The sequence below is a fragment of the Nonomuraea sp. NPDC004580 genome (assembly GCF_040609855.1).
Taxonomy (GTDB): Bacteria; Actinomycetota; Actinomycetes; order Streptosporangiales; family Streptosporangiaceae; genus Nonomuraea; species Nonomuraea salmonea.
In genome coordinates this window covers 1-54,718 of record NZ_JBEXLH010000058.1, presented here as the reverse complement: position 1 = coordinate 54,718, position 54,718 = coordinate 1, and the positions used below count along the sequence as shown (strand labels likewise).

At 72.1% G+C, this 54,718-nt stretch carries 59 protein-coding genes (1 of these 59 cut by a window edge); 37 read left to right on the top strand and 22 right to left on the bottom strand.

Annotation, left to right across the window (positions count from 1 at the left end):
• The 6 genes from ABZW11_RS37380 to ABZW11_RS37355 form a co-directional block, all read left to right on the top strand.
• Positions 1–467, top strand: partial view of a hypothetical protein gene (locus ABZW11_RS37380; protein ID WP_355428124.1) — the 3' portion only. The gene continues 58 nt to the left of window position 1, outside the view; only the last 467 of its 525 coding nucleotides appear in the window; its start codon lies off the left edge, out of view; the stop codon is at positions 465–467.
• Positions 460–1,008 (top strand): hypothetical protein, encoded by a 549-nt coding sequence (locus ABZW11_RS37375; protein WP_355428121.1) that lies wholly within the window; start codon positions 460–462, stop codon positions 1,006–1,008. Before ABZW11_RS37380 ends, ABZW11_RS37375 begins: the two co-directional genes overlap by 8 nt.
• A 99-nt stretch (positions 1,009–1,107) precedes the next feature.
• The gene (locus tag ABZW11_RS37370) at positions 1,108–2,172 is read left to right on the top strand and encodes an ABC transporter substrate-binding protein (RefSeq protein ID WP_355428118.1); all 1,065 of its coding nucleotides are present in this window, start codon (positions 1,108–1,110) and stop codon (positions 2,170–2,172) included.
• 105 nt (positions 2,173–2,277) lie between these two features.
• Complete coding sequence (locus ABZW11_RS37365; protein ID WP_355428115.1) at positions 2,278–3,102, top strand: ABC transporter permease; 825 nt, start codon at positions 2,278–2,280, stop codon at positions 3,100–3,102.
• Positions 3,078–3,782, top strand: coding sequence for an ABC transporter ATP-binding protein (locus ABZW11_RS37360; RefSeq protein ID WP_355428112.1), 705 nt, complete (start codon positions 3,078–3,080; stop codon positions 3,780–3,782). The genes ABZW11_RS37365 and ABZW11_RS37360 overlap by 25 nt, the downstream gene beginning before the upstream one ends.
• A 114-nt stretch (positions 3,783–3,896) precedes the next feature.
• Entirely contained in the window at positions 3,897–5,231 is a 1,335-nt protein-coding gene (locus ABZW11_RS37355) for a lanthionine synthetase LanC family protein (protein WP_355428109.1), read from the top strand.
• A gap of 19 nt (positions 5,232–5,250) precedes the next feature.
• Here ABZW11_RS37355 and ABZW11_RS37350 read toward each other — a convergent pair whose 3' ends face one another.
• Entirely contained in the window at positions 5,251–6,201 is a 951-nt protein-coding gene (locus ABZW11_RS37350; protein WP_355428130.1) for an NAD(P)-binding domain-containing protein, read from the bottom strand.
• Here ABZW11_RS37350 and ABZW11_RS37345 point away from each other — a divergent pair.
• A complete protein-coding gene (locus ABZW11_RS37345; protein ID WP_355428106.1) occupies positions 6,181–6,531 on the top strand; it encodes a helix-turn-helix domain-containing protein in 351 nt (116 codons plus the stop codon). The two genes, ABZW11_RS37350 and ABZW11_RS37345, sit on opposite strands and share 21 nt — an antisense overlap.
• Before the next feature lie 281 nt (positions 6,532–6,812).
• Here ABZW11_RS37345 and ABZW11_RS37340 read toward each other — a convergent pair whose 3' ends face one another.
• On the bottom strand, positions 6,813–7,682 hold the full coding sequence (locus ABZW11_RS37340) for a PaaX family transcriptional regulator C-terminal domain-containing protein (RefSeq protein ID WP_355428103.1): 870 nt from the start codon (positions 7,680–7,682) through the stop codon (positions 6,813–6,815).
• A gap of 108 nt (positions 7,683–7,790) precedes the next feature.
• Between ABZW11_RS37340 and ABZW11_RS37335 the strand changes: the two genes are divergently transcribed.
• The 7 genes from ABZW11_RS37335 to ABZW11_RS37305 all read left to right on the top strand — a co-directional run bounded on the left by ABZW11_RS37335 (position 7,791) and on the right by ABZW11_RS37305 (position 13,255).
• The gene (locus ABZW11_RS37335) at positions 7,791–8,147 is read left to right on the top strand and encodes a hypothetical protein (RefSeq protein WP_355428100.1); all 357 of its coding nucleotides are present in this window, start codon (positions 7,791–7,793) and stop codon (positions 8,145–8,147) included.
• On the top strand, positions 8,050–8,664 hold the full coding sequence (locus ABZW11_RS37330; RefSeq protein ID WP_355428097.1) for an amidohydrolase family protein: 615 nt from the start codon (positions 8,050–8,052) through the stop codon (positions 8,662–8,664). Before ABZW11_RS37335 ends, ABZW11_RS37330 begins: the two co-directional genes overlap by 98 nt.
• A 367-nt stretch (positions 8,665–9,031) precedes the next feature.
• Positions 9,032–9,538: a flavin reductase family protein gene (locus tag ABZW11_RS37325; RefSeq protein ID WP_355428094.1), complete on the top strand. Its 507-nt coding sequence runs from the start codon at positions 9,032–9,034 to the stop codon at positions 9,536–9,538.
• A gap of 153 nt (positions 9,539–9,691) precedes the next feature.
• Complete coding sequence (locus tag ABZW11_RS37320) at positions 9,692–9,961, top strand: HEAT repeat domain-containing protein (RefSeq protein ID WP_355428091.1); 270 nt, start codon at positions 9,692–9,694, stop codon at positions 9,959–9,961.
• Positions 9,962–10,204: 243 nt separating this feature from the next.
• A complete protein-coding gene (locus tag ABZW11_RS37315; protein ID WP_355428088.1) occupies positions 10,205–10,849 on the top strand; it encodes a ThuA domain-containing protein in 645 nt (214 codons plus the stop codon).
• Positions 10,834–11,922: a Gfo/Idh/MocA family oxidoreductase gene (locus ABZW11_RS37310; RefSeq protein WP_355428085.1), complete on the top strand. Its 1,089-nt coding sequence runs from the start codon at positions 10,834–10,836 to the stop codon at positions 11,920–11,922. The genes ABZW11_RS37315 and ABZW11_RS37310 overlap by 16 nt, the downstream gene beginning before the upstream one ends.
• Positions 11,923–12,055: 133 nt before the next feature.
• Positions 12,056–13,255, top strand: a complete 1,200-nt coding sequence (locus tag ABZW11_RS37305) for a cytochrome P450 (RefSeq protein WP_355428082.1) — start codon at positions 12,056–12,058, stop codon at positions 13,253–13,255.
• Between the two features lie 3 nt (positions 13,256–13,258).
• Here ABZW11_RS37305 and ABZW11_RS37300 read toward each other — a convergent pair whose 3' ends face one another.
• Genes ABZW11_RS37300 through ABZW11_RS37290 form a run of 3 tightly spaced genes read right to left on the bottom strand, consistent with a single transcriptional unit; the run spans position 13,259 to position 16,316 of the window.
• The gene (locus ABZW11_RS37300) at positions 13,259–14,077 is read right to left on the bottom strand and encodes a carbohydrate ABC transporter permease (RefSeq protein ID WP_355428079.1); all 819 of its coding nucleotides are present in this window, start codon (positions 14,075–14,077) and stop codon (positions 13,259–13,261) included.
• Positions 14,077–15,015 carry a sugar ABC transporter permease gene (locus ABZW11_RS37295; RefSeq protein ID WP_355428076.1) on the bottom strand — a complete coding sequence of 313 codons (939 nt, stop codon included), beginning with the start codon at positions 15,013–15,015 and terminating at the stop codon, positions 14,077–14,079. The genes ABZW11_RS37300 and ABZW11_RS37295 overlap by 1 nt, the downstream gene beginning before the upstream one ends.
• A 2-nt stretch (positions 15,016–15,017) precedes the next feature.
• Positions 15,018–16,316, bottom strand: a complete 1,299-nt coding sequence (locus ABZW11_RS37290; protein ID WP_355428073.1) for an ABC transporter substrate-binding protein — start codon at positions 16,314–16,316, stop codon at positions 15,018–15,020.
• Positions 16,317–16,434: 118 nt separating this feature from the next.
• On the opposite strand from ABZW11_RS37290, the gene ABZW11_RS37285 reads away from it, so the two are divergent.
• Positions 16,435–17,415, top strand: coding sequence for a carbohydrate kinase family protein (locus ABZW11_RS37285; protein WP_355428070.1), 981 nt, complete (start codon positions 16,435–16,437; stop codon positions 17,413–17,415).
• On the top strand, positions 17,412–18,680 hold the full coding sequence (locus tag ABZW11_RS37280) for an alpha-glucosidase/alpha-galactosidase (protein ID WP_355428067.1): 1,269 nt from the start codon (positions 17,412–17,414) through the stop codon (positions 18,678–18,680). The genes ABZW11_RS37285 and ABZW11_RS37280 overlap by 4 nt, the downstream gene beginning before the upstream one ends.
• A gap of 93 nt (positions 18,681–18,773) precedes the next feature.
• Here the strand turns inward: ABZW11_RS37280 and ABZW11_RS37275 are convergent, their stop codons facing one another.
• Entirely contained in the window at positions 18,774–19,553 is a 780-nt protein-coding gene (locus tag ABZW11_RS37275; RefSeq protein WP_355428064.1) for a DeoR/GlpR family DNA-binding transcription regulator, read from the bottom strand.
• A gap of 8 nt (positions 19,554–19,561) precedes the next feature.
• Positions 19,562–20,860 carry an alpha-glucosidase/alpha-galactosidase gene (locus tag ABZW11_RS37270; RefSeq protein WP_355428061.1) on the bottom strand — a complete coding sequence of 433 codons (1,299 nt, stop codon included), beginning with the start codon at positions 20,858–20,860 and terminating at the stop codon, positions 19,562–19,564.
• 205 nt (positions 20,861–21,065) lie between these two features.
• On the opposite strand from ABZW11_RS37270, the gene ABZW11_RS37265 reads away from it, so the two are divergent.
• Entirely contained in the window at positions 21,066–22,265 is a 1,200-nt protein-coding gene (locus ABZW11_RS37265; RefSeq protein ID WP_355428058.1) for a BadF/BadG/BcrA/BcrD ATPase family protein, read from the top strand.
• 233 nt (positions 22,266–22,498) lie between these two features.
• On the opposite strand, the gene ABZW11_RS37260 is transcribed toward ABZW11_RS37265, so the two are convergent.
• A complete protein-coding gene (locus ABZW11_RS37260; RefSeq protein ID WP_355428055.1) occupies positions 22,499–23,719 on the bottom strand; it encodes an MFS transporter in 1,221 nt (406 codons plus the stop codon).
• 100 nt (positions 23,720–23,819) lie between these two features.
• Entirely contained in the window at positions 23,820–24,389 is a 570-nt protein-coding gene (locus ABZW11_RS37255) for a TetR/AcrR family transcriptional regulator (RefSeq protein ID WP_355428052.1), read from the bottom strand.
• 83 nt (positions 24,390–24,472) lie between these two features.
• Between ABZW11_RS37255 and ABZW11_RS37250 the strand changes: the two genes are divergently transcribed.
• Genes ABZW11_RS37250 through ABZW11_RS37240 form a run of 3 tightly spaced genes read left to right on the top strand, consistent with a single transcriptional unit; the run spans position 24,473 to position 26,784 of the window.
• A complete protein-coding gene (locus tag ABZW11_RS37250; protein WP_355428049.1) occupies positions 24,473–25,291 on the top strand; it encodes an NAD(P)H-binding protein in 819 nt (272 codons plus the stop codon).
• 34 nt (positions 25,292–25,325) lie between these two features.
• The gene (locus ABZW11_RS37245; protein WP_355428046.1) at positions 25,326–26,192 is read left to right on the top strand and encodes a haloalkane dehalogenase; all 867 of its coding nucleotides are present in this window, start codon (positions 25,326–25,328) and stop codon (positions 26,190–26,192) included.
• A 31-nt stretch (positions 26,193–26,223) separates the two neighbouring features.
• Positions 26,224–26,784: a TetR family transcriptional regulator gene (locus ABZW11_RS37240; protein WP_355428043.1), complete on the top strand. Its 561-nt coding sequence runs from the start codon at positions 26,224–26,226 to the stop codon at positions 26,782–26,784.
• Here the strand turns inward: ABZW11_RS37240 and ABZW11_RS37235 are convergent.
• Complete coding sequence (locus ABZW11_RS37235) at positions 26,766–27,524, bottom strand: GNAT family N-acetyltransferase (RefSeq protein WP_355428040.1); 759 nt, start codon at positions 27,522–27,524, stop codon at positions 26,766–26,768. The two genes, ABZW11_RS37240 and ABZW11_RS37235, sit on opposite strands and share 19 nt — an antisense overlap.
• A gap of 226 nt (positions 27,525–27,750) precedes the next feature.
• Here ABZW11_RS37235 and ABZW11_RS37230 point away from each other — a divergent pair, with 226 nt between their 5' ends.
• Positions 27,751–29,016: a hypothetical protein gene (locus ABZW11_RS37230; RefSeq protein ID WP_355428037.1), complete on the top strand. Its 1,266-nt coding sequence runs from the start codon at positions 27,751–27,753 to the stop codon at positions 29,014–29,016.
• 48 nt (positions 29,017–29,064) lie between these two features.
• Here ABZW11_RS37230 and ABZW11_RS37225 read toward each other — a convergent pair whose 3' ends face one another.
• Positions 29,065–30,363, bottom strand: coding sequence for an ankyrin repeat domain-containing protein (locus ABZW11_RS37225; RefSeq protein WP_355428034.1), 1,299 nt, complete (start codon positions 30,361–30,363; stop codon positions 29,065–29,067).
• 143 nt (positions 30,364–30,506) lie between these two features.
• On the bottom strand, positions 30,507–31,529 hold the full coding sequence (locus tag ABZW11_RS37220) for an aminotransferase class V-fold PLP-dependent enzyme (RefSeq protein ID WP_355428031.1): 1,023 nt from the start codon (positions 31,527–31,529) through the stop codon (positions 30,507–30,509).
• Positions 31,530–31,629: 100 nt separating this feature from the next.
• On the opposite strand from ABZW11_RS37220, the gene ABZW11_RS37215 reads away from it, so the two are divergent.
• The 8 genes from ABZW11_RS37215 (at position 31,630) to ABZW11_RS37180 (ending at position 40,207) form a co-directional block, all read left to right on the top strand.
• On the top strand, positions 31,630–32,364 hold the full coding sequence (locus tag ABZW11_RS37215) for a GntR family transcriptional regulator (RefSeq protein ID WP_355428028.1): 735 nt from the start codon (positions 31,630–31,632) through the stop codon (positions 32,362–32,364).
• A gap of 114 nt (positions 32,365–32,478) precedes the next feature.
• Positions 32,479–33,594, top strand: coding sequence for an N-methyl-L-tryptophan oxidase (gene solA / locus ABZW11_RS37210; RefSeq protein WP_355428025.1), 1,116 nt, complete (start codon positions 32,479–32,481; stop codon positions 33,592–33,594).
• The gene (locus tag ABZW11_RS37205) at positions 33,591–34,640 is read left to right on the top strand and encodes an ABC transporter substrate-binding protein (RefSeq protein ID WP_355428022.1); all 1,050 of its coding nucleotides are present in this window, start codon (positions 33,591–33,593) and stop codon (positions 34,638–34,640) included. The genes solA and ABZW11_RS37205 overlap by 4 nt, the downstream gene beginning before the upstream one ends.
• Positions 34,637–35,728 carry an ABC transporter ATP-binding protein gene (locus ABZW11_RS37200; protein WP_355428019.1) on the top strand — a complete coding sequence of 364 codons (1,092 nt, stop codon included), beginning with the start codon at positions 34,637–34,639 and terminating at the stop codon, positions 35,726–35,728. Before ABZW11_RS37205 ends, ABZW11_RS37200 begins: the two co-directional genes overlap by 4 nt.
• Positions 35,692–36,636 carry an ABC transporter permease gene (locus ABZW11_RS37195; protein ID WP_355428016.1) on the top strand — a complete coding sequence of 315 codons (945 nt, stop codon included), beginning with the start codon at positions 35,692–35,694 and terminating at the stop codon, positions 36,634–36,636. Before ABZW11_RS37200 ends, ABZW11_RS37195 begins: the two co-directional genes overlap by 37 nt.
• On the top strand, positions 36,633–37,439 hold the full coding sequence (locus tag ABZW11_RS37190) for an ABC transporter permease (protein ID WP_355428013.1): 807 nt from the start codon (positions 36,633–36,635) through the stop codon (positions 37,437–37,439). The genes ABZW11_RS37195 and ABZW11_RS37190 overlap by 4 nt, the downstream gene beginning before the upstream one ends.
• Before the next feature lie 11 nt (positions 37,440–37,450).
• Entirely contained in the window at positions 37,451–38,593 is a 1,143-nt protein-coding gene (locus ABZW11_RS37185) for an FAD-binding oxidoreductase (protein ID WP_355428010.1), read from the top strand.
• Positions 38,594–38,662: 69 nt separating this feature from the next.
• Positions 38,663–40,207 carry an AMP-binding protein gene (locus ABZW11_RS37180; protein ID WP_355428007.1) on the top strand — a complete coding sequence of 515 codons (1,545 nt, stop codon included), beginning with the start codon at positions 38,663–38,665 and terminating at the stop codon, positions 40,205–40,207.
• Here ABZW11_RS37180 and ABZW11_RS37175 read toward each other — a convergent pair.
• Entirely contained in the window at positions 40,191–41,237 is a 1,047-nt protein-coding gene (locus ABZW11_RS37175) for an aldo/keto reductase (RefSeq protein WP_355428004.1), read from the bottom strand. The genes ABZW11_RS37180 and ABZW11_RS37175 overlap by 17 nt on opposite strands.
• 67 nt (positions 41,238–41,304) lie before the next feature.
• Complete coding sequence (locus ABZW11_RS37170; protein WP_355428001.1) at positions 41,305–42,573, bottom strand: PP2C family protein-serine/threonine phosphatase; 1,269 nt, start codon at positions 42,571–42,573, stop codon at positions 41,305–41,307.
• Between the two features lie 120 nt (positions 42,574–42,693).
• Here ABZW11_RS37170 and ABZW11_RS37165 point away from each other — a divergent pair, with 120 nt between their 5' ends.
• Together ABZW11_RS37165 and ABZW11_RS37160 are read left to right on the top strand one after the other, a co-directional pair.
• On the top strand, positions 42,694–43,578 hold the full coding sequence (locus ABZW11_RS37165) for a S1 family peptidase (RefSeq protein ID WP_355427998.1): 885 nt from the start codon (positions 42,694–42,696) through the stop codon (positions 43,576–43,578).
• Positions 43,579–43,695: 117 nt separating this feature from the next.
• Positions 43,696–43,881 carry a hypothetical protein gene (locus ABZW11_RS37160; RefSeq protein WP_355427995.1) on the top strand — a complete coding sequence of 62 codons (186 nt, stop codon included), beginning with the start codon at positions 43,696–43,698 and terminating at the stop codon, positions 43,879–43,881.
• Positions 43,882–43,891: 10 nt separating this feature from the next.
• Here the strand turns inward: ABZW11_RS37160 and ABZW11_RS37155 are convergent, their stop codons facing one another.
• The 3 genes from ABZW11_RS37155 to ABZW11_RS37145 form a co-directional block, all read right to left on the bottom strand.
• The gene (locus tag ABZW11_RS37155) at positions 43,892–44,110 is read right to left on the bottom strand and encodes a hypothetical protein (RefSeq protein WP_355427992.1); all 219 of its coding nucleotides are present in this window, start codon (positions 44,108–44,110) and stop codon (positions 43,892–43,894) included.
• Positions 44,111–44,573: 463 nt separating this feature from the next.
• Positions 44,574–45,473, bottom strand: a complete 900-nt coding sequence (locus ABZW11_RS37150) for a hypothetical protein (RefSeq protein ID WP_355427989.1) — start codon at positions 45,471–45,473, stop codon at positions 44,574–44,576.
• Positions 45,470–46,015, bottom strand: coding sequence for an RNA polymerase sigma factor (locus tag ABZW11_RS37145; protein WP_355427986.1), 546 nt, complete (start codon positions 46,013–46,015; stop codon positions 45,470–45,472). The genes ABZW11_RS37150 and ABZW11_RS37145 overlap by 4 nt, the downstream gene beginning before the upstream one ends.
• Positions 46,016–46,265: 250 nt before the next feature.
• Here ABZW11_RS37145 and ABZW11_RS37140 point away from each other — a divergent pair, with 250 nt between their 5' ends.
• Together ABZW11_RS37140 and dhaL are read left to right on the top strand one after the other, a co-directional pair.
• Positions 46,266–47,285 carry a dihydroxyacetone kinase subunit DhaK gene (locus tag ABZW11_RS37140; RefSeq protein WP_355427983.1) on the top strand — a complete coding sequence of 340 codons (1,020 nt, stop codon included), beginning with the start codon at positions 46,266–46,268 and terminating at the stop codon, positions 47,283–47,285.
• Complete coding sequence (gene dhaL, locus ABZW11_RS37135; protein WP_355427980.1) at positions 47,282–47,905, top strand: dihydroxyacetone kinase subunit DhaL; 624 nt, start codon at positions 47,282–47,284, stop codon at positions 47,903–47,905. The genes ABZW11_RS37140 and dhaL overlap by 4 nt, the downstream gene beginning before the upstream one ends.
• Before the next feature lie 14 nt (positions 47,906–47,919).
• On the opposite strand, the gene ABZW11_RS37130 is transcribed toward dhaL, so the two are convergent.
• Positions 47,920–48,375, bottom strand: a complete 456-nt coding sequence (locus ABZW11_RS37130) for a VOC family protein (protein WP_355427977.1) — start codon at positions 48,373–48,375, stop codon at positions 47,920–47,922.
• Between the two features lie 210 nt (positions 48,376–48,585).
• Positions 48,586–49,512: an AEC family transporter gene (locus ABZW11_RS37125; RefSeq protein WP_355427974.1), complete on the bottom strand. Its 927-nt coding sequence runs from the start codon at positions 49,510–49,512 to the stop codon at positions 48,586–48,588.
• A 239-nt stretch (positions 49,513–49,751) separates the two neighbouring features.
• Here ABZW11_RS37125 and ctaD point away from each other — a divergent pair, with 239 nt between their 5' ends.
• The 3 genes from ctaD to ABZW11_RS37110 are packed head-to-tail and all read left to right on the top strand — an operon-like array spanning position 49,752 to position 51,961.
• On the top strand, positions 49,752–51,407 hold the full coding sequence (gene ctaD / locus ABZW11_RS37120; protein WP_355427971.1) for a cytochrome c oxidase subunit I: 1,656 nt from the start codon (positions 49,752–49,754) through the stop codon (positions 51,405–51,407).
• Positions 51,408–51,412: 5 nt separating this feature from the next.
• Positions 51,413–51,640: a DUF3040 domain-containing protein gene (locus ABZW11_RS37115; protein ID WP_355427968.1), complete on the top strand. Its 228-nt coding sequence runs from the start codon at positions 51,413–51,415 to the stop codon at positions 51,638–51,640.
• A gap of 18 nt (positions 51,641–51,658) precedes the next feature.
• On the top strand, positions 51,659–51,961 hold the full coding sequence (locus ABZW11_RS37110) for an NUDIX domain-containing protein (protein WP_355427965.1): 303 nt from the start codon (positions 51,659–51,661) through the stop codon (positions 51,959–51,961).
• Positions 51,962–51,963: 2 nt separating this feature from the next.
• Here the strand turns inward: ABZW11_RS37110 and ABZW11_RS37105 are convergent, their stop codons facing one another.
• Positions 51,964–53,184 (bottom strand): epoxide hydrolase, encoded by a 1,221-nt coding sequence (locus ABZW11_RS37105; protein ID WP_355427962.1) that lies wholly within the window; start codon positions 53,182–53,184, stop codon positions 51,964–51,966.
• Positions 53,181–53,633, bottom strand: coding sequence for a MarR family transcriptional regulator (locus ABZW11_RS37100; protein WP_355427959.1), 453 nt, complete (start codon positions 53,631–53,633; stop codon positions 53,181–53,183). Before ABZW11_RS37100 ends, ABZW11_RS37105 begins: the two co-directional genes overlap by 4 nt.
• A gap of 129 nt (positions 53,634–53,762) precedes the next feature.
• Between ABZW11_RS37100 and ABZW11_RS37095 the strand changes: the two genes are divergently transcribed.
• Entirely contained in the window at positions 53,763–54,326 is a 564-nt protein-coding gene (locus ABZW11_RS37095) for a dihydrofolate reductase family protein (RefSeq protein WP_355427956.1), read from the top strand.
• 90 nt (positions 54,327–54,416) lie between these two features.
• Here ABZW11_RS37095 and ABZW11_RS37090 read toward each other — a convergent pair whose 3' ends face one another.
• Entirely contained in the window at positions 54,417–54,584 is a 168-nt protein-coding gene (locus ABZW11_RS37090) for a hypothetical protein (RefSeq protein ID WP_355427953.1), read from the bottom strand.
• Positions 54,585–54,718: the final 134 nt, after the last annotated feature.

The window sequence follows — 54,718 nt, the reverse complement described above, 5'->3', positions numbered from 1 at the left end:
CGTGCGCGTGCGGCTCGGTCGAGACGGCGTGGGACAGCGGCCTGGTCGCCGTTGACGACGGGCTCGCCACGCGCTACTGGGGGGCCTGCGACGACTGCGGCAGGCAGCGCGAATACCTGTTCGGGGTGCCCGAGCGGCCGACGATGCCGGCGGGCTACCCCACGTTCGGGGGCCCGGAGCCGTCGCAGCTGCTGGACGCGGGGGAGTGGCTGTGGGTGGCCGACCTGACGGCGGGTAACGTGCCGGTGGACGACGAGGCGGAGGCCCGCCGCACGCTGTCGATCGCCACGGCGGCCGTCGAGGAGGTCGTCAAGTTCATCCCGCCGGGCGCCGACGAGGTGCCCGACGACGGGTTCTGGTCGCAGCGGGGCAGGGAGATGCGGGCGGCCGAGCCCGGCAGGTTCCAGCTCGACCGGCTGCTGATCGTCCGCGACTCCTTCCGCGACCTGGCGGCCCGGCATGCCTGACGCCGTCACGGCGCGCTCGCTGGTGGAGGCGCACGTCTACCTCGACCTGACGGTCTCGGGCGGGTCGGCGGGCGCTGAGGTCATCGAGGTGCCCGACGGGTGGCTGGTGCGGGCGGGCGGCGTGGAGGTGCCGGTGTCGTACGCCGGCGAGCACGCGGCCAGGCAGGCCCGCACCACGTTCGGCACGGGCAGGTCCGAGCTGCTGGACGCCGGCCAGTGGGTGCTGATCAGCGGCACGTACGCGAGCCGGGCCCTGGAGGGCGGCCTCTTCTACGCCGCCGGCCCGGCCGATCCCCAGCGGGTCCGCGCCGTCGAGACCGACTGGACGTACGCCGCCGACGCGGTGGCCGAGGCGCTGGAGTTCCTGCCCGAGGGGGCCGCCGCGCTGCCGTCCGCGGCGTTCTGGACGGAGATGGGCAGGTCCGCCCGCGAGGCCGAGCCGGGCCGCTTCACCAGGGCCAAGCTGGAGAGCGACCTCGCCTTCTACCGCCAGAGCCTGGCCGACTTCCGCCGTCTCGCCGGCTCCGCCCGGCCCCGCTGACCCCTCCGGTTTCACCCCGAACCGGAGCCCACCGGCAATAACATGCAAATTTGGTAGGAAATGTTGACTTAGGGCCTTGGCGCTCGTACCTTCGAGACCATGAGCCAGGGCCTCCATCACATGTCCTCGTTACGACCCACGCTCGCCACACTCGTCCTGCTGCTCCTGACGGCCTGCGCCCCGAGCGCCGCCCAGGGGTCCGGCGGGCCCGAGCCGGCCGCGCGGGCGCCGCTGCCGACCGTGGTCCCGCAAGGCGCCAGGCTGATCGTCGGAGACCCGGCGACCAAGGTGGCGCTGCAGCTCTCCGGCGAGATCGACGACTTCTCGTTCGCCATCGAGTGGGCCAACATCAGCGGCGGCCCGCAGACGAGCGAGGCGTTCAGGGCCGGGGCGCTCGACGTCGGCGCGGTGGCCGACATCCCGCCCATCCACGCCACCTGGACCGGCCTGCCGGTGAAGATCGTGGCATCGAAGTTCCGCAAGGACCCGCTCGCCCACCCCACCTACGAGCTCGGCATCGCCCCAGGCGTCCACGTCAAGGCCCTCGCCGACCTGCGCGGCAAGAAGATCGCCTACAGCCCGGGGCAGGCGCAGGGCGCGCTCGTGCTGAGGGTGCTGAAGAAGGCCGGGCTGACCAAGGACGACGTCGAGCTGATCGAGCTGCCGAGCACCGGCGACGTCTACCCCAACGCGCTGGCCTCCCGCCAGGTGGACGTCGCGCCCATCGGCGGCGTCAACATCAAGCGCTACACCGCCAAGTTCGCCAAGGACGGCGCGACCACCGTCCAGCACGGCCTGCGCGACGACCCCGCCCACCTCTACGTCCGCACCGAGACGCTCAAGGACCCGGCCAAGGCGGCCGCCCTGCGCGAGTACGTCGCCGCCTGGGCCCGCGCCTCCCGCTGGATCCACGACCATCCCAAGGAGTGGATCGACGGCTACTACGTCAAGGACCAGGGCCTCGACGCCGCCGACGGCCAGTACCTGGTGGACCAGGCGGGCGAGCCCGACATCCCCGCCGACTGGTCGGAGGCCATCACCCGGCACCAGGAGACCATCGACATCCTGGCCGCCGAGACCGGCAACGAGCCGCTCAAGGCCGAGGACCTCTACGACCGCCGCTTCGAGCCCATCGCCGCCGCCGCACTGAAGGAAGGTGCGTGATGACGTCCCGCAGAACGCCGCCGCCGGACACCCGCACGGTGATGACGTTTCCCGGCAGGCCCCTGCCGGTCACCCGCAGGACCCCCGCAAGAAGGAGGGGGTGAGATGACGCTGCTCGCCTCCCGGCCCGCCGCGCCCGCCCGCGTACGCGCCCGCCGCCGTCTCAGACCGGGCCGCCCGATCAGGCTGGGCTTCCTGCTGGGCCCGCTGCTGCTGCTCGCCCTCTGGGCGCTCGCCTCGGCGACGGGCCGGCTCGACCCCCGGTTCCTGTCGGCGCCGTGGACCGTGGTCGCCACGGCCGGCGACCTGATCGCGGGCGGCCGCCTCCAGGACAACCTGCTGTCCTCGGTCGGCCGGGTCGCCTCGGGCCTGGCCATCGGCGTGCCGCTGGGCACGGTGCTGGCGCTGGTGTCCGGGCTCAGCCGCTGGGGCGAGGCGATCATCGACGGCCCGGTGCAGATCAAGCGGGCCGTCCCGTCACTGGCGCTGATGCCGCTGCTCATCCTGTGGCTGGGCATCGGCGAGGGCATGAAGATCACGGTCATCGCGGTCGGCGTGCTCGTGCCCATTTACATCCACACCCACAACGGCCTGCGCGGCATCGACAGCCGCTACGTCGAGCTGGCCGAGACCGTCGATCTGCGGCGCGGCGCGTTCATCAGGAAAGTGGTGCTGCCGGGGGCGCTGCCCGGGTTCCTGCTGGGGCTGCGGTTCGCGGTCACGACGGCCTGGTTGTTCCTGGTGGTGGCCGAGCTGATCAACTCCACCAGCGGCATCGGCTACATGATGGACCTGGCCCGCACGTACGGGCAGACCGACGTCATCCTCGTCGGCATCGTCCTGTACGGCCTGCTCGGCCTGTTCTCCGACGCCGCGGTCCGCCTGGTCGAAAGGAGGGCGCTGTCGTGGCGACGGACGTTGGCGAGCTGATCCGCGTCGAGCGGCTGACCCGCGTCTACGGCGCCCGTAAGGTGCTGGACGGCCTCGACCTGGAGCTGGCGCCCGGCGAGTTCACCGCGCTGCTCGGCCGCAGCGGCTCGGGCAAGAGCACCCTGCTGCGCGCCCTGGCCGGGCTGGACGGCGACGTCGCGGGCGGCGGCGCGGTGCAGGTGCCCGACGAGGTGTCGGTGGTCTTCCAGGACGCCAGGCTGCTGCCGTGGCAGCGGGTGCTGCCCAACGTCGTGCTCGGCCTGACCGGGGCCGAGGAGCGCGGCCGGCAGAGCCTGGCCGAGGTCGGGCTGGCCGGGCGCGAGCGGGCCTGGCCGAACGAGCTGTCGGGCGGCGAGCAGCAGCGCGTCGCGCTGGCCCGGTCCCTCGTACGCGAGCCCCGGCTGCTGCTCGCCGACGAGCCGTTCGGCGCGCTCGACGCGCTGACCAGGCTGAAGATGCACCGGCTGCTGCGCCGCCTGTTCGAGCAGCACCGCCCTGCCGTGCTGCTGGTCACCCACGACGTGGACGAGGCCGTCGCGCTGGCCGACCGGATCCTGGTGCTCGACTCCGGCCGCATCGCCACCGAGCTGCGGCCCGGCTCCGCCGCCGGCCCGGCCGCCGGGCCCGCCGCGACCAGGGCCGTGCTGCTGCGGGCGCTCGGCGTCACCGGGGAGGAGTGATGGTCGCACTCGCGCGGCTACTTGAGCGGCGGCCCGGCCGGGTGGAGCATCGTGTCCACATCTGCTTCACCCGCTTTCCGAGTCTTCCTACTAAATCTATGGGAAAATGAGTTCATGAGCCTGGACGAGATGCGCGCGTCGAGTGCCCGCGCCGACACGCCGCTGACCGCCGCCATCCTGGCCGGCCGGTGGGTACGCTCGGCCGCCGTCGACGACGAGCACGGCCGGTGGTGGCAGGCCAACCCCGACACGCGCGGCGCGTCCGCCGTCACCGCCGAGCCCTGGTCCCTCTACTCGGGGGCCGCCGGGGTCGTGCTGTTCTTCCTGGAGCTGGCCGCCGCCACCGGGCACGAGGCGTACCTGGAGGACGCCAGGGCCGGCGCCCGCAGGCTCGCCGGCACCTGGCGCGAGCAGGACGACCTGACGCTCTACCACGGGCTCACCGGCGTGATGATCGCGCTCATGGAGGCCGGGTGGACGCTCGGCGAGCCCGCCTTCGAGTCCGAGGCCGCGGCCATCGCCGACCACATCGTGCGCAAGGGCACCGAGCGGGGCGACGGCGTCCAGTGGTCGCGCGATCCGGCGCAGCGCGGCGAGGGCGGCATCATCCTCGGGCTGCTGCGGGCCGCCACCCACCTCGGCGTACCCGCGTACGAGGAGGCCGCCGTCGAGGCCGGGCTGCGCGTCGCCCGCCTGCCCGTCCCTGGACACCGGTTCGGTGACTGCGCCGACCTGCCGGTGGACGCCGTCACGCCGGGCTTCCTCGCCGGCACGTCCGGCACCGCGTACCTGCTGGCCCGCCTGTACGGCGTCACCGGCGAGCGGCGCTTCCTCCACGCCGCTCGCAGCGGCGCCGCCTTCGTCCGCGAGGTCAGCGTCGTGAGCGGGCGCTGCGCGGTCGTGCCGCACCACGTGCCGCACGCGCGCGGCCTGCACTACCTCGGCTTCTGCTCCGGCTCCGCCGGGGTGGCGCGGATGTTCTACGAGCTCTACCGGGTGGACGGCGATCCCGCCGACCTGGAGTGGGCCGAGCGGCTGGCCCGCGGCGTCATCAGCAGCGGAGCGCCGCACCGCCGCACCGAGGGTTACTGGAACGTCGCCTGCCAGTGCTGCGGCACGGCCGGCGTGATCGAGCTGTTCGTCGGCCTGTGGGCGGCCACCGGCCACCGGGACCACCTCGACTACGCCCACACGCTCGCCGCCGACCTGATCGGCCGCGCCACCGACCACAACGGCCAGGGCTACCGCTGGTACCAGGCCTACCGCCGGCTCCGCCCCGGCGAGGTCACCGCCGACACCGGCTACATGGTCGGCGCCGCCGGCATCGGCTCGGCCCTCCTCCACCTCGACGCCGCCGGCCTCCCCGACCGCCCCCGCCGCATCGTTCTCCTCCCCGACAACCCCTTCCCGTCGATCCCCCTTCCCACTTCGGCCGTCAACGACGGCTGAGCACCGCATCCCGCGCGGGTCAGCGGGGAGTCAGCAGGTCGGTGATGCGGAGGAAGCCGTCTTCGCCGTGGCCGAGGCCGATCACTCTGCGGGCCAGGCCCTCCGCAGCACGCATCACGCTCGCGTCGATGCCGCGTTCCTCCGAAGCCTGGATGATGTGCTTCATGGAGGAGGCGGCTGAGGTGATCGGGTTGATGTCGCCGGAGAAGGAGCCGGTGTCCGCCTCCTGCGCGCCTGTCTCGATGAGCGGGGGCAGGATGGCGGCGATGCCCTGCGCGAAGGGGGCCAGTTCCCGGGCTGTGACGCCCTCCGCCTTGGCCAGGGCCAGCGCGTGGGCGTAGCCCGCCATGGCGGTCCAGAAGATGTCGAGCAGCGCCAGGTCGTAGGAGGCCGCCCGGCCGATGTCGGCGCCCAGGTGGGTGTGGGCGCCGCCGAGCGCGTCCAGCACCGGCTTGTGCTCGCGGTAGAGCTCTTCGGGTCCGCTGTGCAGGAACACGGCGTCAGCCGTGCCGATGGTGGTGGCCGGCGTCATGATGGCGCCGTCGAGGTAGCCGATGCCGTGCGCGGCCGCCCACGCGCCGGTCTCCCGGGCGCGGGCGGGCGTGTCGGCGGTCAGGTTGACCAGGGTGCGGCCCTTGAGCGCGGAAGCGACCGCTTCCCTGCGTACGATCGCGTCGGCGGCGTCGTAGTCGACCACGCAGAGCACGGTGAGCGGGCTCGCGGCGACCGCGGACTCGGGGGAAGAGGCGCCCGCCGCGCCGCGGGCGACCAGCTCGCGGTCCCTGCCCGGCGTACGGTTCCAGACGGTGACGGCCAGGCCCGCGTCCAGGAGGGCGCCGGCCAGCGCCCGGCCCATCGGGCCCAGACCGAGCACGGTGACGGCAGACTGTGGGATGGATGCGGACATGCGTGAAGACTCCTTGACGACAGTGCTGAAGGTGGGATGGCGATGACGCGCAGCAGGGCACAGGACACGAACGTGTGCGGGGTGACCGCCGCGATCGCCGTGATCGACGGCAAGTGGAAGACGCTCCTGCTCTGGCTGCTGGAGTCAGGCCCGTGGCGGCCGGGCGAGCTGCTGCGGCAGGCGCCGGGACTCAGCGAGAAGGTGCTGACGCAGACGCTGCGCGAGATGGAGGCCGACGGTCTCGTCCGCCGGGAGGTCTACGACGTCCGGCCGCTGAAGACCGAATACTCGCTGACCCCGTTCGGGCAGGACCTGGCGGACGCGCTGGCACCCCTCGCTGACTGGGGCCACCGCCGCCTCGAGAGGCTGGCCGCGACCCGGCAGGTCTCGTGACGCGCACCGCCCCGGCCTCCCCTCGAACGTCCGGCTGATCCCGGCGGCCCTCCGCCGCCATGACTCAGCTTCGTCCTGGGACGGCCGGGGCGGCAAGTACCCACAAAAAAGTGGGTATCAGGCGCACGCCCTGACCTCCGCCACGTCGTGCAGCTTCCAGCTCGCCGCTCACCGTGCAGCCGTTCACATCGACGGCGCGTCGCCGTGGCGGGGAAGGGGTAACGTTCACCGGTAGCAAGAACTGATACATGGCGGTGGTCGGGCGTCGCGCGGGCGTAGTGCTAGGTGCGGGTGGCGGCCTCGTCGTCCATCGACTCCCATGCCGCCTGCGCCCGCCGGTGCCAGCGGTTGCGCAGGTCGTGGAAGACCGCCGCGGCGCGCGGTCCCGGCCAGTCGGGACGCAGCAGCTCGGCCGGCAGGTCGGGGTCGAGGAACGGGAAGCGCCGCCACTCCTGGATGAGCTGCACCTGCGCGGCGAACACCGCCTGCTCGGAGTCGGCCGTCCCGAGGGTGGTGAAGCGGTCGATGAAGGCCAGGTAGCGCTGCTCCACGTCGTCGAGGTCCCAGGCCGCGGCGATCAGCGCCGCGCGGTCGCCGATGCCGGTCGCGGGTCCGGTCCAGGCGAAGGCCCGGTCGCCGAGCCCGAGCTCGGTGATCACCTCGCGCACGGCGGTCTCCTTCGAGGCGTCCGGCACCACCCACAGGCCGGGGGAGGGGGAGCCGAGGCCGAGCCAGGTGAGCCGGGTGCGCAGCCGGTGGCGCAGCCGCCGCTGGGCCTCCGGCACCCCGGCGGTCAGCACCAGCCAGCGGCCGTCCCAGTCGTGCGGCCCGCGCATGAAGCCGTAGATGCGCTCGGCGCCCTCGCGCAGCAGCCGGTCGCCCGCCGGCGTCAGGCTCCAGCGCACCCTGCGCCCGTGGCGGGCGGGGGAGAGCAGCCCCTGCGCGGCGGTCCGCGACAGTGCCTGACGGGCCGACTTCTCCTCCACGCCGAGCGCCCCGAGCGCAGCCACCAGCGTGCCCGTCCACACCTCGCCGCCACGCGGCAGCACGAACTCGCCGAGGATCGTCAGCAGCAACGCGGGCGCCCCCGCCGCCTCGCGCGCCCGGCCCGCCGGCGTCGCGATCTCCAGGGCCTTCGCAAGCTCGACCACGTGTGCTCCTCAGTCGGAACAATCTGCTACAAAAATCTGACGATACCCGCTTCTGGCGTCGAATGTCAGGGCTGATCTTCCGCCGCCGCCGAGCGTAATGTACGGGACATGCTCGACGGCCGCCCGCTCATCGACGCCCACGTGCACGTGCCCGTGCTCGGCACGCTCAAGCCCGCCTGGCTGAGCTGGGCCGGGCGGTTCGGCGCCGACGGCGTGCTGGACGACGTCTGGGACACCGAAGGCCGGCCCCGCCCGGGCAGGCTCGACGCGTTGTTCGCCGCCGAGGGCGTGGACGTGGCGCTGCTGATGTGCGAGTACAGCCCCAAGGCGACCGGCATGCAGGAGTTCGAGGACCTGCTGCCGATCGTTGAGCACAACCCGCGCAGGTTCCGCCCGATCGCCAACGTCAACCCGCACCTGCACCATCCGATCGCCGCCGAGGTGCGCGCCGCCAGCTCGCGCTAGGGGCCGCCGCGCTCAAGCTGCACCCGGTGCACGGCGGGTTCCGCTGCGACGCGCCGCACTCTACCCCGCCTACCACGTGCTGGAGGAGAGCGGTGTGCCGCTGGTCGTGCACTGCGGCACCAGCACGTTCCCCGGCTCGGCCAACGAGAAAGCCGACCCGGCCTTCCTCATCCCGGTCCTGCGCGACTTCTCCGGGCTGCACGTGGTGCTCGCGCACGGCGGGCGCGGCTGGTGGTACGACGCCGCCGCGTTCCTCGCGCTCGCGCACGACACGGTCTGGCTGGAGCTGTCCGGCCTGCCGCCCAAGCGGCTGCCCGAGTACTACGCCCGCTACGACCTGGCCCGCCTGGCCGGCAGGTGGATGTTCGGCACCGACTGGCCCGGCGTCCCCGGCGCCGCCAACGCCAGGAACGTCGCCGCCCTGCTTCCCGCCGAGGCGCCCGATCTCGTCGCCGCGGTGCTCGGGGGGAACGCGCGGCGCGTCTACGCGGGCCTCCCCGACATATTTCCTGTATAACAAGTAGGAAATATTGACTTATCCGGACGTGCGGCTTAGCGTCGAAGTCATGAGCCAGGGCTTCCTCCTGACCGCGCGCCCCCACGTGGACTTTTGCCACGTCGCCAGCGCGCAGTGTCGCTGATCACGGACCACCGCCCGCGGCGTACCGCCGCGTTCTCCCTCGTCTCCCTCGTCCCTGTCGTGCTCCGGCGTGGCCGGCGCCGTCCACGCTCCCGCTGACGAACCCGTACACCGCGCTCCCGCACCACACCGCCAGGGTGCCGCGCGCGCACGTCTTCCCTGTGAGGAACGATCCCGTGATCCCATCCCCGACCGGCCCAGCACCGACCACCACGACCCGCGACCAGGAAGGAAGGGTCCGGGCATGACCGACACGATGCCCGGACGCGTCGTCGGCGCCGAATCGTTCCGCCGGGCGCTCGCCGTGCACGCCAGCGGCGTCGTGGTGATCACCGCCCAGAACGATGGAGTCCCGGTCGGCATGACCGCCACCTCGTTCTCCTCGGTCAGCCTCGAACCGCCGCTCGTCTCCTTCTACGTCGACCAGTCCTCCACCACCTGGCCCTGGCTGCGCACCGCCGACCACTTCGCCGTCAACATCCTGTCCGGCGACCAGGCCGACCTGGCCGCCAGGTTCGCCCGGAAGGGCATCGACAGGTTCGCGCCGCCCACCCGCTGGCGGCCGGGACCGCTCGGCGCGCCGCTCCTCCAGGACGTCTGCGCGCACCTGGTGTGCCTGCCGTACGAGACCGCCGACGTGGGCGACCACGTGCTCGTCGTCGGACTGGTCGCCGACGTGCGCACGCACGGCGACGGCCGGCCGCTCCTCTACCACCAGGGCCGATTCGGCCAGTTCCACCCCGAAGACTGAGCGCGTCTGGAGCTGGATGCGACCGTTCACACCGGGACGAGGACGAGGGCGGGGACGGGGACGGCGACCCCCGCCTGTGCCGGTCCCGTCGACTACACCGCCCACGGCAGAGCAGCCGCGTTGGAGGCGTCCGCCGCCACCGGAGCCCCCTTGGTGCCCGACGCTCTGCCCGCCTTGTCGGACCCGGCCTGGCAGGTACGCGCCGGCGCCGCCCGCTGCCTGGCCGCCGCCGACCCGGCCCTCGCCACCGAACCCCTGATCGCGGCCCTGTCGGACCCGAACCTGGACGTCCGCAAGGCCGCCGTCCTGACCCTCACGACCTGGTCCACCGACGAGGCGGTGGCCACCGCCCTGGAAGGAGCTCTGCAGGACCCGGACGCCGACGTCCGCGCCTACGCCCGCCACGCCCTCACCTCCGGCTAGTCCGCGGCCTGGAACGCTCGTGCTCGCCCCGCCCCCTGGCGGACGGCCTAGGCGCGAGGCTCGCCAAAATGGGGGGTGGGGGTTTTGGGGGAAGTCAGACAGAATTGGCGAAGTGTGCCGCTATTTGAGGATTGGGCGGTGCACGGCCGATTTATGGTTCATCGAGTGATTGGCGATTGCATGGCGGGCGAGCACACGCGCAAGGTTCTCGTGGTACGAGGCGGTTGGGAGGGCCACGCTCCGGTGGCGGCCACCGACCTCTTCGTGCCCTTCCTGGAGAAGAACGGCTTCGAGGTGCAGCTGGCGGACAGCCCTGCACCGTACGCCGACAGCGCACTCATGGCCGAGATCGACCTCGTCGTGCAGTGCTACACGATGGGCACGATCGAGGCGGACCAGCTCAAGGGCCTGCGGGCGGCCATCGAGGCGGGCACGGGGATGGCGGGCTGGCACGGCGGCATCGCCGACTCCTTCCGCAACTCCTCCGACTACCTGCACCTCATCGGCGGCCAGTTCGCCTGCCACCCGGGCAAGCACCCCGACGACCCCGACGCGGGCACCGAGCGGCACAACTTCGTCCCGTACACGGTGAACATGCTGCCCGAGGCGGCCGCGCACCCGATCACGCAGGGCATCGAGGACTTCGACCTGGTCACCGAGCAGTACTGGGTGCTGACCGACGACTACATCGACGTGCTGGCCACCACGACGCAGAAGGTGCGGCCGTGGGATCCGTGGCACCGCGAGGTGACCTCGCCGGCCATCTGGACCCGCCGCTGGGGCAAGGGGAAGATCTTCGTGGCGACTCCCGGGCACAGCCTGGACGTGCTGGAGCAGGACAGCGTGCGGACGATCGTCGAGAGGGGCATGCTGTGGGCCAGCCGCTGACCGTCGGCATCGTGGGCTGCGGCGCCATCTCGGCCCAATACCTGACGACCATCGCCCGCCTGCCCCAGATCCGGCTGGTGGCGGTGGCCGACCTCGACCCCGAGCGGGCGCGGGCGGCGGCGGAGCCGTACGAGGGCGTCGAGGTGCTGGACGTGGCCGAGCTGCTCGCGGACCCGCGCATCCAGGTGGTGATCAACCTCACCGTCCCGGCCGCGCACGCGGAGATCGCGCTGCGGGCCATCGCCGCGGGCAAGGACGTCTACTGCGAGAAGCCGCTGGCCGCGACGGGCGAGGACGCCAAGCGCGTGCTGGAGGCCGCCGGCCAGGCCGGGGTGCGGGTGGGCTGCGCGCCCGACACCGTGCTCGGCACCGGCATCCAGACGGCAAGGGTCGCCATCGACGAGGGGCTCATCGGCCGTCCCATCGCGGCCACGGCGACGATGATGACGCCCGGGCACGAGCGCTGGCACCCCAACCCCGACTTCTACTACGTGCCGGGCGGCGGGCCGCTCCTGGACATGGGCCCGTACTACCTCAGCAGCCTGATCACCATGCTCGGCCCGGTGGCCACGGTCATCGGCGCGGCCAGCAGGACGCGGGCCAAGCGCACGATCGGCTCGGGGCCGCGCCAGGGAGAGGCGATCCCGGTCACCGTGGACACCCACGTCACCGGCGTGCTCGTGCACGAGTCGGGTGTGCTGTCCACGCTGGTGATGAGCTTCGACGCGGTGGCGACCCGCGCGCCCAACATCGAGGTGCACGGGGAGCGGGGCTCGCTCGTCGTCCCCGACCCCAACCGCTTCGACGGCCCGGTGCTGCTGACCAGGCTCGGCGACCAGGCCGCGAGGGAGCTGCCGGTCTCGGCCGGGTACGCCGAGGCGGGACGCGGCGTGGGCCTCATCGACTTCCTGTCCGAGCGGGAGCCCAGGGCGGGCGGCGCGATGGCGTTCCACGTCCTGGACGTCATGGAGTCGCTGCTCGCCTCGGCGCACTCCGGCCGTTCTGTGGACGTCGGGAGCACCTGCGAGCGGCCCGCCGCCGTGGCGTTCGGCGACCCCGCCACGCGCGAGTAGCAAACCTTTGAGCGATCCCGGCCGGGGCTGTCACGGCCGGGATCGCGGGCCGCCGCGGGCGAACCGGCCGGGCCCCGCCGCCGCGCCCGCCGCCTCCCGGACGTTTAATAAGGTCAGGGAGGAGACCTATCTGATGACTGAAACCGCGGCGGAGATGCCCGTCTACATGCGCCGCTCGACCTTCACCCCGGATCCCGACCTCGCGCGGATCCGCGAGGAGGAGGGCGTGCGCAAGGTCAGCACCTCGTTCGGCATCGACGTCTGGATGGTGACCAGGTTCGCCGACGTCAGGGAGGTGCTGGGCGACCCCGCACGGTTCAGCAACGCCCGCCAGCCCGGCCACCGGCCGCCGGGCGCGCCGGAGTTCAGCGACGACGAGGTGCGGCGCATGCGGGCGGGCAACCTGCTGATGTTCGACCCGCCCGAGCACACGCGGCTGCGCCGCATGCTCACCCCCGAGTTCACCATGCGCCGCATGCGCCGCCTGGAGCCGCGCGTCAAGGACATCGTCACCGCCCACCTCGACGCCATGGAGGCGGCGGGGCCGCCGGCCGACCTGGTGTCGGCGTTCGCGCTGCCGATCCCGTCGCTGGTGATCTGCGAGCTGCTCGGCGTCCCGTACGAGGACCGGGGCGACTTCCAGCGCCGCAGCGGCACCACGCTCGACCTGTCGCTGCCGGTGGACCAGCGGGTCGCTGCCCAGCTGGAGTCGCGCGCCTACATGACCGAGCTGGTCGGCCGGGCACTCAAGGACCCGGGCGACGACCTGCTCGGCATGCTCGTCCGCGAGCACGGCGACGACCTGTCCGCCGACGAGCTGATCGGCATCGGCGGCCTGCTCCTGCTGGCCGGCCACGAGACCACGTCCAACATGATCGGCCTCGGCACGCTGGCGCTGCTGCGCCACCCCGACCAGCTCGACCTGCTGCGCAAGGAGCCCGAGCGGTGGGGCGCGGCGGTCGAGGAGCTGCTGCGCTGGCTCAGCATCGTGCACTCGGGCACGTTCAAGGTGACCACCACGGATGTGGAGGTGGCGGGCGTGCGCATCCCGGAGGGCGAGCTGGTGGTCTGCGTGCTGCCGGCCGCCAACCGCGACCCCGCGCTCGTGCCCGGCCCCGACCGGCTCGACATCTCACGCGGCGAGATGGGCCACGTCGCCTTCGGTCACGGTGTGCACCACTGCCTCGGCGCGCCGCTGGCCAGGATGGAGATGGGCATGGCCTTCCCGGCGCTGTTCGAGCGGTTCCCCGGGCTGCGCGAGGAGGGCCCGCCCGCGGAGTTCCGCTCGTTCAACATCGTGTACGGCCTCACCTCGCTGCCCGTCGCCTGGTAGCGCTCAGCCCTTCAGGCCGGTGAACGTCATGGTGGCGACGAACTGCCGCTGCGCCGCGACGAACCCGACGATCAGCGGCAGCGTCGCCACCACGTTCCCGGCCATGAGCAGCGACCACTGGGTGTGCCTGGTGCCCTGGAAGTTGGCCAGGCCGAGCTGGATCGTGTAGTTGCTCTCGTCACTGATGGCGATGAGCGGCCAGATGAGGTCGTTCCACGAGCCGAGCAGGGTGAAGACGGTCAGCGTGGCCAGCGCGGGCTTGGCCAGCGGCAGCACCACCCGCCAGAACACGCCGAACGTCGTGCACCCGTCGATGCGGGCGGCGTCCTCCAGCTCGGCGGGCAGCGACAGGAAGAACTGCCGCATCAGGAAGATCCCGAACGCCGACGCCAGCCACGGCACGAACGCCGCCGCCAGCGTGTCGATCAGGCCGAGCCGGCTGAACATCACGTACGTCGGGATCATCAGCAGCTGCGTCGGGATCATGATGGTCGCCAGGATCATCAGGAACCCCGCCTGCTTGCCGAAGAACTTCAGCCGGGCGAAGCCGTACCCGGCCATCGAGCACAGGATCAGGTGCGACACCACCGCGACGGCGGCCACGATCACCGTGTTGAGCAGCCACAGCAGCGCCGACGACTGGCTGAACAGGCCGGCGAACCCGTCGAGGGTCAGCCGGCTCGGGATGAAGCGGGGCGGGAAGCGGTTGATGTCACTGTCCGGCATGAACGCGGTCAGCACCATCTGCACCAGCGGCAGCGCGAACAGCAGCGCCAGCGGCATCAGCAGCAGGTGCCACGGGCTGAACGGCAGGCGTCGCATCAGAAGGCCTCGATCTTGCTGCGCCGGGAGTAGAGGATCATCCCGACGGTGATGAGCATGGTGGCGGCGAACAGCCCGTACGCCACGGCCGAGCCGTAGCCGAACTTCGTGAGCTTGAACGCCTGGGTGTAGACGTAGTAGACGATCGTCTGGGTGGCGCCGAGCGGGCCGCCCCTGGTGGTGGTGAAGACCAGGTCGAACAACTGCAGCGCGGTGATCGTCTGCCAGATGGAGGTGAAGACGGTCACCGGGCCGAGCTGCGGCATCGTGACGTGCCGGAAGACCTGCCAGCGGTTGGCGCCGTCCATGCGGGCCGCCTCGACCACGTCCTTCGGGATGTCCTGCAGCGCGGCCAGATAGACCACCACGGTGAAGCCGACCTGCCCCCACAGCGCGATCAGGCAGATCACCGCGAGCGCCTGCGACTGGCTCTCCAGGAACTGCTGCTGCGGCAGGCCGAGCGTGCGCAGGACGCTGTTGGCGGCGCCGTACTGCGGGTTGAAGACGAAGTTCGCCAGGATGCCGGTGGCCGCCGCCGACGCCACGAACGGGATGAAGATGCACGTACGGTAGAAGCCGACCAGCTTGATCGGCCGGTTCAGGGCGACGGCGACGAGCATGCCGAGGAAGATCGACGCCGGCACGAACAGCACCGTGAACATCAGCGTGTGCCGCACCGCCGCGAGCAGGTCCGGGTCCTGGGCCATGAGCTGGTAGTTCAGCCAGCCGATCGGCTTGGCGGGGGAGATGCCGTTCCACTTCTGCTGGGAGATGAGGAACGCCCACACCGCCGGGAAGATCGACAGGCCGACCACGAGCACGGTGGCGGGGCCGGCGAAGCCCCATCCGGTCAGGGTGCGGTGCAGCCACCGCGCCCTGCCGGACGGCGGTGCCGAGACGTGGGCGGCCGGCCGGCGCCCGGCGAACAACCCCGACATCGTCAGCCCCCGGCCAGCGCGATGGCCGACTTCTGCGCCGCCTCGTCAAGGGCCTGCCTGGGCGGCGCCGCGCCCTGCATGGCCTTGGCGATGGCCTCGCCGACGTGCCGCGACATCTCCACGTAGCCGCTGACCGTGGGCCTGGCCTGCTTGGCGTTGGCCAGGTTGGCGACCATCTTCTCGGCGCCCGGGTACTCCTTGACGTACTTCTCGTACTCGGGCAGTTTCGTCTCCGAGTTGCGCAGCGGCAGGTTGCCCTGGGTGAGGTTCCACTGGGCGTCGCCCTCGGCCGAGGTGAGCCACTTGATCAGCTCGAACGACCAGTAGGCGCGGTTGGCGTCGCCGTTGTCGAACAGCGTCCACAGGTCGGGGCCCGAGACGGTCTGGTGGTCGCCGTTCGTGCCGGGCAGGAAGGCCACGCCGTAGTCGGTCTTCTTCTGCTTGAGGTCGTACAGCGACCAGGGCCCGTTGATGATCATGCCGATGCGGCCGTCCGCGAACAGCGGCGCGTAGCGCTCGTCGGTCTGGTCGAGGTAGACGCTCTTGTCGTCCACCGCCATCGCCCGCAGGAACTCCAGCGCGTCCACCCCGGCCTGCGAGTTGAACGCGGCCTTCTTCTGGTCCTGCGACAGGATGCTGCCGCCGCGCTGCCACAGCAGCGGCCAGAAGTGCCAGGTCGTGTCCTCGGAGGCGCTCACCGAGTACGCGGTCCCGTAGATCTTCTCCGCCGGGTCGGTGAGCTTCTTGGCCGCCGCGCGGAAGTCGTCCCAGGTCCACTCGTCGGTCGGGTACGCCACGCCCTTGGCGTCGAAGAGTTTCTTGTTGTAGATCAGCGAGAGGTTGTCCACGATCGCGGGGAAGCCGATGACCTGCCCGTTCGGCGTCGCGGTCGAGCGGGCCGCCTCGGGGAACTCCGCCCACTTGACCGCCGGGTCCTTCACCTTCTCGGTCAGGTCGAGCGTCTTGCCCGACTCCTGCAGCTGCGAGGCCCAGCTTCCGAAAGCGTAGGAGATGTCGGGGTAGACGCCGCTGGCGAAGCCGGCGGAGAGCTTCTGCAGCAGGTCGTCGGTGGTCGAGGCGCCGGAGGAGACCTCGATCGTCACGTTGGGGTGCTGCTGGGTGAACTTCGCCGCCAGCCCTTCGAGGATTTTCTCGGCGTCCGCCGTCTGGCCCGTCCACCAGGTGAGCTTCACCTTCGCCTGCGGGTCCACCGTCTTCGCGCCCTCCTGCGCCGACCCCCCGCAGCCCGCGGCCGCCAGGACGATCGCCGCGACCAGGGCCGCCGCGGTTCTTCTTCGCACTGTGGATGCTCCTCCCGGAATGATTGGAGCCAATCATGGTTACTTTCGAAGTCTTGTCAATACCTTCGAAAAATCGCAAGACTTGACAAGCTTTCACAACACCTGCAACGGTGCCGTGGTGTCCAGAACGACCTTCGACCTGCTTGTCGTCGGCGACGCCAACCCGGACGTGATCGTCTCCGGTGCGCCTCGCCATCCCGAGTTCGGCCAGCGGGAACAGCTCGTCCCCGCGGCCGGCCTGGTGCTCGGCGGCTCCGGTGCGATCACCGCGTACGGCGCCGCCCGGCTCGGCCTGCGCACCGCGTTCGTCGGCCGGGTGGGGGACGACCCCGCCGGGGCCTTCGTCCTGGACGCCCTGCGCTCCGGCGGCGTCGACGTCTCCGCCTGCGTCGTCGACCCCGACGTGCCCACCGCCATGACCGTGGTGCTCGTGGACGGCGACGACCGGGCCATCCTCACCGCCTCCGGCTGCCTCGACCGGCTCGGCGCGGACGACGTGCCGCGCGGGCTGCTGGAGCGGACCGCGCACGTCCACGTGTCGTCGTACTTCCTCCAGCCGCGGCTCGCCGCCGGGCTCGCCGGGCTGTTCCGGCTGGCCAGGGCGGCCGGGGCGTCCACCTCGCTCGACACCAACGACGACCCGGCGGGACGGTGGGCGGGCCTCGCCGAGGTCCTGCCCGTCACCGACGTCCTGCTCCCGAACGAAGCCGAAGCCCTCGCCATCGCCACCGCCGTGGCCACCGCCGTCGCCGGCCCGCCACCGGCCGCCGGCCAGCGCGGTGATCGCGGCGAGCCCGATCCGCTGCTCCGGGCCGTACGGGAGCTGGCCGCCCTCGGCACGCTGCCCGTCGTCAAGCGCGGCGCGCTCGGCGCGCTCGCCTTCGCCGACGGAGAGCCCGCCGAGGTGCCCGCCACCCCCGCGACCGTCGTGGACGCCGTCGGCGCGGGAGACAGCTTCAACGCCGGCCTGCTCGCCGCGCTCCTGCGCGGCCTGCCGCTCAAGCAGGCCATGACCGTGGCCGTGACCTGCGGCACCCTCTCCACCCGCGCCGCCGGGGGCACCGCGGCCCAGCCCACCTGGGAGGAAGCAACCTCATGAAGAAGATCGTGTTCGTCGGGGCGGGAAGCGTCGTCTTCACCCAGGGGCTGCTCGCCGACCTGGTCGCCTTCCCCGAACTGCGCGGCATGCGCATCGCGCTGCACGACATCGACCCCGAGCGCCTGGAGGTCGCCGAGGCCGTCGCCCGCCGCATCACCGGCGACGCCGCCGCCGTCACCGCCCACCTCGACCGCCGCGCGGCGCTCGACGGCGCCGACTTCGTCATCAACATGGTGCAGGTCGGCGGCTACGACGCCACGGTGACCGACTTCGAGATCCCCGCCAGGTACGGGCTGCGCCAGACCATCGCCGACACCATCGGCGCCGGCGGCGTCTTCCGCGCCCTGCGCACCTTCCCCCTGCTCGACGCCCTCGCCGCCGACATCCGTGCCGTCTGCCCCGACGCGCTGCTGCTCAACTACACCAACCCGATGGCCATGAACGTCTGGTACCTGTCGGGCAAGGTCAAGAACGTCGTCGGCCTCTGCCACTCCGTCTACTGGACCATGCGGGGGCTGGCCGACCTGGTGTCGGTGCCGTACGAGAAGATCTCGTACGTCGCGGCCGGCGTCAACCACCAGGCGTGGGTGCTGCGCTTCGAGCGCGACGGCGAGAACCTCTACCCCCGGCTCGACGCCGACGACCCCGAGCTGCGGCGGCGGGTCAGGATCGACATGTACCGGCGGCTCGGCTACTACCCGACCGAGACCAGCGAGCACTCCGCCGAGTACGTCCCGTGGCTCATGCACCACGACGGCGAGCTCGACCGGCTGCGCATCCCCGTCGGCGAGTACCTGCGGGTCAGTGAAGAGAACGTGGCCGACTACAAGCGCACCCGCGACCTCGTACGCGGCGGCGGCGAGCTCGACATCGCCGGCACCGACGAGTACGCGCCGCAGATCATCCACAGCATCGTCACCGGCACGCCGCGCGTCGTCTACGGCAACGTCGTCAACGACGGCCTCATCTCGAACCTGCCGCACGGCTGCGTCGTCGAGGTGCCCTGCGCGGTGGACGCCACCGGCGTCCGCCCCACCGCCGTCGGTGCGCTGCCCCCGCAGTGCGCGGCCCTGAACAGGTCTTACGTGAGCGTCAACGAGCTGACGGTACGGGCGGCGCAGGAGGGCGATCCCCGCCTGGTCAGGCACGCCCTGATGGTGGACCCGAACACGGCCGCCTCACTCACCCTCGACGAGATCTGGTCGATGGCCGACGACCTCACCCGCGCCCACGGCGACCTCCTGCCAGAGGCACTCCGCGCCTGACCGCCGTTCCCTCCGCCCCGGGCAGTGATCCGCCCGGGGCGCCTGCCCTGTTCGCCGGCGCGTGGCCCTCGCCGCCGAAACTCAGGATCTGGCTCAGCGGGCGACTTCGACCTCCAGCCCCTTGTCGCGCAGCGCCGCCACGCACTCGGGATCGGCCGATTCCCCGGTGATCAGCAGATCGATCTCCCCGATCGCGCAGATGGGGGCCATCTCCACCACACCCAGCTTCGACGCGTCCGCCACCAGGATCTTCCTGGCCGCCGCCCGCAACATCCGCTGCTTCATCTCGGCGTCGGGCAGGCTCACGTTCGTCACCCCGGCCACCGGATCGACCCCGCCGCAGCCCAGGATCGCCGTGTGCGCCCTGATCCCCTCAAGCAGCTTGCCGCCCAGCGGATCGACCAGCGAATGCTGCTGGCGGCGCAGGCTCCCGCCGGTCACCACGACCGAGATCCGGGGCAACGCGGGCTCCAGCTCCAGCGCCGTACGCAACCCGTTGGTGAACACCGTCACCTCGGTCAGCTCCGAGCGCGCCACCAGCTCGCGGGCCACGTAGGACGTGGTCGTGCCGGCCCCCATCAGCACCGACTCGCCGGACGTCACCAGCCGCGCCGCCACCTTCGCGATCAGCGACTTCTCCACCGCCGCCGTGCCCAGCGACAGCTCGAACGACGGCTCCACATGCGGGGCGGGACCGGCCGCCATCGCCCCGCCGCGCACCCGGCGTACCCTGCCCTGCTCCTCCAGAGCGTCGAGGTCGGCGCGCACGGTCACGCTCGACACCCCGAACGCCTCGGCCAGCTCCGCCACCCGCGCGAACTCCTGCTCGGTGAGCAGCGCCAGCATGCGCTCGCGGCGCACCTCCGTTGGCATCGACTCCATCACGCACGGACCGCCGGCGGCAGCAGGTCGCCGTGCGCCTCGATGAGCTCGTCGCACAGCGCCTTGATCGCGGGCAGCGGCAACGTGGCGGCGGTGTTGGGGTCGAGCATCGCCGCATGATAGACGTGCGAACGATCACCGTCGAGCGCCGCCCGTACGGTCAGCTCCACGACGTTCAGGAACGTCCTGTTGAGCGCCGCGAGCTGCACCGGCAGATCGCCGACGGCCCGTGGCCGTGCCCCCGCCGCACCGACCACCGCCGGCACCTCCACGCAACACCCCTCAGGCAGGTTGCCGATCAGGCCCCGGTTGGCCACGTTGACGTAGATCTCCTTCTCCTCGCCGGTCAGCATCGCCAGGATCATCGCCGCCGCCGGCTCCTGGTGCTGCCACCGGATCAGCAGCGGGTGGCCCGCCGACAGGGCGCGCCGTGTCTCTTCGTACAGGTGCAGGCTCTTGCCGACGCGCCGCAGGTATTCCTCGACCGGCACGCCCAGCCGGGCGGTCTCGTCAGGGTGGCGCATGATCCAGGGGACGTACTCGGCGGCGTGCTCGCTCGACTGCGTCGGGAAGTAGCCGAACGTACGGTAGAGCTCGGCGCGTACGTGCCGCCGCAGCTGCGGGTCGGCCTCCAGCACCGCGTCCAGCTCGGGATAGAGCGACCGCCCGCCCGCCTCGAACCGCAGCACGAACGACTGGTGATTGAGCCCGGCGCTGAGAAAGCTCACCTCATCCTCATCGCGCCCCACAAGATCGGCCAGGTACGCGTGCGTGTCGCACACCGCGTGACACAACCCGGCGAACCGCTCGTACCCGGTGGCCTCGTGCACCGCCCACCCGGTCATCGCCATCGGGTCGCTGCAGCTCAGCAGCCACGCGTCCGGGCACTCGTCGGCCATCTGCCGCGCCAGCTCGACCAGCACGGGGATGGTCCGCAGCCCCCGGAAGATCCCTCCGATGCCGATGGTGTCGCCGATGGTCTGCCGCAGTCCGTACCGGTGCGGGATCTCGAAGTCCCGCAACGTCGCCTCGAACCCGCCGATGTCGAGATGACTCACCACGAAATCGGCGCCCCTGAGCGCCTGCCGCCGATCGAACACACTGCGGATCTTCGCCTCGGACCCCGCCTCCGCGTCGATCGCCCGCACCAGCCGCTCGGTCGTCACCAGCTTTCCGGGATCGTCATCATGGAGCACGATCTCCAGCTCGCCCCGCAGCCCGGCCCCCAGCACCAGCGCGGACACCACGCGGCGCGTCAACTCCACGTCACCGACCCCGATGAACACGACCCGCGCCATTTCCGCAGTATCCCACGCCCCGCCAGGCGAGAAGGCGGGTCGGAGCCAGCGGGGAGAGGGACGGCGGGGACAGGGGCGGCGGGGTGGGGTCGTTCATTGGGTGGGGTTGGCGAGATCGGACGGTCGGCTGGGGCTGGGGTGGTGGGGGCGGGTCGAGTACAGTGCGCGCCAACCCCCCAGCCCTCAGCGCGACAAGAGAGCGACCATGGACCTCTTCCTCGGTATCGACGCCGGCGGCACCTCGACGCGTGCCCTGCTCACCACGTCCACCGGCGAACGAGCCGGCTACGGCCTGGCCGGCGGGGGGAACCCCGTCGCACACGGCGTGGAGGCCGCACTCGCCGAGATCACCACCGCCGTCAAGCAAGCGCTCGGGGCGACCGACCCCGGCCGGGTGGTGAACGGGGTGATCGGCCTCGCCGGCCTCGGCGCATTGGAGGACCCCGCCGTACACGCCGCCTTCACCCGCGCCTGGGCCGACTGCGGCCTGCACTTTCCGGTACGCGGCGTCGAGGACCCCCTGCTCGCTTTCGTAGCCGGCACCCCTGAGCCCTCGGGCCACGTCCTCTTGTCGGGGACAGGAGCCGTAGCCCTGCGCGTAGCGGACAGACGGGTCACGGAGGTCGCCGACGGCCAGGGGTGGCTGCTGGGCGACGAGGGCTCCGGTTTCTGGCTCGGCCGCGCCGCCGCCCGCCACACCATCCACCACCTCACCACCCCACCAACCAGCTCCACACCCGACATGTCGGGCAACCACTCGGCCCGGCCGGGAGCCAACAGGATGGGCGACTCCCCGGCGGGACAACCTGACGCCGTCCCTACACCCGTGGACCAGGCGGCCCAACCTGCGGTGGGAAGCGCGGGCGACTCCGGGGGTCGCTCGGGTTCGGTGGGGAGTGCGGGGGACGACCCGGCCTGCTCCGGCTCAGCGGTGAATGTGGGTGGCCGCGTTCGCGGCTCGGGCGTTGTCGGGGCGGAGGGTGAGTTGGCGCGGTCGGTTGTTGAGGCGGTGGCTGGGCCTGGGGCGGCGTTGAGCTCGCGTACCGCTGATCTCATCATCATTCGGGCGCAGGCTGCGCCCGTGGCGACGCTCGCGCCGCTGGCACCGCTCGTCGGGCAGGCCGCCGAGGCGGGTGACCCGGCGGCTGCTGCGATCATCGAGTCGGCCGCCGATCGGCTGCTGGCCACGCTGGCCAGGGTCCGGGTGCCTGGGGAGACGTCGCCGATCGTGCTGGCCGGTGGCGTCCTGATGGCGCAGGGTCCGTTACGGGAGCGCGTCCGGGGGTTGTGTGCGGAGCGGTGGGCCGCCTCGGTCGTCATCCCCGGTGACACGGCCGCCGCAGCGGCCTGGCTTGCCGCGGGGGCTCACGGCGCTCACGCCAACTGGCTCGCCAGCGGCTCCTGAGCCGCCGCGCACACACCGGCCCCGCCACCTCGGACCCTCGGCATCCGGCCTCCGACGAAGTGGGGCGGTGGTGGGGCTTGTTCAGTTCAGGAGCTCTGACGACAGGACATGAGGGGTTTGCAGCGGGAGGGTGACTGATCAGGTCGGGTTCCGTCGGCGGGACTCGGTCGGACGGTGCTCGGCGAACGCCATGACGTTTCCCGTCACGGTGGGCGCCGAGCCGGCGCTTTCGGTCAGAGCCGGGGCTGCTCCGCGTCCCGTGTGCCGCGTAGGGCACGCCACGTCGGCAGTGGCGACACCAGGATGATCACGGCGGCGGTCCAGAGCGCCGCTCGTACTCCTGCGGCCTCCGCCAGTACGCCGCCCAGCAGGGCGCCCGCGGGGAAGATGCCGGTCACGAAGCAGCGCATGGTGGCGTTCACCCGGCCGAGCAGCCGGTCGGGGCAGAGTCGCTGGCGCAGGGTGACGCTCGTGATGGCGTACACGATCTGTCCCAGTTCGCCGGCGGCGGTGCCGAGCACGAGCAGGGCGACGCCCCAGCCGGGGGTGGCGAGCGGTGTGAGCAGCCCGGCGGGCCCGGTCACCGCCAGGCAGAGCCAGACGATCCGCGCCGAACCGTACCGACGGGCCAGGCGCGGGGTGATGGCGGCGCCCAGCATGACGGTGACCGAGCCGAGCGCGAGCACCGCGCCGATCGCGGCGGGCGGAAGGCCGAGAGTACGGACCATGAAGACGAACCCGGCCGCCGAGGCGACGCCGAAGGAGAGGTTGCCGGCCGCGCTCGTCACGAGCAGCGCGCGCAGCACGCGGGTTCGCGCCACGAACGCCAGCCCCTCCCGGATCTGCCCCGCCATCCCGCTGCCGGCGGCCGCGGGCGGGGCGGCGGGCTCGCGGACGGCGATCGCCAGCAGCGACACCGCCGACACGACGAACGCGGCGGCCTGCACCAGCACCACGTTCGCGGCGCCGACGAGCGTGGTCGCCCAGCCGCCGAGGCCGGGCCCGGCGAGCTGGCCGCCGGCCCGGATGGTCTCCATGGCGGCGTTGCCCTTGAGCAGGTCGGGACCGGCGACGGACGGCAGGTAGCTCTGGTAGCCGACGTCGAAGAACACCCGGGCGACGCCGGTGAGCAGCGACACGAGCACGAGTTGCGCGATGGACAGCGTGCCGAGGAGCGCCGCGACCGGGATCGTGACCAGCAGGGCGGCCCTGACCAGGTCGGCGGCGACGAGGACCGGGCGGCGGCGTACGCGGTCGAGCCAGGCCCCTGCGGGCAGCCCGATCAGGGCGAACGCGACCGTCCCCGACGCCGTGACGAGACCCAGCTGCAGCGGGGAGGCGTGCAGGGTGACGACGGCGAGCAGCGGGATCGCGACGGCGCTGACCTGGGCGCCGAGCTGGCTGGTGGTCTGCCCGAGCAGCAGCAGACGGAAGTCGCGCGAGGCGGTGGACATGCGGGCCTCCGGAGAGCCGATGGATACGGCCCCCACCACCCGCGGGCCCCGGAAAGGCGTCGCTAGGGGAGGGGGACGTTACCGCCCCCCGGCCCGCGGGTCAAACGGCAAGCGAGTCGATCCAGCGCTCCAGGCGGCGTCCCTCCACCGTCATCAGCTCGGGATCGCGGAAGGTGTTGGTGAGCAGGGCGACGCCCTGGTACGAGGCGAACAGCCCGACGGCCAGCTCCCGCGCGTCCGTCCGCCCCATGGCCGCGAACTGCGTCTCGACCCAGTCGAGCAGCCGCCGCATCACCCCGGCGATCGCCTTGTCCAGGCCGTCGTCGCGCTTGTCCAGCTCGGAGGCGAGGGTGCCGGTGGGGCAGCCGTAGCGGGCGGTGACGTCGGGCCGGCTCATCCAGCCGCGCAGCAGCGCCTTGAGGCGTTCCTGCGGGGTGGGGAGTTGTTCGAGGCCGGCGATCAGGGTGTCGAGCTCGCGGCCGTGCTCGTCGATGGCGGCCTGGATGAGCTGGTCCTTCGTCTTGAAGTAGTAGTAGACGTTGCCCACGGGGACGTCGGCGGCCCGCGCGATGTCGGCCAGGGTCGTCTTCTCGACCCCGCGCTCGTGCAGCACCTGTACGGCGGCGCCCGCCAGCCGCTCCCGCTTTCCCGGCCGCTTTGAGTCAGTCACCTGACTAACTATAGACAGCTCAGCTCCTCGCCCGCTATGGTCTCCGTTATAAGTCAGTCAACTAACTAAGAACTGAGGTCGTCATGTACGTCATCACGGGTGCCACCGGGAACGTCGGCGCCGAGGTCGTCCGCCTGCTCGCCGCCGCGGGCGAGCAGGTCACCGCCGTCTCGCGCAACCCCGCGCCGCAACCGGCGGGCGTCCGGCACGTCGCGGCCGACCTCGGCGATCCGGCGAGCCTCGAGGCCGCCTTCGCCGGGGCGAGCACGTTGTTCCTGCTGGTCGCCGGGCAGGAACCGGAGGCCGTCCTGAAGACGGCTCAGAGTGCCGGGATCCGGCGCGTCGTCCTGCTCTCCTCGCAGGGCGCGGCAACCAGGCCCGGCCTGTACGCGCACCCGGCCGCCTTCGAGGCCGCCGTCCGCGCATCCGGCCTGGAGTGGACGCTCCTGCGCCCCGGCGGCTTCTTCACCAACACGCTGGCCTGGGCCGGATCAGTGCGCGCCGGTCGGACGGCCGCCGCCCCGTTCGCCGGCACCGCGCTGCCGTTCATCGACCCGGCCGACATCGCCGAGGTCGCGGCCACGGTGCTGCGGCAGGACGGGCACGCCGGCCGGACGTACGTGCTCACCGGACCCGAGCCGATCACCCCGCGCGAGCGGGCCGCGGCACTCGGACGGGCGCTCGGCACCGAGGTGCGCTTCATCGAGCAGAGCAGGGACGAGGCCCACGCCGAGATGGCGCGGTTCATGCCGCTGGAGGCCGCCGAGGCCACCCTGTCCGTCCTCGGCACGCCGACGGCCGCCGAGCAGCAGGTCAGCCCCGACGTGGCCACCCTCCTGGGCCGCGCACCACGCACGTTCGCCGACTGGGCGGCCCGCCACGCCGCCGCCTTCCGCCCCTGACCACCACCGACGTCGCCACAGAAAGGGCCGCATCATGCCCGTGACCCGCATCCTCGACTCCACCATCCACCACCGGGAGACCGGCGCGGGGCAGCCGATCGTGTTCCTGCACGGCAATCCGACCTCCTCCCACCTCTGGCGCGACGTCATGCCCGCCGTCGCAGAGGGCCGCCGCCTGGCGCCCGACCTCATCGGCATGGGCGAGTCCGGCAAGCCGGACATCGACTACACGTTCGCCGACCACGCCGCCTACCTGGACGCCTGGTTCGACGCGCTGGACCTGGACGACGTGCTGCTCGTCGGCCACGACTGGGGCGGCGCGCTGGCCTTCGACTGGGCCGCCCGCCACCAGGACAGGGTCAGGGGCATCGTCGTCACCGAGGCCGTCATCAAGCCGATGACCTGGGAGGAGTTTCCCGAAGGAGGCCGCGACCTGTTCAGGGCGATCAAGACGCCGGGCACCGGCGAGAAGATGATCCTCGACGACCCCGACCACCTGCGCCGCTCCCTGCCCGCCACCGTCGCCACCCCGCTGGGGGAGGACGACCTGGCGGCCTACCAGGCGCCGTACCCGACGCGGGAGAGCCGCCGCCCGCTGCTGCGCTGGGCGCGGTCGCTGCCGCTCGGCGGCGAGCCCGCCGACGTGGTGGCCAGGATCGAGGCGTTCGGGAGGTGGGCGGCGGCGAGTACGGATGTCCCCAAGCTGGTGCTCGCCTTCCGTCCCGGCCCGGGAGCGATGTGGACGCGGGAGACGCTCGCCTGGTGTGCGGCGAACCTCGCCGCCGTCGAGATCGTCGAACGCCCGGAGACAGCCGGCCACCACACCCCGGAGGACCGGCCGCAGGCCATCGCGGGGGCCGTCGCGGAGGCCGTCACGGCATGGCGGCACGTGCTCGCCTAAGTCGTACAAGTGTTGGCCTACGCTCGTTGTCATGGCGTTCACAGAGAGGTCGGCGGCGACCAGGAACGCGATCCTCGCCGCCGCCAGGAAACTGCTCATCGAACGGGGCTACGAGGCCATGACGATCAGGGCGGTCGCCTCGACGGTCGGCGTCGACCCCTCGATGGTCATGCGCTACTACGGCAGCAAGGCCGGGCTGTTCAGCGCGGCCGTGGACGTCGACCTGCGGCTCGGCGCCGTGGGGGAGCCGCGGGCCGACCGGCTGGGCGAGCTGCTCGTCCGGCACTTCCTGGCCCGCTGGGAGGGCGATCTGTCCGACGACGTGCTGGTCCTGCTGCTGCGCTCGGCCAGCACCAACCCCATGGCGGCCGAGCGCATGCGCGAGGTCTTCCAGCAGCAGATCGCCGGCTTCGTCACCCAGGTGACCAAGGCGCCCGACGCGGCCTACCGGGCCGGGCTGGTCAGCACCCAGCTGCTCGGCCTCGCCCTGACCCGTTACGTCCTGTGCCTGCCGCCGATGGCCGAGGCCGAGGTGGAGGACCTGGTCCGCGACATCGGCCCCGTGGTGCAGGGTTATCTCGCCGGATCTTGAGCGGAGACGTGCAGCATCTCGCCCACCTTGCGGTAGCCGACCCGCAGGTAGACGCTGGCCGCCCGGTCGTCGGCCGGGGTGAGGAACGGCGTCGTGATGCCGGCCTTCGCGCCCGCCCTGGTCAGCAGCGCCGTGACCGCGCCGCCGATGCCGCGCCGCCGGTGTGAGGCGGCCACGGCGATGCCCGCGACCTCCGCCACCCCCAGGTGCGGGCCGCCGAGCTGGCCGGCGCCGACCACCTCGCCGGTGGCGGCGTCGATGGCGGTGGCCATCAGGCCGCCCCCGTCGAGGACCCTGCGCAGCCTGGCGACGTCGTGCTCGGTCGCCTCGGGAGCCTCGAAGGCGGCGTTCATCACCCGGGCGGCGCCCCACAGGCCGGGATCGTCGTCGACCAGCGTCACCTCGACGCCGGGCACGGCCTCGTCCGCGACCGCGTCGGGCGGGCAGATCAGCAGCGGGTAGCGGCCTTCCGCCACGAACCCGGCCGCCTCCAACGCCTGCTCGACGCCGGGAGCGGCCTGCGGCACGTACTCCAGCCGGGGTGTGCGCGCCCGCTCGCGAAAGGCCGCCATCAGCGCCGCGACCTCCTCGGCCGCGGGAGTGACGCCGTCGTCCGGGATCGCGTAGTTGAACGGCAGGGCGTCGTCGTGCTCGTCGAACCGGATCGTGAACGGTCCGGCCCGGTGGGCCTGGTCGCCCGCAGCCGCTCTGAGGTAGGCGTGCACGTGAGTGCTCAGCACGTAGGGTCCTTGTCTTTCGGGGGAGTCGAGCCGGTCTAGCGTAGCCGTGAAAGTTTCAAAGCGAGAAGCCGCAGATGGCCGTGGCCGCGTGCGTACGGCGGTTGACGACGGCGGCGCGCACGTGCCATGAAGGCCCGGACAGGACGTGCGCCCCGGCGGGCCATGTGGGAGCGCGACCTTATTTCAAGGTCCGGAATGTTAGCGCTACCAGAAACGGAGGACCGGCGTGCGAGCACTCCTCAGACGCCTGGCCGTCGTGCCCCTGCTGCTGCTCGTCTGCGGCTGGCTGTCACCCGCCGCGCCCGCCCATGCCGACACCAACGTGGCGAGGAACGCCACCCCGTCCGCTTCCTATACCTCACCCTGGGAGAACGTCGCCGCGCTCAACGACGGCATCGACCCGCCCGGCTCGAACGACACCGTCAACCGCCGCTGGGGCACCTGGCCCAACACCGGCACCCAATGGGCCCAACTCACCTGGAACTCCGCGCAGACCCTCAAATCCGCCGAGGTGTACTTCTTCGACGACAACGGCGGCGTGCGCGTCCCGGCCTCGTGGCGGCTGCAGCGGTGGACAGGCAGCGCGTACGCCGACATCCCCGGCACGTACCCGATCGCCGTCAACGCCTACAACAAGGTCACCTTCGCCTCCGCGGTGAGCACCACGCGGCTGCGCGTCGTCCTGGAGAGCGGCCAGGGCTCGGTCGGGCTGCTGGAGGTCAAGGCGTGGGCCGACGACCCGCCCGCCGGCGGCGGCTGGAACCCGCCGTCGAACCTCGTCACCCCGCTCAACGAGGTGTGGCAGCACGTCGAGAGCACCTACCCCAACCTGTACGGCTTCCGTAACTACGGCTGGGACCAGGTCATGGCCAACGGCGGCTCGATCAACTACTGCGTGCGCTGGGACTCCAGCGCCGGCGTGACCGCCGCCCAGCGCGACCAGATCCACGCCACGCTGGCCCGCCAGTTCAAGAAGTGGATGGACGTCATGGCCGGCCAGGACGGCTGGCTGTACAGCAGCGTGCCGGTGAAGGTGGTCGGCTGGGCCGTACGCGACCGCGCCCAGCTGCAGTGGAACGACAACTCGGTCGACATCTACGTCAACGACATCCGCGAGAACGCCCCGCAGTGCGCCGAGCCCTGCGGCCGCTTCTTCAACCAGAGCGGCAACTACCCCAACTGTCCCGGCGGCGCGTCGCACCACTACGACATGTCGCTCTGGCTGACCTCCGGCTTCGGCGGCGGCGCGGGCGGCGACTGGGGGCAGCGCCTCGGCAGCGAGTACTACATGTCGAACCTCAACGCCGACAACATGCACATCCTGCTGCACGAGATCGGCCACTCGTTCGGCCTGGACGACTTCTACGACTGGACGCCGAGCGGCGTGTGCTGCTTCCTGATGAAGGCCGGCAGCGCGTCGTCGATCACGGAGTTCGACGCGTGGATGTTCCGCGACTGGTGGCGGCACCTGAGGAGCCGCTACGGCCGCTGACCGGGCAGGGCGCGGGGGTGGCCGGCTGGGAGCCGCCGCGCCCTTTCGTCAGCTCTCGCGGGCGGGGAGCAGGGCGTCGATGGCGGCGTCGCCGGTCGGCGGGCGATGCCGGGTGGGGGCGCCGGCTTCGACCAGCGCGCGTACGGTTCCGAGGTAGTCGCCGTCCTCGGCCCGGTTGTTCCGCAGCCCCCACAGCGCGCAGTCGAGCGGCGTCGGCCCCTCCTCGTCGAACGCGCAGTCGGCGAGATCCGCCCCGCGCTCGATCAGCAGCCGTACGGTGGCCGTCCGCCCCTGCATGGCCGCCTGGTCGAGCGGCGTGAAGTTGCTGTAGCCCCGCGTGTCCACCGCCATCCCGGCATCCAGCAGCGCCCGCACCACCTCCGTCCGGCCGAGCAGCGCGAACTGCCCCAGCAGCCAGCCGAAGTCACCGTCGTGCGGCACGCCCAGCACCGGCACCGGCGCCACGGGCAGGCGGGCCGACTCGCCGCGCGCCACCGCCAGCACAGCCGCGTCCACCGGGTCCAGCTCGGCGGTCGCGCCGCGCGAGAGCAGCAGCTCGTACGCCGCCAGGTGCCCGCAGCGGGCGGCCAGCGCCAGCGGGCGGCGGCCGACGTCCCAGCGGTCCCAGGGCAGGTCGATCTGGGCGCCCGCGTCCAGCAGGATCGTCAGGATCGTGGTGCTCCTGCCCCGGACGATCGCGTGGTGCAGCGCGTGGGCGGCGTTCACGTCGGCCCCGTGCGCGAGGAACCAGCGCAGCCCGCCGGCGTCCTCGAAGTCCAGCTTGCGGACGACCAGCCGCTCGAAGCCCGGCCGGTACAGCAGGTCGAGGAAGGCGGTGCCGGACTGCTCGCAGGCGTGGTAAAAGGCGTCCTCGTCCGGCGTGGCCCCGCGGTCGACGAGGAGGCGGGCGAGGCGCAGGTCACGGCGTTCGACCGCGTCGAACAGCGCCGTGCGCCGCCACTCGCCGCCGTTCTCCGGCGTGTGCGCGCCGGGGTCGGCGCCCGCGTCGAGCAGGAGGCGGGCGCACTCGCGTACGCGGGACTCCGGCGCGCTGGCGCGGCGCAGCAGCACCAGCAGCGGGTCGAGCCCGCCGACCGGCTCCCGCGCGGCGTCCCCGGCGGCGAGCAGGCCGGTCAGGGCGGCCGGGTCGGCGAGGACGAGGGCGCGTTCGATGCCGTCGAGCGCCGTCGCGCGGACGTGCTCGACCAGGCGGGGCCAGCTCGGGAAGCCGTAGGCGCGGGCCAGCTCGTGCTGGGCGCGGCCGAGCGGGATGCCGCGGTCGCGTTTGCGGGCCTTGGCCTGCTTGCGCAGGTGCTCGAGAGATGGGCGCGTGGGTAGCTCGGACACGGCGAACCTCCGTCTGCCCGGGTCCGCGTGCACGGGACGAGGTCCGTCGGTCGTGTGAGGTCGTGCCGCCGGTGGGATCGTCCCTGCCCCGCGGACCGGATGCGCCCGGCGAACGCGCTCCCATCCTAACCCGCCCCCGCCTTTCAGGGCGTGGTCAGGGCCGCGACGGCGCGGTCCACGTCCTCCTCCGTCGTGTAGAGGTGGAAGCCGGCGCGGACCTTGCCCTCGCGCACCGCCGCCCGCAACCCCGCCGCCTCCAGCCGCTCGCCGGGCGCCTCCACCGAGACGATCGCCGAGTCCGACGGCTCCAGGCCGAGCCCCGCCCTGAACCGGTTGGCCAGCGCCACGTCATGGTCCCTGATCCGCTCGACGCCGATCTCGTTGATCAGCTCGATCGCGGGCGCCGCGCCGACGTAGCAGAACCAGGCGGGCGACAGGTCGAACGCGCGGGCGTCGGACGCCAGCCGCAGCGGCGGGCCGTAGTAGGAGCCGCCCTCGTCGGCGCCCGCGTACCAGCCGGCGGCCAGCGGGCGCATCCGCTCGCGCACCCGCGGCGACAGGTACGCGAACGCGGCCCCGCGCGGCGACACCAGCCACTTGTACGCCGCGCACGCCAGCACGTCCACATCCGCGACGTCCACCGGCAGCCAGCCGCACGCCTGCGAGCCGTCCGCGATGACCAGCGCGTCATGGGCGCGGGCGGCGGCCACGACGTCGGCGAGCGGCGTCACGTACCCGGTGAGCGACTGCACGAGGCTGAACGCGACCGCCGCCGTGCCCGGCGTGATCGCGTCGGCCAGCCGGTCGGCGGGCACAGCCACCACGTCGGCCGCCACCGCCCACGGGAACAGGTTGCTGGTGAACTCGATCTCCGGCACCACCACCCTGGCACCCGGCGGGAGCGCGGTGGCGACGAGCGACATGAGCTGGGAGACCGTCGAGCCGACGGTCACGTCCGCGGCCTGCGCGCCGACCAGCTCGGCGAACGCCGCCCGCGACCGTCCGACGGAGGCGTCCCACGGTTTCCAGTCGCTGGTGCCGCGCCGCCAGTCGGCCAGCACGGCCTGCAACTCCTCGACGGCGCGGCGGGGCGGCAGGCCGTAGGAGGCGGTGTTGAGCCACCCGGGGGCGGCGTCCCAGAGCTTCGCGGCAGCGGCGATGTCCATGTGATCAGCCTAGGACGAGCCTCGCGCAAAACCGGACAATCCGAAAAGTTATGACTAATGGAGTATTGACATGACTATTCGCTACAAGCAGTATTTTGGCATGTCAGAACGTGACCTCTTGCTCCACGTGCGGATCCGCAGGGTGCTTGAGGCACGCATCAGAAGCGGACAGTGGGGTCCGGGCACCCGGATCCCCACCGAGGTCCAGCTCTGCGAGGAGTTCGGCGTCTCGCGCATCACCGTGCAGCGAGCGCTGCGCGACCTCGCGGACGCCGGGCTGATCGTGCGCTTCCGCCGCCGCGGCAGCTTCGTCGCGCAGGCCATCGGGCAGCACAACCTGCTGCGCTTCACCGGCCTGCTGATCCAGGGGGCGGAGATGCACGGAGACCACCGGGTCGTCGCGGCCCAGGTGCTGCCCGCCCGCGCGGCGCGGCTGCGCCTGCCGGGCGTGCCCGACGACGAGGCGGTCGTCCAGATGGAGCGCCAGAAGCTGAACGCGGCCGGCAAGGTGATCAACACCGAGCTGCACGTGCTGCCGTTCCGGCTCGCCCCCGATCTGCTCGACCAGCCGTTGGAACCGTTGACCACCCACGCCTACCTGCGCGATCGCGGAGTCGAGCTGGTCCGATCCAGGCTCTACGTCGAGCCGTACGCCGTCGGCCAGGACGAGGCGGAGCTGTTCGGGCTCGCCCCTGGCACCCCCGTCTTCCGCTGGACCCGCGAGACCTGGACCCGCCGCGGGGAGATCGCCGAACTTCTCGAAGAGATCGTCACCCCCGGCTCCGAGCGCTTCTACGTCGAGACCGACCTGAGCGGCTCCTCCGACCGCCGCTGATCGACCGCCACTGATCGACCGCCACTGACCGACCGCCTTCCCGTACGAGAACACGCCACCCGTCGCGCCCCCGTGCGCCACGGACCCCAGCCATGCCCTGGAAGGAGCGGACCCTTGACCTCTGTCGCCGTCGTCGGCACCGGCGCCGTCGGTGCGATGGCCCTGTGGCGGCTGGCCGCGCGCGGCATCCCCGCGACCGGCTTCGACGCCTACGCGCCCGGCCACGACAGGGGCGCGTCGGGCGGCGAGACGCGCATCTTCCGCACCGCGTACAAGGAGGGCCCGCAGTACGTGCCGCTGCTGCGCGAGGCCCGCGCGCTCTGGACGGAGCTGGAGCAGGTCGCGGGCGCCCGGCTGCTGACCCCGGTCGGCGGCGTGACCGTGGGCCCGCGCGACCACCCCGTGGTGGACGCCGTGCTGGCGGCCGCCCGCGCCCACGACCTGCCCGTCGAGGTGCTGACCGGCAAGGACGCGGCCGAGCGCGTGCCCGAGCATCCGCTGCGCGACGGCGAGGTGATGGTGGCCGACCGCGACGCCGGCTACCTGCGTCCCGAGCCCGCCGTCGTGGCGGCGGCCGCGGCGGCCGAGCGCGCCGGCGCCACGATCCGCCGCTACACCCCCGTCGAGCAGGTACGCGAGAACGCCACCGGCGTCACCGTCGTCACCGGCGACGGCGAGCGGCGTTTCACCCACGCCGTCATCGCGCCGGGCCCGTGGGCCGCGCGCCTGCTGCCCGATCTCCCCATCACCGTCAAGGCGATCACCTCGACCTGGTTCCCGCGCCGCGACGAGACCCTGTTCGCGCCCGGCCGATGCCCGATCGCCATCCGCGTCGGCGAACCCGCCTACTCCTGCTTCCCCTCCGTGGACGGCGCCGGCGTCAAGGTCAACCTGCACGTGCCGTGGCGGGAGATCGGCTCACCCGCCGACCTGGCCCGCAGCGTCCCCGTCGAGTACGTCAGGCAGGTCGCGGAGGCCGTCACCGCCACCCTGCCGGGGCTGCGTCCCGACCCCGTACGCGTCGCCACCTACGCCGACGCGTTCACCCCCGACGGCCACGGACTGCTCGGCAGGCAGGGCCGCGTCGTGGTCGCCGCCGCCTTCAGCGGGCATGGATTCAAGCTCGCCCCCGTCTTCGGCGACATCGTCGCCGACCTGGTCGAAACCGGCACGACCGGCCGCGCCATCGCCCATCTAGCCCCGAACCGCCCCCTTCGGAGGTCGCCATGAAAGCCTCTCTGACCGCCGCGCTCGCGGCCGCGGCGCTCGCCGTCGCCGCCTGTGGCGCACCGACACCATCCGCCGCCCCCGGAACGCTGGTCGTGGCCGGGTACGGCGGCTCGTACGAGGAAGCCTTCAAGCAGTCCGTCATCCCCGCCTTCGAGAAGTCCTGCTCCTGCCGGGTCTCCTACATCGCCGGCAGTTCCACCGACACCACCGCCAAGCTGAAGGCGCAGAAGGAGTCGCCGCAGATCGACGTGGCGCTGATCGACGACGGCGTGCAGAACCAGGCCGTCGAAGCCGGCCTGCTCGCCCCGCTCGACCCCAAGACGGTCACCAACCTCTCGCAGGTCATCGACCTCGCCCGGCTGCCCGGCGACGTCGGCGTGGGCTTCTCGCTGAACGCCACCGGCATCGCCTACAACAGCGACTACTACGCCCAGAACGGCCTGCCCGCCCCCAAGCGGCTGGCCGACCTCGCCGACCCGCGGCTGCGGGGCAAGCTGGTGATGCCGTCCATCACGCAGACGTACGGGCTGGGCGCGCTGCTCATCGCGGCCAAGGTCGGCGGCGGCTCCGAGCACAAGATCGACCCCGGGTTCGCCGGCGTCAGGAAGATCGCGGCCAACGCCGTCACGTTCGACACCACCGCCGACGTGTCCAACTTCTTCCTCCAGGGCCAGGCGGTCGCCTCGATCTGGGGCAACTCGCGGGTGCAGACGCTGGCCAAGAAGGGGTTCCCGGTCGAGTTCGTCTATCCGGAGGAGGGCGCGCTGCCGCTGATCGCCACCGTGAACGTGGTGAAGGGCGCCCCGCACGCCGACCTGGCACAGAAGTTCGTCAACACGCTGCTGGAGCCGTCGGCGCAGCAGGCGCTGGCCGCCTCCGCCTTCAACGGGCCCGTCGTCAAGGGCGTCGAGCTCGACCCCGAGCTGGCCGCCGCGGTCGTCGGCCAGGACAGGGCCGCCGAGCTGCGCAAGCTCGACTGGGCGGTGATCAACAAGAACCGCCCGGCATGGACGGACCGCTGGAACAAGGAAATCGAGACCTCATGAGCGTGGCGAGTGTGACCGGGGCGGCGACGGACCAGGGCGTGCGGCGCGGGCGGCTGCGGCTCGACGGCGTGCGCAAGGTGCTGGGCGGCAAGGAGGTCGTCTCGGCGGTGGACCTGGAGACCGAGCCGGGCGAGTTCCTCACGCTGCTCGGCCCGTCCGGATGCGGCAAGACGACGACGCTGAACATGATCGCCGGGCACCTGGCGGCCGACGGCGGACTGATCGAGGTGGACGGCCGCGACATCACCGCCGTGCCGCCGCACCGCCGCTCGATGGGCATGGTCTTCCAGTCCTACGCCCTGTTCCCGCACATGACGATCGCCGACAACGTGGCGTTCGGGCTGCGGATGCGCAAGGTGGGCGGGGCCGAGCGGCGCAGGCAGGTCGCCGAGGTGCTGGAGCTGGTCGGCCTGGACGGCATGGCGCAGCGGCACCCCCGCCAGCTGTCCGGCGGCCAGCAGCAGCGGGCCGCGCTGGCCAGGGCGCTGGTCATCAAGCCCGACCTGCTGCTGCTCGACGAGCCGTTCTCCAACCTCGACGCCCAGCTGCGGGTACGCCTGCGCGACGAGGTGTCGGCGCTGCAGCGCCGCATCGGCACCACCACCATCCTCGTCACCCACGACCAGGAGGAGGCGCTGGCCGTCTCCGACCGCATCGCCGTCATGGCCGGCGGCGTCATCCACCAGCTCGACCGGCCCAGGGAGATCTACCTGCGGCCGGCGACCGACTTCGTGGCGCAGTTCATCGGCGAGGTGAACACGCTCGACGGCACCGCCGCGGGCGGTCACGTCTGCGAGGTGGGCGGCGGCACCGTCGGCGGCACGCCGGTGGGCGAGGCGCCCGGCAAGGGCGCGGCGGTCCGTCTGTACGTGCGGCCCGAGGTCGTACGGGTGGCCGCCGGAGCGGGGGAGGGGCTGCGCGGCCGCGTACGCGAGACGCGCTTCCTCGGCTCCCGCATCCGCTGCGTGGTGACCACCGCGGCCGGCGAGGTGACGGCGGCGCTGCCGTTCGACGCGCGGGTGCCCGCTGAGGGGGAGGAGGTGACCTGCTCATGGCGGCCATCGGACGCGTCACTGGCGACCAGGTGACCGGCGCGGACACCCCCACGCCCGATGACCCCGGCGCGCCGGGTCGTGGTGGGCCGGTGCGGGCGGCGGCGGCGAGGCCGCTGTGGCGGACCGGGCTGCTGCTGGCGCTGCCCGCCATCGCGATCTTCACGCTGCTGTTCGTGGCCCCGCTGTTCACGCTGGTGGCCAACAGCTTCAGGACCCAGACCGGCGCGTTCACCCTCGACAACTACGTCCGCTTCCTCGGCGACCCCTTCTACCGCGCCGTGCTCTGGAACACCCTCAAGGTGGCCGCCCTCACCACGGCAGGCTGCCTGCTGATCGGCTACCCGTTCGCCCTCTACATGCGCGGCCGCTCGCCCAGGACCCGCAACTGGCTCGCGCTGCTCCTGCTGTCGCCGCTGCTCATCAGCATGGTCATCAGGGCGTACGGCTGGCTGGTGGTGCTCGGCCCGAACGGCCCCGTCGCGTCCGTGCTCAAGTGGCTCGGCATCACGCCGCCGCAGCTGCTCTACAACGACACCGCCGTGCTCATCGGCATGGTGCACGTGATGCTGGCGTACATGGTCCTGCCGCTGATGGGCAGCCTCGACCGGATCGACCCGACGCTCGTGCCGGCCGCGCGCGGGCTCGGGGCGTCGGGCTGGACCTGCTTCTGGCGGATCACGCTGCCGCTGTCGGCGCCCGGCATGCTGGCAGGGGCGATGATCGTGTTCAGCCTGACCGCCTCCAGCTTCGTCACCCCGGCGATCCTGGGCGGCCCGAAGGTGAAGCTCATGCCGTACTTCGTCTACACCCAGGCGACCGTCAACCTCGACTGGCCGTACGCGGCCGCCATCGGGTTCGTGCTGGTCGTCGTCACGACCGGGCTGCTGCTCGGCTACTCGCGGCTGCTGCGCAGGCGCGGCGGGGAGGTGGTGTTCGGATGACCCGGCTCACGAGGGTGCTCGGCGGCGCGTTCGCCGCGCTGGTCGGCGTGTTCCTCATCGCGCCCGTCGCGGTCACCGTGGCCTCCTCGCTGACCACCACCTCCTACGTCTCGTTCCCGCCGCAGGGCATCACCCTGCGCTGGTACGCCGAGGTGCTGGCCAAGCCCGAGTTCCTGGCGTCGTTCGCGCTCAGCGCCGGCGTGGCGGTCGCGGCGGCGGCCATCTCCGCCGTCGTCGGCCTGGCCGGCGGGCTGGCCATCCACCGCTACCGCTTCCCCGGCCGCGCCCTGCTGGAGGGCGTGCTGTCGAGCGCGTTCGCGGTGCCGACGATCGTGCTCGGCATCGGGCTGCTGCAGTGGTTCGCCCAGATGGGGCTGGCCTCCAGCCCGTTCACGCTGCTGCTGGCCCATCTCGTGCTGACCGTCCCGTACGCGGTGCGGCTGGTGCTGGCCGGGCTGTCCGGCTTGGACCGGTCGGCGGAGAAGGCGGCGGCCGGGCTCGGCGCTCCGCCGTTCCTGGTGTTCTGGCACGTCACGCTGCCCGCTGTGCGCGGCGCGCTGATCGGGGGCGCGTTCTTCGCGTTCATCACCTCGTTCGACGACCTGACGGTGGCGCTGTTCGTGGTCACCACCGACCTGCAGACGCTGCCCGTACGGATCTTCAACTACATGCAGTACGACTACGACCCCACCGTCACCGCCATCGGCACCCTCATGGTGCTGTTCGCCGTGGTCGCGGTCGTCGTCATCGAACGTTTCGTCGGCGTCGCCAAGCTGTTCGGCGCCGACGAGGAGCACAAGTGAGAGGAGCAAGCGTGCGAGTCGTCGTCATCGGCGCGGGGGTGGTCGGTTCCGCGGTCGCGGCCGGCCTGACCCGGCGCGGCGCGCAGGTCACGGTGCTGGAGGCGGGCACGCCGGGAGCCGGTACGACGTCCACCTCGGTCGCCTGGATCAACGCCAACAACAAGACCCCGCAGGAGTACTTCGACCTCAACCACGCCGCCGTCTGGGCGCACCACCAGCTGCCGGGCGACTGGTTCCACCCCACGGGCAACCTCGAGTACGCGGTCACCGGCGACCACAAGGAGCAGCTCGAAGCCCGCGTCGCCCGCCTTCAGGGCATGGGCTACCCGGTCGAGCGGGTCACCGCCCGGCGCGCGCTCGCCCTCGAACCCGACCTGGCGCCCCCGCCGCCGGGCACCGAGTACGTCTTCTTCCCCGTCGAGGCGTACGTCCAGCCGCTGCGGCTGCTCGGCCGGCTGCTCGGCGAGGCCCGCGACCGCGGGGCCAGGCTGGAGTGCGGCGCCGAGGTCTCCGCGATCGAGACAGGGGCGTCCGGGGTGAAGGTGACGGTCGCCGACGGGCGGACGTTCGCCGGCGACGCCGTCGTCACGTGCGCGGGCCGCTGGACCGAGCAGGTGGCCGCGCTGGCCGGCGCCACCGTCCCGATGCTGGACCCGGCCGTGTCGGGCACGGTCACCAACGGCTTCCTCGTCACCACGACCGCGGTGCCCGCCCGGCTGTCGCGCATCCTCACCACCGCCGCGCTCAACCTGCGGCCCGACGGCGGCGGACGCATCCTGCTGCAGTCGCTGCCCCTCGACCACCTCGCCGATCCGGCCGCCCCGGTGCCCGCCGAGGTGCTCGCCAAGATGATGGCCCTGCTGCCCGGCGTGCTGCGCGCCACCGACGGCGCCGCCGTCGAGCGGGCCGTCGTCGGGCAGCGCGCGATGCCCGGCGACGGGCTGACCGTGGCCGGGTTCGCCGACCCCGGCCGGAGGGTCTACACGGTGGCCACGCACAGCGGGGTCACGCTGGCGCCGTTGCTGATGGACGAGGTGGCGGGCGAGCTGTACGGGGAGGAGTCGGCGCTGCTGGCCCCCTTCCGTCCCGGCCGCTTCACCGACGGCACGGCCGGGCCCGCTCCCGCTCCCGCGCGCCGGCCGGGGCAGCAGTAACGTTCCGTCCGGTCGTCAGCGGGTACGCGTACCTCGTCCTGGCTCGTACCGGAAGGTGAGGGGACGGCGGTGCTCGGACGGCTGATCGACCTGGGCGGCTTCGGTGTGGAGGCCGCCGCCACGCTCACCCGCAACGGGCTGCTCGGCCCGGTGCACCCGGCGGCGCTGGCCCGCATGGTGGAGGCGTACCGGCACTTCCACCTCACCCCCGCCACCGGCCTGGCCATCGCGGCGGCCCGCTGGCCCGATCGTGAGGCCGTGATCGACGAGGCGGGCGCCGTCACGTTCGCCGAGCTCGACGACCACGCCGCCGCGCTGGCGGCCGGCCTGCAGCGGCGGCTCGGCGCCGGGCCCGGCACCACGGTGGCCGTCATGTGGCCCAACGACCGTGGCTTCCCCGCCGCCGTCGCGGCCGTGTCCAGGCTCGGGGCCGACCTGCTGCTCCTCAACACCGGCATGGCCGGGCCCCGGTTGCGCGAGGTGCTGCGGCGGGAGGGCGTGCACGTGCTCCTCGCCGCGCCCGGGTCGGCGGAGGCCGAGTTCGACGGCCCCCACATCACCGACCTCGACGACCTCGCTGATGCCGGGGAGCCTGCGGATGAGCCGCCGCCGTACCCGAAGCGGCCGGGGCGGCTGGTGCTGCTCACGTCCGGCACGACCGGCACCCCCAAGGGAGCGCCGCGGCGGCTGTCCATGGGGGCGATGGCCGAGCCGTTCGTGTCGATGCTGGGCACCGTGCCGCTGCGCGGCGGCGAGCCGATGCTGATCGCGCCGCCGCTGTTCCACGGGCTCGGCCTGCTCTGGTACGCCGCCGCGCTCGTCCTCGGCTGCCCCGTCGTGCTGCTGCGCCGCTTCGACGCGGCGGCCGTGCTCGACGCGCTCGACCGCACCGGCGCGGGCGCGCTGATCGCCGTACCGGTGATGCTGCGCCGCCTGCTCGACCTGCCGCCCCGGCCGCTGCCCCGCCTGCGGGTCGTCGTCTCCGGCGGCTCCGCCCTGCCCGCCGACCTCGCCACCCGCTTCATGGACGCCTACGGCGACGTCCTGCACGACCTGTACGGCTCCACCGAGGCCGGCTGGGCCGCCCTGGCCACCCCCGCCGACCTGCGCGCCGCGCCCGGCACCGTCGGCCGCCCGCCACGCGGCACCACCGTCCGCATCGAGGACCCGTCGGGCGGCGAACTGCCGTCCGGGCAGGTGGGACGGGTGGTCGTGGCGGGCGGGCTGACGTTCGGCCCCGGCGGCCCGCTGGCCACCGGCGACCTCGGGCACCGCGACGAGCACGGGCGGCTGTTCATCGACGGCCGCGACGACGACATGATCGTCTCCGGGGGCGAGAACGTGTTCCCGCAGGAGGTGGAGGACTTCCTCGCCGCCCGGCCCGGCGTGGCCGACGTCGCCGTGCTGGGGGTGAGCGACGAGGAGTACGGGCAGCGGCTCGCCGCCTACGTCGTCCCCGAGGACGGGGCCGAGCTGTCGGCCGACGAGCTGCGGCGGGCGGTCAAGGAGGAGCTGGCCGGGTACAAGGCGCCGCGCGACGTGGAGTTCGTCTCCGAGGTGCCGCGCAACCAGACCGGCAAGGTCGACCGGGCGCGGCTCACCCGGCCGCGATGAGCCGCTCGACCGGCGGGTTGACCCGGGCGAACCCCTCCTGGTTCCGGTACGGGAAGTACGGGTACGCCGCGGTGACCTCGCTCGCCGCGTCCAGCCTGCGTACCTGCTCGGGGGTGAGCCGCCAGCCTACGGCGCCGAGGTTCTCGCGCAGCTGCTCCTCGTTGCGGGCGCCCACGATCACCGAGGCCACGCCGGGCCGGGTCAGCAGCCAGTTGAGCGCGATCTGCGGCACGCTCTTCCCGGTCTCCTTCGCGACCTCGTCCAGCGCGTCCACGACCCGGTAGAGGAGCTCGTCGGTCACGGGCGGGCCGTACGCGGCGGTTTTGTGCAGCCGGCTGCCCGCCGGGATCGGGCTGCCCCGCCTGATCCTGCCGGTCAGCCGCCCCCAGCCGAGCGGGCTCCACACCAGCGCGCCGACGCCCTGGTCGAGACCGAGCGGCATGAGCTCCCACTCGTAGTCGCGGCCGACGAGCGAGTAGTAGACCTGGTGGGCGACGTACCGGGGATGGCCGTGCCGGTCCGCGGCGGCCAGCGACTTCATGAGCTGCCAGCCGGAGAAGTTGGACACGCCGACGTACCGCAGCTTGCCGGCCGTGACCAGGTCGCCGAGCGTGCCCAGCACCTCCTCGACCGGGGTGGCGGCGTCGAAGGCGTGCAACTGGAACAGGTCGATGTAGTCGGTGCCGAGGCGGCGCAGCGCGTCGTCCACGGCCGTGATGAGCCGCGAGCGCGAGGTGCCCGCGCCGTTCGGGCCGTCGTGCATGGGCAGGCCCGCCTTGGTGGAGATGAGCACCTTGTCGCGCCGCCCCTTCACGGCCTGGCCGAGCACCTCCTCCGAGGCGCCATCGGAGTAGACGTCCGCCGTGTCGAACATGGTCAGTCCCGCGTCGAGCGCCACGTCCACCAGCCGCCTGGCCCCTGCCACGTCGGTGTCGCCCCAGGCGCCGAACAGCTCGCCCCTGCCGCCGAACGTGCCGGCGCCGAAGCTCAGCGCGGGCACCTCGAGCCCGCCCAGCCGCCGATATTCCACTACATCCTCCTAAATGGAACGGATTTACCGTTAAGGACGGTAGCACGCTAACGGCAAATCTGTTCCATTAAGTGTTCCCGGCGGTCCCCGGCGGCACGCCCGTCAGCGCCTCGGGACGTCCCTTCGGGTACGGCCTGCCCGGCCACTCCACCAGCAGCACCGTCGCGTCATCGCGCAGCCGGCGCTCGTGATAGGCGAGGTGATGAAGGATCAACCGGCGCAACGTCTCCGGCACCGGCAGCTCGTCGGCCTGGTGCCGGGTGAGGAAATCGGCGAACCGCTCCATCCCGAACTCCTCGCCCTGCCGGTTGCGCGCCTCGGTGATGCCGTCGGTGTAGAGGAGCAGCCGGTCGCCCGGCTGGAGCTGCGCCCGGCACTCCGCCACCGTCTCCGCCAGCCCGAGGCCCGCCGGCGGGGACGGCGGGCAGCCCAGCTCGACCGTCGTCCGACTCCTGACGATCACCGGGGGGTAGTGGCCGCAGCTCACCCAGAGCAGCTCGCCGCTGAGGATGTCGAGGGTGGCCAGCAGGCACGTCGCGAACCGTTCCCCGCCGAACTGCGCCGTCAGCTCCCCGTCGATCCTGGCCGCCCACTGCGCGGGCGTCATGCCGGATTGGCGGCTGTTGCGCAGCGTCGTCAGCGCCAGGTTCGCGGTCAGCCCGGCCGCCGTGTCGTGGCCCATCGCGTCGAAGATCGCCAGGTGGGCGACATGGCCCTCGATGGCGTAGTCGTAGACGTCGCCGCTCACCTCGTAGGCCGGCTCCATGACCGCGCTGACCACCAGTTGGTCGGTCGCGAACGTGCGCTGCGGCATCAGCCGCCACTCCATCTCCGCCGACACCGTCATCCGCCGCCTGCGGACCAGACGGCTGTAGGAGTCGCTCAGCGGCCGCTTCGAGACCACCAGCAGCGCCACCAGGCCGGCCAGCAGCTCCATGTCGTGCAGCGTCCCCGCGTCCGCGCCAGGGGCGGTGATCCGCAGCACCCCCAGCCGGTCCGTGCCGTTCACCAGGGGCACCCACCACTGCTCAGGGTCGCGCACGGTCGCCGGCAGGATCTCCCCGTGCTGGAACGACCGGCCCGCCACCGTGCCCTCGACGCCGATCTCCGCCTCCTGCGGCTGTCCGGCCGGCGCCGGCTCCGCGGCCAGCGGGGACAGCACCTCCTGCTGCAGATCCGCGAGGTAGATCACCACGTCGCGCAGCCCCGCCGGGGCGGCGTGCTCCGCCACCAGGCCAGGGATCTGCTCCAGGGTGCAGGTGTGGGTCGTGGCGATGAGCTCCCCGAGCATGGACGCACGCGCCGCCATGGACGCGGAGTCGCGGTGAGCGATCATGCACTCACGGTTATCATCCGCCGATGGGCCGGGCGGGCCATAACACGGTGATAGGGGGAAAATGATAGGGATCCGCAGAGGTCGTACCGGCTTACGGTGAGTGACAGGAGGCCCGCCTGCATGAACGTGTACCGCCTTGCCGTCACCACCCTCGCTCTGCTCGTCGCCCTGATAGGGACATCCGCTCTCCCCGGCGCCCCCGCCTCGGCCGGCGCCCGTCCCCTGGCCGCGCTCGATGCCGACAAGAACCGCCTCGACGCCGCCGGCCGCCTCGCCGGCCCGGACGTGCACGCCTGGTACGTGGACGCGGCCACCGGCGAGATCGTGATCCTGGCCGCCGACCCCGCCAAGGCCACCGCCTTCGCCCGCGCGGCAGGAGCTGACCCGTCCGCCGTCCGCGTCGAGCCGTCCGCCGCCCGCCCCGCCCCGTACGCCGACATCCGCGGCGGCGACGGCTTCATGGTCGAGGGCAAGGGGCGCTGCATCGTCGGCTTCACCGTACGCAGCGGCACCACCGGCGGCTTCCTCACCGCCGGGCACTGCGGCGAGCGCGGCGACGTCGCCACCACCGCCGACGGCACCCCGATCGGCGTCTTCGAAGCCTCCTCCCACCCCGGCGACGACTACGCCTGGGTCTCGCTCCACCCCGGCTGGAACCCGCGCGGCGCCGTCGTCGCCCTCGGCACGGAACGCCCCATCCGCGGCGCCGGCCCCGCCCCGATCGGCGCGTCCGTCTGCCAGGCCACCCCGATCGCCGGCTGGCACTGCGGCGTCATCCAGCAGCGCAACGTCACCGTGAACTTCCCAGAAGGCGTGATCACCGGCCTGGTGCGGACGAGCGTGTGCGCCGAGCCCGGCACGTCGGGCGCCCCCTTCGTCTCCGGCGATCAGGCCCAGGGGCTGACCGTGGGCGGCTCGGGCAACTGCGCGACGGGCGGCACCACGTACTTCCAGCCGGTCGCCGAAGCGCTCTCAGCCCTGGGCCTGACCCTGGTCACGTCCTGATCCTCACGCGGAGGCTTCCGGCTGCGCCTGCGTCGGTCGTGCGCCTGCGGCTGGGCATCGGACGAACCCGCCGTTTTCGAGCCGTACTCGCTGTTCCACATCGGCCTGGCGAAGACGATGAGCACGTTCGGGGACGTCCACGAGGTCGGGCCCGGCCTGGCCACGCTGCTGCACTTCGTCGCGACCGGACGGCTCCGTCATGAGGTGGACGTCCGCGCCCCCTGGGAATGCGTCTCCGACGCCGCCCGAGCCCTCCTGGACCGCCGTGTCGCCGGCAAGGCCGTCCTGGACGTGACCCCATAGGGCTCCGGCGTCAGCTCGGGGGCGTGGCGGTGCCGTGGGGGTTGTCGACGCCGTGCGGGTTGTCGATCACGTACCGCCATCTGCCGTCCGGGCCCCGCCTGAGGACGTCGGTCGCGGTGCCGCTCATGGCGATCTCGGTGCCGTCGCGTGCGGTGCCGCGCATCGACCAGTCGACGATGAGCAGGGCGATGTCGGCCGCGACGTACACCTGCCGCGGGACCGCCTCCATCGGCACTGTTCATGACAAAATGATCATATCACGTTTTCGTGATCACGTTCGAGAACCGAAATTGTCGTGGCCGCTCGATAAGGTCCCGGCCATAGCACCCTCACATCCGTCCTTGGCACTCTCGTCCTGCGATCCCTGGTTCCCGTCCTCACCCAGGACACCCCCGCCCTGCGAGAACGCGCCGCCCGCCTGGCGCTGAGCTTGGCACCCCAGGCGGGACCGAGAGGCCGCACGGCGCTCCGACGGGTGGCCGAGTGGTCCGGCGCATCACGCGAACGGCTCCCCCCTCCGCGCGGCGGCATCACCCCCTTGTGAGAAGGCGGCACCTCGTCCACGAAAGGCGGCGTTCTCCTCGCTGAGAGGGCCGGCCCGGAGACGGCCCGGACAGCTTCTTCTCGCCCCGTCGGCCGCCCGGAAGCACGCCGTGTGACGCACCTCCTTGAGACCGGCGGGGCTCCGGTGCTCAGTCCGCGTACTCGAGGCCCGTCTGGCGCTCGGCGGTGACCTCCAGACCGACCACGCCCTCACGCGCAGGTATGACCTTGAACACGATCCAGTCGCCGCCCACCTGATCCGCCGCCAGTGGTTCGACCGTGTACCCGCCCTCGTGGACCACGACGCGGCGGAACTCCGCGCTCAGGCCGCGCTTGCCGACCTCGGTCAGCACCTCGTCGACGGTCCGGCCGCTCACCTTGACGCCGGCCAGCGGCTCTCCTGGACGAGTGGCCGACTGCCGGCTGTTCTCGTAGGGCTCCCCCGGCTTGGCCGGCCTGCCCAGCTCGAAGTGCACCACGTTGGGCGTACCCTTGATCGCCGCCGGGACGGTCACCACCATGAAGCAGCCGCTCTCGGCCAGATCGCAGTCCGCCGGCTCCTTGCGGGCTCCGATGGGCACGTTCACCGTGGCGTAGCCACCGCCCAGGCTCACGATCTCGCCGACCGCGCTGGGCGAGACCGGGATCACCCTGAGCTCGACGTTGAGGCCGAGGGAACGGAACGCTTCGGAGAACTTCCGCTGGTCCGCGTACGGGTCCTTGATCCGGGCGACGTAGGTGTCGGCCTCCTCGTGGATCTCCACCGCGGAGTTGGCGTAGGAGGTCGAGACACCGCTGAGCAGGCTCGGTCCAAGGACGACGCCGAGGGCGAGGACGGCGGAGGCGGCGAGTCCGAGCATCGTACGACGCCCGAGGCGATGCCGGCGCGGGCGTCGGAGGGGCGCCGCCGTCGTCGTGTCCCGCTCCTGGGCGATGATGTGGGCGAACAGCGCCTGCGCGCGGGCGCCGCCGGCACGCCCGCCTGGTTCGTCGGGACTGATCCTGGCCAGCGGCCTCAGCAGCTCATTGATCTCGTCGATGTTCCTCATAGTGATCTCCCCATGGGAGCGACCGCGTCGGTCGGCGGGAATCGGACGTCGGCTTCTTCGAGTGCCCGGGACAGGCGTCTGCGCGCGCGGTGGAGCCGGATACGGACGGCGTTGCGGGACAGCCCCAGCATTGTGGCGATCTCCCTGCGGTCCAGGCCCTCCCACGCGACCAGCGCGAGCAGCTCGCGATCGTCCTCAGGAAGCGTCGCGAACGCCTGGGCGATCGCGTTCCTCTCGACGCTGCGGTCGGCGAGATCACCGTAGAGGTCGGCCATCTCCGTATCGAGGTACCGATGCCGCGCCTGGTGGCGCAGCGCGCTGCGGCGGTGGTCGGCCAGCACGTTGCGGGCCACTCCGTAGACCCAGAGCCTCGCCTGCGCGCCCGGAGGCAGTTCCTCGATCTTGCGCCAGACGATGACGAAGGTCTCGGCGACCACGTCGGCCGCGTCCTGCGGCGAGTCGCAGCGGCGTCCGGCGTAGGCGGTGATCTGGTCGTAGGTCGCCCGGTAGACCGCTTCGAACCTGTGGGTGTCATCTGACACAGGCGGTTCCCATCGTGACGTCCTCCACTTCCGGTACGGGTACGAATGTCACCGAAGGCACGGACGCCATCGTCATCCTGGCCACGGAACCCCCGGAGTCCGGCACCGGCCGCTTCGTCAGCCGCACCGGCGAAATCCCCTGGTCCTGACCGCGTGCCGCTGCTTCGCGGGGAAGGGCCGTGGGCGGGCCTCGTGGTCGGGGCATCCACCGGTCACGCTACAAGCAGCCTGGGCGGGGGAGGGGAGGGGTATGAGTGCGCCGTTCTTGCCCGCCGGTGATCCCGTCGCGCCTGCCTTGCGTGGGTTCGCCCGTGCGCACGCGCATCTCGTCGAGCTGCGTGAGGACCCCGTGCATCTGCGGGCTCGTGAACGGGATCCGCGCCGCGTCGTCGGGCTGGTCGCCGGTGGCGGGTCGGGGCACGAACCGATGCATGCCGGGTTCCTCGGCAGGGGCATGCTGGACGCCGTCGCGCCGGGACAGGTGTTCGCGTCCCCGCACAACCGGCAGGTCCTGCATGCCAGTCTGGCCGCCGCCGGGCCGGAGGGGGTCGTGCACGTCGTCAAGAACTACACCGGCGACCGCATCAACTTCGGCATCGCCGCTGAACGGCTGCGTCACGAAGGGGTGCGGGTCGGGCGGGTCCTCGTGGACGATGACCTGGCCACCGATGACACGGACAGTGCGACGGGGCGGCGCGGCACCGGGGCGACGGTCGTCGTGGAGAAGTTGCTCGGGGCCGCCGCCGACGAAGGCCGGGGCCTGGACGAGCTGACCGCGCTCGGCAACGCGGTCGCCGCCGCGTCCCGCAGCCTGGCCGTCGCCTCCCGGGCTCAGACCTCCTTCCACACCGGCGAGCCCGCCTTCGACCTGGCGGCAGGTGAGCTGGAGTACGGCGTCGGCATTCACGGCGAACGGGCCGCCACCACCATCGACCGGCCGCCGCTGCCCGACCTGGTCGTCCGCATGATCGACGAGCTGCTGACCGGACTGCCACCAGGCCCCGGCGAGCTGCTGGTGCTGGTCAACGGGATGGGCGCGACCACGCAGCTGGAGCTGTACGGCATCTTCGACCAGGCCGCCGCCGTGCTGGAGGAGCGCGGGCTGAGGGTGGCGGAGTCGCTGGTGGGGACGTACGTGCCGGCGCTCGACATGGCCGGGTTCTCGCTGACCCTGACCCGATTGCGGGACGGATGGCGTACGTGGTGGCGCGCCCCGGCCCGCACCCCGGCGTTCCCCGTCCTGGACGATGTCAACGAGGAGGGACGATGACCGCGACCGCAGCGCCCGTACTGCGCCGCTACGCCGAGTCCGTCGCCGCCGCCCATGACGAGCTGACCCGGCTCGACCAGGCCAGTGGCGACGGCGACTTCGGCGACAACCTCCGCTCAGGCCTGACCCGCGTGCTCGCCGAGCTGGACCGGCCAGGCGCCGAGCTGGACCGGCCAGGCGCCGCGCACGGGTTCGACGTGGCGGGGCGGGTGTTCCTGGACGAGGTCGGCGGGACGAGCGGGCCGCTGTTCGGGCTGCTGTTCACCGAGCTCGCCCGTGCGCTCGACGAGAACCCCGACGGCGGGTGGGCGCGCGGCACCGCCGCCGGGCTCGCCGCCATCCAGCGGGTCGGCGAGGCCGAGGTGGGCGACCGCACGCTCGTGGACGCGCTGGCTCCGGCGGCGGCGGAGCTGGAGCGCGGGACAGGCTTCGCCGCCGCGGCCCGCGCCGCCGCCGAAGGCGCCCGCGCCACCGCCGACCTGCGCGCCCGTCGTGGCCGCGCCAGCTACGTCGGTGAACGCGCCCGCGGCCTGCCCGACCCGGGCGCGATGGGCGTGGCGCTGCTGTTCGAGGCCCTCGCGGCGACGAAGGACCCCGGCTTCTCAGCAGGCCTGTGCTGAACAACGGTCGCCCGTCACGCCTCGCCGGCGGCCTCCTGCAGAGCGCGGAGGTCGAGTTTCTGCATGCCGAGCATCGCCTTCGTGACCCGCTCAGCGGCGGCAGGGTCGGGGTGGCCGAGGAGCTCGGGCAGCCGTCGGGGGACGATCTGCCAGGACAGGCCCCACCGGTCCTTCAGCCAGCCGCACCTCGACTCCTCGCCGCCCTCCAGCAACGCGGCCCACAGCTCGTCGATCTCCTCCTGCGTCTCGCAGTCGACGTACACGGAGACGGCCTCGTTCAGGGTGTACCGGGGGCCGCCGTTGAGCGCCATGAACCGCTGCCCGGCCAGCTCGAACGTCACCACCATGACACCACCGCCCGGCCCGCGCCGCACCTCGACGATGCGGGAGCCGGCGAACAGCGAGGTGTAGAAGGTGGCGGCCTGCTCGGCCTGGTCGTTGAACCACAGGAACGTGGTGATCTTCTGCATGGGGAAGCTCCTCCCGAGTTTGTCGTCGTCCGTCACCAACGCGTCGAACGCGCCACCCCCGGATCGACACGCTCCCCAGAACTTTTTCTGCGTCAGACGGATCTCCACGTCGTGCACCGGTTGTTCGTGCCGGACGGGATAGCTGCCGGAGACCCGGGGCGGTCAGCTCCGTGTGATGGGCGTTGACCGCCGCGAAGCCCCTGGCCGAGGTCAGGGGCCCAGGACGGCGCCGATGGCGGTCATGATGGGGATGGACAAACCGGTCGTCACCAGGATCGTGCCTCTAGCGAGGCGGCGGGCGGTGTCGTAGGTGACGGCGTACACGTAGATGTTCTGGGCCGTGGGCAGGGCGGCGAAGAGGGTGGCGGCCAGGAGGTGGGTGCCGTCCAGGTGCAGGGCGAAGCGGGCGGTCAGGTACGCCACCGCCGGCTGGGCGACCGCCTTGAGCGCCACGGCCAGGGCAATGTCCTTGCCCACGCCGTCCTCGCCGGGCGCCGGGGCCTGGCGGCGGGAGCCGTACAGGCTGAGACCGTAGGCCAGCAGCGCGACGGGCACGGCCGCGCCGCCGAGCAGGTCGATCGGGCGCATGACCGCGACAGGCAGCGAGACGCCGCTCACCGCGAGCGCCAGCCCGAGCAGCGAGGCGACCGTGAGCGGGTTGCGGAACGGCAGCAGCAGGGCCGCGCGCGGGGATCGGGCGCCCTTGTCCAGGATCAGGAACGAGACGGGGGTCAGCACCAGGAGCTGGAAGAGCAGGATGGGGGCGATCAGGGCGGCGTCGCCCAGGACGTAGAGGGAGATCGGCACGCCGAGGTTGCCGGCGTTGACGTACGAGGAGGCCAGGGCGCCGATCGTGACCTGCCGGGTGCTCCGCCGGAACACCAGCTTGGCCACCAGCACGAACACCAGCTGCGTGAACGCCACCGCGATGATCTCGGTGAGCAGCACGGGCGACAGCAGCGCTCCGAGGTCGGCCTTGGAGACGGTGGCGAACATCAGCGCCGGGGTCGCCACGAAGAACGCCAGCCGGGACAGCGTCAGCTCGTCGCTCGCCCGCAGCAGGCCGGTGACGCCGATGACGTAGCCGAGCACGGCGACCGACACCAGTGCGGCGAACGCCGCGACAACCCCCGACACCCTAATACCTCCCAAAGCGGACAGGCTATCCAAGCCCGCACGTCGGGGCGGAGGCGGCCTCACACGTGGTCACGGAGCGGGGTCGAGCGGGTGGTGCGGGTGAGCGGCCGAGCATAGGTCGCATGGAAGGGGGTAAGCCCGTCGTACGGCGCTGACCTGCGAAAACAGGGCGCCACAGGCATGTCGCGGCAAAGTGGGGGGCTTCGGTGACTCTTGAGGAACCGCGTACTGACGAACCGTTGACGTCCGCCCTGGCGCCGGTCGAGGCCAAGGGCAAGGGACGGCTGGTCGTGGCCTGGCTGACCAGCACCGACCACAAGACCATCGGCTACATGTACCTGATCGCCTCGTTCCTGTTCTTCGCGCTGGCCGGGCTCATGGCCATGATCATCCGCGCCGAGCTGGTGCAGCCCGGCCTGCAACTGGTCAGCAACGAGGCGTACAACCAGCTGTTCACCATGCACGGCACGATCATGATGCTGTTGTTCGCGACGCCGCTGTTCGCCGGGTTCGCGAACGTCATCATGCCGCTCCAGATCGGCGCCCCCGACGTCGCCTTCCCCCGGCTCAACGCGGTCAGCTTCTGGCTGTTCCTGTTCGGCGGCCTCATCGTCGTCAGCGGCTTCTTCAGCGCCGGTGGGGCCGCCGACTTCGGCTGGTTCGCCTACACCCCGCTGTCGCACTCCACGTTCAGCCCCACCATCGGCGGCGATCTGTGGATCATGGGGTTGGCCCTGTCGGGGCTCGGCACCATCCTCGGCTCGGTCAACTTCTTCACCACCATCATCGCCATGCGGGCCCCTGGCATGACCATGTTCCGCATGCCGATCTTCACCTGGAACACCCTGCTGACCAGCATGCTCGTGCTGATGGCGTTCCCCGTGCTGGCCGCCGCGCTGCTCGCGCTGGAGGCCGACCGCAAGCTCGGCACCCACATCTACGATCCCGCCAACGCCGGGGCGATGCTCTGGCAGCACCTGTTCTGGTTCTTCGGCCACCCCGAGGTCTACATCATCGCGCTGCCGTTCTTCGGCATCATCACCGAGGTCATCCCGGTCTTCAGCCGCAAACCCGTCTTCGGCTACATCGGCCTGGTCGGGGCGACGATCGCCATCTCGGGTCTGTCGATGACGGTGTGGGCGCACCACATGTTCGGCACCGGGCAGGTATTGCTGCCGTTCTTCGCGTTCACCACGTTCCTCATCGCCATCCCCACCGGCGTGAAGTTCTTCAACTGGACCGGCACCATGTGGCGCGGCCATCTCAGCTTCGAGACGCCCATGATGTTCGCGGTCGGCTTCCTCATCACCTTCCTGCTCGGCGGGCTGACCGGGATGATCCTGGCCTCGCCGCCGCTCGACTTCCACATCACCGACACCTACTTCGTCGTCGCGCACTTCCACTACGTGGTGTTCGGGACGGTGGTGTTCGCGATGTTCTCCGGGTTCTACTTCTGGTGGCCGAAGATGACCGGCCGGATGCTGAACGAGCGGCTCGGCAAGTGGCACTTCTGGATGTTGTTCATCGGGTTCCACACCACGTTCCTGGTGCAGCACTGGCTCGGCGTGGCCGGCATGCCGCGACGGTACGCCGACTACAGCGCCGTCGACCGCTTCACCGACCTGCACCTCATCTCGTCCATCGGCGCGCTGCTGCTCGGCCTGTCCACGCTGCCGTTCCTCTACAACGTCTGGTGGACGGCCCGGCACGCGCCCCGCGTCACCGTGGACGACCCCTGGGGCTTCGGCAACTCCCTGGAATGGGCGACGAGCTGCCCGCCGCCCCGCCACAACTTCACCAGCCTGCCCCGCATCCGCTCGGAACGTCCCGCCTTCGACCTGCACTATCCGCACACCGCCCATCCGGCCCTCGAAGCCGCCGCGGAGAAGGAGTGAACCCCGTGGACGGCCTGTCGCCCCACGAGCGGCTCATCCTGGCGGAGATCGAGCTGGAACTGCGCCACACCGAGGCGCGCCTGGCCAACCGGCTGAGCGCCTTCAACGCCAGGGCCGGCGAGGACGGGCCGCAGCGCTTCGCCCCGCAGGTCAGCAACTGGGAGGTCGTCGCGGTGCTGGCCATGGTGCTGCTCATCTCGGGCATCATGACGCTTTTCGTGCTGTCCTGCTGACGGTTAGGGTGGCCGGTCGTGGCTCCCCGCATGCGCCGTTCCGTACGCGCGATCATCCTCGACCCCGACGACCGGGTCCTGCTGTGCCGCCACGACACCACCGCCGCCGGCGGGCCCGTGGTGTGGGCGATGCCGGGCGGCGGCGTCGAGCCCGGCGAGACGGACCTGCAGGCGCTGCGCCGCGAGCTGGCCGAGGAGGTCGGGCTACGCGTGGACGCGCTCCCACCGCACGTCTGGCACCAGAGCGCGCTCGCCGATCACGTGCCCGGCGCGCTGCTCGTGGGTGGCGTCCCGTCCGAGCCGGTGCGGCTGGGCGTCTGAGCTCAGCGGCGGCCGCGGAACGTGCGGCGCAGGTCCGCGACCCACTCCTGCGGGATCTCCCACGGGATGAAGTGCCCGCCGCGGTCGTGGCAGGTGACGCCGACATGGTTGTACCAGGCCGCCCTGTCGCTCTCCAGGAACCCGCGGATGCGCTGCTCGCCGGTCGTCACCCCCGGCGGGTTCTCGTAGCTGACGAACGTGATGCCCGTCGGCGCCTCCACCACCGGCCGGCGGTCGTGCGACGGCGTCCACGGGTAGCGGTTGTTGTTGGCGTACGTGCGGACGGACGAGCCGATCGCCTCTCCTGCCCAGTAGATGGTGGCGTGCGTGAGCAGGTCGTCCTTGCTGAACACCCGCTCCACGTCGCCGCCGTTGTCCGACCACTTCGCCCAGCGTTCGAGCATCCAGGAGAGCATCCCGGCGGGCGAGTCGGCCAGGCCGTGCGCCAGCGTGGACGGCGCCATCATGTGCGCGGCCAGGTGCACCGCGAAGCGCCGGTCCAGCTCCATGAATCTGGCGTGCACGTCGGCCGGCAGATCGGGCGGGATGGGGGCGCCGCCGCTGAAGTCCCACGCCCGGTCACCGTTGAAGAAGTCGAGCTTGAGCGCCGAGCCGATGTGGATGGCGATCAGCTCGCCGGCGTACTTGTGGCCGAGCTGCCCCGTCACCAGCGCGCCGACGTCGCAGCCCGCCGCCGCGTAACGCTCGTGACCGAGCACGCCGGTCATCAGCTCGTGCCAGACGTCGGCGATCTTCCAGAAGTTCATGTCGGGACGTCCGGTGAGCGGCGTCGAGAAGCCGAAGCCCGGCAGCGACGGCACGATCACGTCGAACGACTCCGCCGGGTCGCCGCCGTACGCGGCCGGGTCCGTCAGCGGATCGACGACCTTCGACCAGTGCCAGAACGTCCACGGCCAGCCGTGGCTGAGGATCAGCGGCACCGGGTCCGGGCCCGCGCCGGGCCGGCGCATGAAGTGCACCGGGACGCCGCCGACGTCCACCCGGTAGTGCTCGTAGGCGTTGATCGCCCGCTCGGCCGCCCGCCAGTCGAAGCCGTCGGCCCAGTAGGCGACCAGTTCCTCCAGGTACGCCCGGCGCACGCCGTAACGGCCGTCCTCGTTGCCCGGGTCCGGCGCCCACCTGGTCGCCGCCAGCCTGCGGCGCAGGTCGTCGAGCACCTCGTCCGGCACGTGCAGCGGCACAGGCTCCAGCGGTTTCGTCATGATCGCTCTCCCTTCTCCTCCAGCCCGGCCGCGATCTCGGTCAGGCGGCCCAGCACGCGCGCGACGTCCGCCAGCGCCGCCCGATCGCCGGCGTCCAGCCGCTCCACCAGGCGGCGCAGGCGCTCCACCCGGTCGGCGTGCCTGGACTCGACGATCCGCCGCCCGTCGGGCGTGAGCGACAGCAGGACCGCGCGCCCGTCGCGCGGGTCGGGGCGGCGCGACACCAGCCCTTCGCGCTCGAGCTTGGCCACGAGCGCGGTCAGCGCGGGCTGCTTGAGCTGCTCGGTCGCCGTCAGGTCGGTCAGCCGCAGCGGGCCCTTGCGTGACAGGGTGTGCAGCACCGACAACGTCGAGAAGTTGAGGCGGCGGACCGAGGGCAGGCGGATGTAGTACGCGTTGAAGTCCTCGATCGTGGTCGCCAGCTCGCCGAGGTCCAGATCGGAGGTCACAGTCAGCGTTTGTATCAAACTTCGATGTAATTCGGTACCTTACGATCCCGGCAGGGCGCGCCGTAAACGTTCCGTAAGTCCGCTCCGCCAGGCTTGAGGCAACTCACCGACCGAAAGGAACAACCCCTGATGCGTACGCTGAAACTGCAGGTCCAGACCACCATCGACGGCTACATGGGCGGCCCCGCGGGCGAGATGGACTGGCTGGACTTCAACTGGAGCGACGACGTCGGCGCCTACATCGACGCCATGACTTCGTCGGTCGACTGCATCCTGCTCGGCCGCGAGCTCGCCGGGGGCTTCATCCCCAGCTGGGCCGCCGAGCCCCCGGGGGAGAGCAAGGAGACCGTCGCGTGGATGAACGACACCCCCAAGGTCGTCGTCTCGAACACCCTCACCGAGTCGCCGTGGCCCAACGCCACCATCCTCGGCGGTGACCTGGCCTCCGCCGTCCGCGACCTCAAGTCGCAGCCGGGCGGGGACATCGTCACGTACGGCGGCGCCAAGCTGGCCTCCGGCCTCATCGCAGAAGGACTGATCGACGAGATCCACCTGTTCGTCAACCCGGTCTCGATCGGACGCGGCCTGCCCGTCTTTCCCGACGTCGCCGGTCACCAGCGCTTCCGCCTCGCCGGTGCGCGGCCGTTCGAGTGCGGGATCACCGCCCTGCACTACGAGCCCAAGCGCGACTGAGTCTCCGGGGCGGAACGCGGAAGACCGGGCGCCGCTCCGTGAGAAGATCGAGATCATGATTGGACTGCCTGGCTCATGCCGCCCGGGCGCTCACGACGCCCGCGCGACGGCCACCGACTCCTCCGTGACGTCCATCGCGCGGCCGGGGCTGCTCGGCCATGCCGCTGCCGTGGTGAGGGCGGGTACGGTCGAGTGCTGAGCATGCCGAGAGCCCACGACGACGCCGCCGCCGTCCCCGGCGCCTCCGGAGGCGTACACGTGCAGTCCTTAACGTCCCGCGAGCCGGGCACACCCTCTGACGGCGGCGCTCGCAAGGCGCGGGCCGGGAGCGTGGGGCGCATTGCCGGGCTGCGGCCGCGGCGCAAGCCCGGCGACGGCGGCGAGGTGGCCGC

Coding starts and splice junctions, on each gene's coding strand:
- ABZW11_RS37095 (WP_355427956.1), top strand. CDS start 53,763: ATGCGTACGCTGAAACTGCAGGTCCAGACCACCATCGACGGCTACATG.
- ABZW11_RS37375 (WP_355428121.1), top strand. CDS start 460: ATGCCTGACGCCGTCACGGCGCGCTCGCTGGTGGAGGCGCACGTCTAC.
- ABZW11_RS37240 (WP_355428043.1), top strand. CDS start 26,224: ATGGCGTTCACAGAGAGGTCGGCGGCGACCAGGAACGCGATCCTCGCC.
- ABZW11_RS37370 (WP_355428118.1), top strand. CDS start 1,108: ATGAGCCAGGGCCTCCATCACATGTCCTCGTTACGACCCACGCTCGCC.
- ABZW11_RS37150 (WP_355427989.1), bottom strand. CDS start 45,473: ATGAGGAACATCGACGAGATCAATGAGCTGCTGAGGCCGCTGGCCAGG.
- ABZW11_RS37260 (WP_355428055.1), bottom strand. CDS start 23,719: ATGTCCACCGCCTCGCGCGACTTCCGTCTGCTGCTGCTCGGGCAGACC.
- ABZW11_RS37335 (WP_355428100.1), top strand. CDS start 7,791: ATGCTCGACGGCCGCCCGCTCATCGACGCCCACGTGCACGTGCCCGTG.
- ABZW11_RS37245 (WP_355428046.1), top strand. CDS start 25,326: ATGCCCGTGACCCGCATCCTCGACTCCACCATCCACCACCGGGAGACC.
- ABZW11_RS37165 (WP_355427998.1), top strand. CDS start 42,694: ATGAACGTGTACCGCCTTGCCGTCACCACCCTCGCTCTGCTCGTCGCC.
- ABZW11_RS37270 (WP_355428061.1), bottom strand. CDS start 20,860: ATGGCGCGGGTCGTGTTCATCGGGGTCGGTGACGTGGAGTTGACGCGC.
- ABZW11_RS37305 (WP_355428082.1), top strand. CDS start 12,056: ATGACTGAAACCGCGGCGGAGATGCCCGTCTACATGCGCCGCTCGACC.
- ABZW11_RS37170 (WP_355428001.1), bottom strand. CDS start 42,573: ATGATCGCTCACCGCGACTCCGCGTCCATGGCGGCGCGTGCGTCCATG.
- ABZW11_RS37195 (WP_355428016.1), top strand. CDS start 35,692: ATGGCGGCCATCGGACGCGTCACTGGCGACCAGGTGACCGGCGCGGAC.
- ABZW11_RS37325 (WP_355428094.1), top strand. CDS start 9,032: ATGACCGACACGATGCCCGGACGCGTCGTCGGCGCCGAATCGTTCCGC.
- ABZW11_RS37265 (WP_355428058.1), top strand. CDS start 21,066: ATGGACCTCTTCCTCGGTATCGACGCCGGCGGCACCTCGACGCGTGCC.
- ABZW11_RS37155 (WP_355427992.1), bottom strand. CDS start 44,110: ATGGAGGCGGTCCCGCGGCAGGTGTACGTCGCGGCCGACATCGCCCTG.
- ABZW11_RS37215 (WP_355428028.1), top strand. CDS start 31,630: ATGTCAGAACGTGACCTCTTGCTCCACGTGCGGATCCGCAGGGTGCTT.
- dhaL (WP_355427980.1), top strand. CDS start 47,282: ATGACCGCGACCGCAGCGCCCGTACTGCGCCGCTACGCCGAGTCCGTC.
- ABZW11_RS37275 (WP_355428064.1), bottom strand. CDS start 19,553: ATGCCAACGGAGGTGCGCCGCGAGCGCATGCTGGCGCTGCTCACCGAG.
- ABZW11_RS37160 (WP_355427995.1), top strand. CDS start 43,696: ATGAGCACGTTCGGGGACGTCCACGAGGTCGGGCCCGGCCTGGCCACG.
- ABZW11_RS37295 (WP_355428076.1), bottom strand. CDS start 15,015: ATGTCGGGGTTGTTCGCCGGGCGCCGGCCGGCCGCCCACGTCTCGGCA.
- ABZW11_RS37140 (WP_355427983.1), top strand. CDS start 46,266: ATGAGTGCGCCGTTCTTGCCCGCCGGTGATCCCGTCGCGCCTGCCTTG.
- ABZW11_RS37365 (WP_355428115.1), top strand. CDS start 2,278: ATGACGCTGCTCGCCTCCCGGCCCGCCGCGCCCGCCCGCGTACGCGCC.
- ABZW11_RS37345 (WP_355428106.1), top strand. CDS start 6,181: ATGACGCGCAGCAGGGCACAGGACACGAACGTGTGCGGGGTGACCGCC.
- ABZW11_RS37130 (WP_355427977.1), bottom strand. CDS start 48,375: ATGCAGAAGATCACCACGTTCCTGTGGTTCAACGACCAGGCCGAGCAG.
- ABZW11_RS37280 (WP_355428067.1), top strand. CDS start 17,412: ATGAAGAAGATCGTGTTCGTCGGGGCGGGAAGCGTCGTCTTCACCCAG.
- ABZW11_RS37355 (WP_355428109.1), top strand. CDS start 3,897: ATGAGCCTGGACGAGATGCGCGCGTCGAGTGCCCGCGCCGACACGCCG.
- ABZW11_RS37250 (WP_355428049.1), top strand. CDS start 24,473: ATGTACGTCATCACGGGTGCCACCGGGAACGTCGGCGCCGAGGTCGTC.
- ABZW11_RS37190 (WP_355428013.1), top strand. CDS start 36,633: ATGACCCGGCTCACGAGGGTGCTCGGCGGCGCGTTCGCCGCGCTGGTC.
- ABZW11_RS37220 (WP_355428031.1), bottom strand. CDS start 31,529: ATGGACATCGCCGCTGCCGCGAAGCTCTGGGACGCCGCCCCCGGGTGG.
- ABZW11_RS37300 (WP_355428079.1), bottom strand. CDS start 14,077: ATGCGACGCCTGCCGTTCAGCCCGTGGCACCTGCTGCTGATGCCGCTG.
- ABZW11_RS37105 (WP_355427962.1), bottom strand. CDS start 53,184: ATGACGAAACCGCTGGAGCCTGTGCCGCTGCACGTGCCGGACGAGGTG.
- ABZW11_RS37200 (WP_355428019.1), top strand. CDS start 34,637: ATGAGCGTGGCGAGTGTGACCGGGGCGGCGACGGACCAGGGCGTGCGG.
- ABZW11_RS37205 (WP_355428022.1), top strand. CDS start 33,591: ATGAAAGCCTCTCTGACCGCCGCGCTCGCGGCCGCGGCGCTCGCCGTC.